The following is a 54,581-nucleotide window of genomic DNA, read 5'->3' on the forward strand; positions in this document are numbered from 1 at the left end:
TTTGGAAAAGGCGATAGCTTCATACCAAAAAATTTCATCATATAAGATTGATTCAGCTGACGTAAGTCAGTTTTAAATCATAAAATCCAATGCCGTTGAAATGGCTGAAAATCTTGATTTTAAGCCAAAAATCCGGTATTAGTCCTGTTAGTTTAATGGATAGAACAAGTGCCTCCTAAGCGGTGACCAGAGTTATCGCCTCGGCGTATAACAGAAAAATGAATTTGAGTTCGATTCTGTTATGTGATGTCACAATTAAGAGGACATGCGTTTTTGGAAAAGGCGATAGCTTCATACCAAAAAATTTCATCATATAAGATTGATTCAGCTGACGTAAGTCAGTTTTAAATCATAAAATCCAATGCCGTTGAAATGGCTGAAAACCTTGATTTTAAGCCAAAAATCCGGTATTAGTCCTGTTAGTTTAATGGATAGAACAAGTGCCTCCTAAGAAGGAGCCGCGGCTGAACCCTGAGGGAAAACAGAAAAAAGAACTTGGAGTTCGAATCGATTCTGGAAGAGACAAAATTAACAACGAAGCTTTCCCCATTCTGGCGGATGCTCTACTGTTAATAAAATGAATAATCTGATGATATCCAGCTAATCAAAATTAGCTGAAAATCATAAAACGGTTACCGAACCAAAGTGGCAAAAATCCAGTGTTTAAGCCAAAAATCGGTAATGTCCTCTTAGTTTAACGGATAAAACAAGCGCCTCCTAAGCGCTAGCTGTGGGTTCGATTCCCGCAGGGGACGGTTACTAAAAAAGCGGTAATGATTAGCAGAAAATGCTATGTCATGAGCCGCTTTTTTCTTTGCGATGAGATAAGAAAAGGCAGGCAGGGAATGAATTTCCAGCTAATTTGAAGTGATTTTTGTTAGCTGGCAGCTAATCAAAAATGCTGTTTTGCAAACAGGAAAAAATGGACTTTCTGCTAACATCGGGGTTCGTTCCTGTTGAAACCTCAGATCGGGGATGTAAAACAAGGTAAAATGGAGTAAAATCCCTCGCTGAAAGGAACTTCTGCAAACATCCATTAGCTGAAACAATAGAATATTTCATTAGCTGTAGCTAATGCAAACGGGATGCTCGTTTGGATCAGATTCAAATATAAGAATCTAATCTAAACGGGCATTTTTTGATGCAACAGGGGAGCAATAGATTCTGATGACTGTGCTTGCACAAAGGAAGAAGAATCTATTAGCGACCCGCAAGAACATGAGTATGGAGCATGATAATGCGAAATACGAATGTTCTCAGGATTATGGAAGCGTAAGCGGAACAATCCGTGTTGCAGCAAATGTTGTTTGGATTACAGGAAAAGGAGGAGTTCAATGGCAAGAAAAGAAAACGAATCAAACAGGCTGTTTGAGGATGAAAAAGTCATAGAAATTGAGATTGAAAGACTCAGATCATTTAAAGACCATCCTTTTAAAGTGACTGATGATAAGGAAATGCATCTCCTGAAGGACAGCATCAAACAGTACGGTGTATTGAATCCGCTGATCGTAAGACCGGTGCCGGATGGAGTATATGAAATTATCTCAGGTCACAGAAGAAAATATGCGGCTCAGCAGCTTGGATACCGAAAAGTACCGGTGATCATACGGGTAATGAACGATGAGGAAGCCATTATTAAAATGGTAGATGCTAATCTGCAAAGAGAACGGATCAGTTACAGTGAAAAAGCATTTGCCTACAAAATGAAAAATGATGCTATGAAAAGAACTGCCGGAAGACCGCGTAGCCAAATTGACCACAATTTAAAAGGAAAAAGAACGGTAGAGATTATTGCTGAGGAAACCGGCGAAAGTCCAAAGCAGGTCCAGAGATACATTACTCTTACGAATCTGATTCCAGAACTGTTACAGCAGTTGGATGATGAACTGATCTCATTCAATCCGGCTGTCGAACTGGCAGCTTTAAAAGAAAATGAGCAGAAAGAATTGATTGAGGCAATGGATTATGCCCAATCGGTCCCTTCTCTCTCGCAAGCGCAACGGATGAAAAAACTGAGTAAAGAAGGAAATCTGTCTCTGGAAAAGATGCAGGATATTCTGAGTGAGGTTAAAAAAGGGGAAATATCAAGGGTCACATTTACAAATGAACAGCTTCACAGATACTTCCCCAACAACTATACACCGGAAATGATGAAGCGTGAAATCGTAGCAATCTTAAAAATATGGATGGAACAATATTGGAACAAATAAGAAACGGAGGAATGAAGAATGTGTAAAGTAATCGCTGTTACAAATCAGAAAGGCGGAGTCGGAAAGACCACGACAACCGTAAATTTAGGGATTGGTCTCGCAAAAGAAGGAAAAAAAGTGCTGTTGATTGATGCAGATCCACAGGGAAGCCTGACAGCCAGTCTGGGGTATGTGGAACCGGATGATCTTGGTACTACTCTGGCAACGATCATGCTGACAGTTATTAATGAGGAAGAAATAAAACCGGAGGATGGAATTCTTCATCATGAAGAGAATGTGGATCTGTTACCGGCAAATATTGAATTATCGGCCCTGGAAGTAACCCTGGGAAATGTGATGAGCCGGGAAATGATCATGAAAGATTATATCGAAATGATGAGAGAACGATACGATTATATTCTGATCGACTGTATGCCCAGCCTTGGAATGATGACAATCAATGCTCTTGTTGCTTCGGATGCAGTTCTGATTCCGGTACAGGCAGCATATCTGCCGGTGAAAGGTCTTCAACAGCTGATCAAAACCATTTCTATGGTAAAGAAAAGGCTGAACAGGAAATTGCAGATCATGGGAATTCTGTTGACAATGGTTGATTTCCGAACAAATTACGCAAAGGATATTTCAACGATGCTCCATGTTACATACGGATCAAAGATAACGATTTTTGAAAATGTAATACCATTATCCGTAAAAGCAGCAGAAACAAGTGCAGAGGGAATCAGCATTTATGCCCACTGTCCTAAGAGCAAAGTGTCCAATGCATATAAGAGGCTTACACAGGAGGTTTTGGAATATGAAAAATAGAAGCGGCGAGAAAATCAAATTAACAAGCATCGACGAATTACTGGGTGTTGTAAATGAAGAATCTGCTATGGAGATTGAGATTGATAAAATAAAGTCCTTTGCAGGTCATCCATTTAAAGTAATTGATGATGAGAAAATGCAGAATCTCATAGAAAGCATCAGTGAATCAGGAGTTTTGACCCCGGTTCTGATCCGTCCGGATCAAAATGATGGATATGAAATGATCTCCGGTCATCGTCGGATGCATGCGGCACAGAAGGCGGGGTTAATAACAATACCGGCAATTGTCAGAGAAATGACGGATGATGAAGCTGTGATTGCCATGGTAGATGCCAATATCCAAAGAGAGGAGTTGCTTCCGAGTGAGAAGGCATTCGCTTATAAAATGAAAATGGAAGCAATGAAAAGACAGGGGGCTCGAATAGACTTAACTTGTGTTCAAAATGATCACAAGTTGGGAAAGAAATCAAGAGAAATTCTTGGAGAACAAATAGGTATTAGCAGTGCACAAATCCAGCGTTATATCCGTTTGACAGAACTTATCCCAGATTTACTGGAATTGGTAGACAAGAAACGTCTGAACTTTACCATTGCTGTTGATATCTCATATATTCCGCAGGATGTACAGAAATGGATTTATGAATATATCTGTGACAATGGATTTATCAAACCGAACCAGATTGCAGCTTTAAAAAATTATCTTGGACAAGGACCGGTTACCCAGAGCTTGATGATCAGTATCTTAAACAGTCATATTCAGGTTAAGGCTCCTGCAAGAAAGGTTACGTTGAATGAAAAGAAGCTGACAAAATATTTTTCTAAGAATTATACATCGGAAGACATGGAGAAAGTCATTGAATCATTATTGGAGAAATGGAAACAGGAACAGGAGGAAGTGTGATGGATTTTAAATATTTATATGGAAAGCAGGCAGATCAGTATTCGTTCATACATATACCGAAGATGCTGGTAACTGAAAAAGTATTTACTGATATAACGATTCATGCAAAAGTTCTCTACGGTCTTCTTTTAGACCGTATGGGAATGGCGGTAAAAAATAAATGGGTCGATGAAAGAAACCGGATGTATGTTGTTTATCCGATTCAGGAGATCCAGAAAGATATGGGAGTAACCAGAAAAAAAGCAAGGGAATGTCTGACAGAGCTTGAAAATGCCGGACTTATAGAAAAGCATTTTAGAGGCATGGGGCTGCCAAGCATTTATTACGTAAAAGACTTTGCGGTAGCGTGAGTAAGAAATGTCCATTATGGAACTACTACCGCAGGAAAGGAGAAAATATGGATCAGAAATTGACATTTCGATACTTTTACGGGAATGAAGCTGATCAGTACAGCTTCTACCGGATACCAAAACTTTTATTCAAAAATGAATATTTTAAAAATCTGAGCAGTGATGCAAAGATCTTATACGGTCTGATGCTAGATAGAATGTCTTTGTCCATCAAAAATCAGTGGTTTGATGAACAGAACCGGGCATACATCTATTTTTCCATTGAAGATATCATGGAACTGCTGAACTGTGGAAGGAATAAAGCTGTAAAATCGCTGCAGGAACTGGATGATGAGAATGGAATCGGTTTGATTGAAAAGCGCAGGCAGGGATTTGGAAAAGCAAACATCATATATGTAAAAAGCTTCATGGTCTATGAGAAACAGGCGGAACAATCAGCAGAGGAAGCACAGAAGTTTACAAAACAAACCAATGTTGATACTCTGGAAGATGCAGAAGTTTATAAAACAAACTCCATGAAGTCCCAAAAACAAACTTCAAGAAGTCCTGAAAATAAACTTCAAGAAGTTTGCAATTCAAACTCTAATTATAATAATACTAGCGATATTAAAGAGAGTAAGAATAAATCAGATCAAATCATATCCGATAGACAGAAATCAGATGTTGATGGGATGGATACAGTATCCGCTTATCAGAATCTCATCAAAGAAAACATAGATTATGATTCATTACTTATTGCGCATCAGTATGACGAAGCATTGATTCAGGGCATTTATGAGCTTATTCTAGAAACCGTTCTGTGCAGTAGTGAAAAGATCCTGATTGCAAGTAACTGGTATCCGGCGGAGCTGGTACGCAGTAAATTTTTAAAACTGAATTATTCCCACATCGAGTATGTTCTTGACTGTTTCAAGAAGAATACATCAAAGGTGAAAAATATCAAGAAATATATGCTGGCAGCATTGTTCAATGCCCCGACAACGATCGATGGGTACTATAAGGCAGAAGTGAATCATGACATGCCGCAGTTTGCTGTCTGACTGAGAGGAGGAGAAAGATGTTTTGTTTAAAGCTCATTGGGAAAATATTATTGATTCCGGTCTGGTTTATTCTCATAATCGTGGGAATACTCGTTAAGCTGGTTGTGAATATGGTTTCAATTGCTAAATCATTTGTGGTGCTTGGACTGGTAGCTTTGGCAATAGGAACGATTATCTGTTACCAGGATTGGGTGCAGGTTGTATTTTTGTTCTGCCTGATCGTTTCAGCATTTCTGGTTTTGTATGTAAGTGTATTTATAGATGCTGCGATTGATCTGGCCCGGGAAAAATTAGTGAGAATATTGTTAGCATAGAGGAGGAGAAGAACCATGATTAAAGAAAATGATTATATCCAATTACCACCGCTTCGTAGAGATACGGATTTGAAAGTGGTTATGGCATTGTGGGAATATGTAAAGATGCCAGAAGAATCCAGGCAAAAGGTCTTAGCATTTTTAGATGAATCAGAAAAGAATAATCCAAGTGGGGAGCTTCCCCCACTTGATTATCTGCAATCACTTCCTGTTGAAGATATCAATGATTTTGATAAAGTTATGGGAAAGATTATTAATGACATTATTGTAGAAGCATGTGATCTGGCTTGTTGGGTATATGTCTGTAAGTTTATAGAAGGATTGTCATTGGAACAGATTGTGGATCAGAATAGAAGCGCAGAACAGTTTATAGCTGCTCTATTCTCTATGTTTGATAAATACATAGATATTCCTGATAACGATAGTAATAATATCAGACCATCATGAGTAAATTGATGCAGAACTGGGAATAAATATGCTATACTAATGTAGTTCCTTATTTTTTTACCTGTATACTTCGTTATGCCTAAGTATTTTACATTGGAATATACAATCTGATAAGTTTCCTTAATTATAAGTACAATAAGGGTATCATATCGGAAATGAGGTGTAGAATACTTGCAAGCTGAGAACTATATTATTGCCAGGATTGAGCAGTTGTGTGAAAAAAAGAAATTTAGCAGGTACAGACTCGCTCAGAAATCTGGAATTGCCCAGTCATCTATTTCTACATTGCTAAACAGGAAGAGTGTTCCAACGATTCAGACTCTTGAGAAAATATGTGAGGGATTCGATATCACCCTTGCCCAGTTTTTTGCAGGTGATGAAGAAATTCCTGATTTAACAGCAGATCAGAAACAGCTGCTTTCTGACTGGAATGCGATGGACGAACATCAAAAAGAGCTGGTAAAAGCGTATATACAGGGCATTATTAGAAAATAAGGACGTCTGTGCTGAGGGATGGCATAGTACGTCCTTATTTCAGCTTTGGGGGTTTTTATGAAAAGAAGTAATATTTTATGCTTTGTACTTATATTAGGGATTACGCTCTGTGGTTGTCAGACGCAACCTGCAAAAACATTAACAACAAAACAACAGTTGGATCAGATGGATTATGAATCTGATGATGACTTTGAACTGTCTCTTCAATCATCAATCGGTAAAGAACAATGCTTTATTTGCGGAACACCGGCTGGTGGACTTCTGGAATATTATAAAAAATTCGATTCAATTGGGATTATCCATTGGGCCGATATGTCAGTCACTGACACCCGGATCCGAGAATATGATGATAATGGAAATGAGAAGATTGATTCTGGGCATATGAGCACAATGATAAATTCTTTTGGAGAGGATTATGGTTCTATTATGACACACTCTCAACCGGATAGATGTATTGCGGAACCAAATATACGCCTTGGGGAGAAAGATACGATAGACTGTGAAACGCTCAAAGATCAATTGTGTCAGGATTGTCTGGATAAGGTGTGTAAATTTTATGAAGACCAGGTAAACAGTGATAATGATGAATATCTGGAAAGCACGGGGTACTCGCTGATTGATTTTACAACAGGAGAACTTTATACCCTATCTGATCCGTATCAGGGATATAGTATTCGGGATTATATGATCCGATATGATTATAGAGAACAGGGAGACGGAGAAAAATATATAGATTTGCTGATCTTCTATGCTCCGATCCGGGGAGAGGAAGGTTAAGAAAAGAGGAAACTATGCAGACAAGGCAGGAGGCAATACAATATTGCCATTCATTTCAAGATGTATATGAAGATTATCCTTTTCATGATGATAACTGGTGTGTTATGCGTCATAAGGGAAATAAGAAAACATTTGCGCTTATTTATGATAAAGATGGTTATGTATGGATAAATGTAAAATGTGATCCGGAATGGAGAGAGTTCTGGAGAAATGCTTTTGAATCTGTGATCCCAGCTTATCATATGAACAAGACACACTGGAATTCTATTATCTTGGATGGCTCTGTTCCTGATAAAGATATCTGGCGGATGATCGGGGAAAGTTATGATCTGACGAAAGGAAAGAAAAAATGAGGATATTAGTAGATGCGGATTCCTGTCCTGTGGTGTCAATCGTAGAAAAAACAGCAAAGAAATATGAAATCCCTGTTGTTCTTTTATGTGATACAAACCATGTTTTATATTCAGATTACAGTGAAGTAATCACAGTGGGAGCAGGTGCTGATGCAGTAGATTTTAAACTGGTCAGTCTGTGCCAGAAAGGAGACATTGTTGTAACGCAGGATTATGGTGTCGCGGCAATGATTCTGGGAAAAGGTGCTTATGGTATCCATCAGAGCGGTAAATGGTATACAAATGAAAATATAGATCAAATGCTGATAGAGCGATATCTAGCGAAGAAAGCCAGAAACGCAAAGAAAAAACGTCATTTGAAAGGTTCGTCTAAAAGGACGGAGGAAGACGATAAAAGGTTTGAAGTGTTTTTGAATAAATTGATTGAGATGTATATTAAGGATAGGTAGCAGAAAAATAAGGACGTAGGCTTTCACTCCCCTATGTCCTGCTTATTCTATTCCAATTCTACAAACTGAAATTGAACAAAATCGCTGCGCGATGGCCTGCCAAGGCTGTGGCGCAGCTTTTTACTTTTTCTAAAAAAGGCAGTGACAGGATTGGCCCAAGATAGTATTGTTAAAGTACCACCAATAACAAACTTCAAACACGGGCTTAGTCCCAACAACTGCCTATGAAAAGAATATCATCTTTAGGCTGCTTACACAAGCAGTTTTATTTTGCAAATTTTTTGAAAGCAGCAAGTTCTCTCGCCAAAACATCGGTATCTTTGCATAACCATTTTCCAATGCTTCTTGATAATACTCATCGAACCATCCTTTGAACACTCCTATACCATCATGACATGCACCAGACCAACTTATCGCAAATTTTATCGAATGGACTTCTTTTAATAGCTCTGCCATTACACGGGCTCCTTGACTAAATCCTAAAATACCAATATTGTTACAGTCAATAAAGTCCTGCGTGTAAAGATACTGATAAACTTTTTTTGTATCATTCACTTCTCCACAAAAGCTTAATTTCGTTTGGCAAGCCTTACTATCACCGCATCCTGCATAATCAAGACGAATTGAAGCAATGCCGATGTTCAATAATCTTTTGGACATTTCTGCAAACAAATTACCGACTTCATTTTTTGTGATCCTGTTCCATGGCATAGAATCACCGCTGGCATTTTTTCGTGTTTTTGGGAATAAGAAAACACTGCTGGGATAGCGTATTCTGTATTATATATTGTAATTAGTTTTTCCATATCTTGTTCTCCTCTATTTTCGATTTGTATAGCCTCTCTTAACATCTATTCCACTGCCTGCACCCTCTCCAAATGGTCGAGTTGCCGGATTGGTTGTCACCCTTTTTCATTTTCCAAAAATCATCCCAAAATGCCTGACATCTAATCCACTGCCTCAAATCGTGACATCTAATCCGAGGTTACAACCTGACATACATTTTGCAGTAGATATGTTTCCATATAAGAAAACCGAGCTTCTTCAGAAGTCTGGCTTCAAATCCCAACCTCCGAAAAAGCCCGGAAATACGCCGCTTTCTGGCACTTGATTTTATTTCCTTGACATCAATACTACCGTCTCCACATGGGTCGAGACAATGGCTTGAATGTCCGCAGTACACGGGAATAAATCATATGCCGGTGTATGAGGGAACATATCAGGTCTATACAGAAGCCCTGAGTGTGCTTTTCCCGGTTGACAGTATGGACAGCTGTGAGGAAATGATGATTCAGGACTGGCCGGGCGCTCTTTACAAGAAAGATGACACGGCATTTCTCTGTTGGACTTATTCTCCGGAAGTCACTTATGTTCTGGAATACACTCCAAGCCATCTTGATGATTCCGAAATCATCAAGATGGCTGAAAGTGCAGAACCTGTAAAATAAAAACCACAGTCTACACTTCAAATCGGAGCGTGACTGTGACTTTTTATTTATGCACGGGCATGATTTTTCTATCATTCCTTCTTGGAAAAATGTGATTTTATCACGGAGAGCGCCTCCGAAACAGGTTATACTACAAATACAAAACACAAGGAGGTATTCTTATGAGACTGAAAGATAAAGTTGCAATCATCACCGGAGGCAGCCGTGGCATTGGCTACGCTACCGCAGACAAATTTTTGAAGGAAGGTGCTACGGTAATCCTGACCGCAAGCTCACAAGGTTCTGCTGACAAAGCGGTTGCGCAGCTGAAAGAAAAGTACCCTGATGCAACAGTTGCGGGAATCAGTCCTAACCTGTCCAATTTGGAATCTGTCCGCAATGCGTTCCGAGAAGCTGCCTCAAAATACGGTTGCATTGATATTCTGGTGAACAATGCCGGTGTATCCGAAAGCACTCCCTTTGCCGAGTATACGGAGGAAACCTTTGATAAGGTTATGGATCTGAATGTAAAAGGCGTGTTCAATGCTACAAGAGCCGCCAGTGAGTGCATGATTGCAAAAGGTCAAGGTGTTATTCTCTCCACCTCCTCAATGGTCAGCATTTACGGCCAGCCCAGTGGCTTTGCTTATCCCGCATCCAAATTTGCTGTCAATGGTCTGACGGTTTCCCTTGCCCGAGAATTGGGTCCGAAGGGTATTCGAGTGAATGCGGTCGCTCCCGGTATTACCCTGACCGATATGATGAAGGCTGTTCCCAAGGAAGTAATTGATCCGCTCATCAAGCAGATCCCTCTGCGCCGCCTGGGTCAGCCGGAGGATATTGCCAATGCATTTGTGTTCCTGGCATCTGACGAAGCATCCTATATCACGGGCGTTGTGCTCAGTGTAGACGGAATGGCAAGAACATAAAAAAGGAAACAGGGCAGCTGGAAACGGCTGCCCTATCTTCAAAATATGGAGGTATACACATGAAAAGAATCATTCCCATTTTAATGACTTTACTGCTTCTCTCTGGTTGTGCAACGCAATCCGCTGAAAAAACCTATCGACAGATTACTATGGAGGAAGCTATTACGATGATGGAGGAGGAAACCGGATACATCATCCTCGATGTTCGTACTGCTCAGGAATATAGCGAAAAGCATATTCCCGGTGCTATCAATATTGCCAACGAATCCATTGGCACAGAGGATATCTCTGAACTGCCGGATAAAGATCAGCTGATTCTGGTATACTGCCGCAGCGGTAATCGGAGTAAGCAGGCATCTGAAAAACTGGTGAAACTGGGCTACACCAATATCATTGAGATCGGCGGAATTAATAGTTGGCCCGGTGAAACAGTCACCGGCGATAAGTGATAAAATCACAGAACAAGGAACGACTACTGGATATAATAAAGCCATAAAAAAGAAAACAGGAGGACTTAAATATGTCTGCTATCAGTGTTAATAAAAACAATTTCAATCAAGAGGTTTTGAACTCGGACAAGCCCGTCCTGATGGATTTCTGGGCTCCCTGGTGTGGTCCTTGCCGCATGGTAGTTCCTCTGGTAGAGGAGATTGCCAAGGAGCGCTCCGATATCAAGGTTGTTAAAATTAATGTGGATGAGGAACAGGAACTGGCTATGCAGTTCGGTGTGATGAGCATACCCACTCTGGTGGTTATGAAGAACGGAAAGATTGTCCATCAAGTCACCGGTGCCAGACCTAAGGCTCAGATTCTCGCCATGCTGTAAGGAGGTGCAAAGATGAGATTCTTCGATTTCCTGAAAGGCCCTGACATCAATCAGGGTGTCAAAGAATATAGCACTACGGATGGCGCAGTCCTGCTGGATGTTCGCACCCCCGACGAATACCGGCAGGGGCATATCCCCGGCAGTAAAAATGTTCCTTTGCAGTCCATTGACAAAGTGGCTGGCATGATTGACAATAAAGCTACCCCCATCTTTGTACACTGTCTCAGTGGTGCAAGAAGCCGCCAGGCAGCTGCTGTTTTGCAGCAGCTGGGTTATACCAACGTGAAAAACATAGGCGGAATTTCCGCTTATGCAGGAAAGGTGGAACGATAATATGAAAGTTGTCATTGTAGGCGGTGTGGCAGGCGGTGCTACCGCTGCCGCCCGTATTCGCAGACTGAATGAGCAGGCAGAAATCGTAGTTTTTGAGCGCTCGGGGTATATCTCCTATGCCAACTGTGGTCTGCCATACTATATCGGTGATGTGATTACCGATCGGTCGGATCTGACCCTCCAGACCCCGGAAAGCTTCTTCTCCCGGTTCCGTGTGAACATGAAGGTGCGCCATGAGGTCACAGCGATTCATCCTGAAGAAAAAACCGTTTCCGTGAAAAATCTGGAAACCGGTGAGGAGTTTGAGGAGAGCTATGACAAGCTGATTCTCTCTCCCGGAGCCAAGCCTACCCAGCCCCGGCTTCCCGGTGTAGGTCTTGATAAGCTGTTCACCCTGCGTACTGTTGAGGATACCTTCCATATCAAGGATTACATCAATGCAAACCATCCCAAATCCGCTGTACTGGCAGGCGGTGGCTTCATTGGATTGGAGCTGGCAGAAAACCTGCGAGAGCTGGGGATGGATGTCACCATTGTCCAGCGTCCAAAACAGCTTATGAATCCCTTTGATGCCGATATGGCTTCTTTCATCCATAATGAAATGCGCAAGCACGGTGTAAAGCTGGCACTTGGTCATACCGTAGAAGGGTTTGAGGAAAGGGATGGCGGCGTGGATGTGCTGCTGAAAGACGAACAGCCTCTCCATGCGGATATGGTAATCCTGGCCATTGGTGTTTCTCCCGAAACCACCCTTGCAAAGGATGCCGGGTTGGAACTGGGCATTAAAGGAAGTATTGTGGTCAATGACCGAATGGAAACCTCCATTTCCGACATCTATGCCGTGGGCGATGCGGTGCAGGTGAAGCACTTCGTCACCGGGCAGGATGCTCTGATCTCTTTGGCTGGCCCTGCCAATAAACAGGGACGAATCGCTGCGGACAACATCTGTGGCGGAGACAGCCATTATACCGGCTCCCAAGGCAGCAGTGTCATCAAGATCTTTGGCATGACTGCCGCTACTACCGGCGTAAATGAGACCAACGCCAGAAAAACAGGGCTGGATGTTGATACGGTTATCCTGTCGCCCATGAGCCATGCAGGTTACTACCCCGGCGGGAAAGTCATGACAATGAAGGTGGTCTTTGAAAAGGCGACTTATCGCCTGCTGGGTGCGCAGATCGTAGGCTATGAAGGTGTGGATAAGCGCATTGATGTGCTGGCCACCGCTATCAGGGCAGGAATGAAAGCCACGGAACTGAAGGATCTGGATCTGGCCTACGCACCGCCTTATTCCTCTGCGAAAGACCCGGTAAATATGGCTGGCTTTATGGTTGAGAATATCGCAAACGGTGTTCTGAAACAATGGCATCTGGAAGATGCAGATCGTCTTCCTCGTGACGGAAGCATAACTCTGTTGGACACCCGCACTGTGGAAGAATTCGCACACGGACACATTGACGGCTTCTTTAACATCCCGGTGGACGAGCTGCGGGAGCGGCTGGGTGAGCTGGACAAGCGTAAGCCTGTCTACGTCATCTGTCAGAGCGGTCTGCGCAGCTACATTGCCTGTCGTATCCTGGCCGGAAACGGCTTTGACTGCTATAACTTCTCCGGCGGCTTCCGTTTCTATGATGCTGTGACCAATGATCGCTGTCTCATTGAATCGGCTACGGCCTGCGGAATGGACAAATAAACAACCGCCGCATCTCTCCAACAATTTTGGTAGAGATGCGGCGGATTTTCATCCTCTGACTGCAGCAAACATTTCAAACATCTGAATCACACTTTACCCCAAAAAGAAATCACTGACCAGCATCACACAGAATCCGGCCAGGAGCGCATAGGTTGCTCCGGTCTCGCTGCCGTGGGCATGGGTTTCGGGAATCATTTCATCACTGATGACATAGAGCATGGTTCCTCCCGCAAAGGCCAGAGCAAAGGGGAGAATGGCCGAAGCAATGCTTACGGCCCAATATCCCAGAAGCGTACCGACGATTTCGATCAGCCCGGTCACCATGGCGCAGACAAAGGTTTTTACCGGGGATACGCCTGCTGCCAGCATGGGCGCAATGATCACCATGCCTTCGGGGATGTTCTGCAGGGCGATACCGCAGGCGATCATCATCGCCTGCGCCGTGTCTTCACTTCCAAAGCTGACACCGGCGGCAATCCCCTCCGGCAGGTTATGGATCGCGATGGCTGTGACAAACAGCAATACCTTGTCAAGGTTGGTGCTGCGGTGTGTTTCCGTATCGGTTCCCACCAGCTTATGCAGGTGGGGAACCAGCTTATCAATGAGATTCAAGCACACCGCCCCAGTAAAGATCCCGATGATGGAAACGAGGATCCCATGGGTTCCGCCATAATTGAGAGATGGCAGAATCAGTCCCAGTACAGCCGCAGACAGCATAACACCTGCCGCAAAGGACAGCACTATGTCGGAGAATTTGTGGGAGATATTCCGAAAGACAAAGCCAATGAGACTTCCAAAAATGGTCGCGCCCCCCACGCCGAGGGCGGTGAGCAATACGATTTTCATCATCAACGATACAGGTCTTCTATGTATCAGAAAGTTCCTGCAATCTCCTTTCTTCACAAATCTCCACGGTGCCCCGCGCCAGCTTCACCATACCCTCGTTCTGGAAATAGCGAAGCATTCGGGTAACTACCTCGCGGGCGGTGCCCATGTGGCCCGCAATGGTTTCATGGGTAATCTTGAGGATGTTTGTTTCCTCTAAGCTGCATTCCTCCAGCAGAAATTCTGCCAGCCTTTTATCAAAGCTTTTCCACATGATCTGCTCCATGAGCCACATAACCTCAGAAAAACGGGTAGCCATAATTTCGTTGGTAAAATTAGCTACCACAGCAGACTCTTTCATAATGCGCTGATAAGTGTCAGCAGAAATAACCCACATCGTGGTATCCTTCTGCGCCTCAATGGTGATCTCAAACTGAATGCTGTTCATCATACAGGAGGCGGAAAACAGGCAAATATCCCGATCAAACAAACGATAGAGGCTAATCTCCCGTCCTTCATCGGAAAGAATATAGGCACGAAGCTGTCCGCTTCTTACCAGCAGAAGACCGGTACACTCCACAGTTCCGTTGTGAATCACAGTCCCTTTGTCCACTTTTCGTAAAACTGCATTTCGCTCCAAAATCTGCTGCTGGGTCGGTGTCAGTTTGTTCCAAATTGGAAAATAGGATGAAAAATCCATGGGTACACCTCCTTGAATACACATAGTATAAAATAATTTATGGCATATGTCAATAATTCCGTTGACCTATAGGAAAAGGAGATGTACAATGGTCGTATAAATGGCATATGCCGCAAATAATATGGAGGTGAATCTATGCCAAGACCGAGAAAATGCAGAAAAGTTTGTTGTTTGCCGAATAATGATGGTTTTGTTCCGGTTCGTGGCGGCGAGGAACTGACTCCCATTGTCCTGAATGTGGATGAGTATGAATCCATTCGCCTGATTGACCGTGAAGGTTTTTCTCAGGAGCAATGCGGAGAATATATGCGTATTGCCAGAACAACGGTTCAGCAGATTTATGCAGCTGCCCGCAAAAAGCTGGCTGATGCGCTGGTTGAGGGACTTCCTCTGCGAATCGAGGGAGGGGATTTTACACTCTGCAGCGGAAACAGCGCAGCCTACGGGTGCAGAAATTGCTATCAGCAAAAAATCCATCCGATGCACGAAAAACCGAAAGGAGATAATATTATGAGAATTGCAGTCACTTATGAAAACGGAGAAATCTTTCAGCACTTCGGTCACACCGAACAGTTTAAAATCTACGATGTGGAAGATGGAAAAATCATTTCGTCTGAGGTTGTGGATGCTGGCGGCAGCGGACATGGTGCACTGGCAGGCGTCCTGAGTGCACTGAAGGTGGATGCCCTGATCTGCGGCGGTATTGGCGGCGGTGCCCAGATGGCACTGAGCGATGTGGGTATCCGGCTTTATGGTGGTGTTTCCGGCAACGCTGATGCAGCAGCAGAAGCACTGGCAGCAGGCGAGCTGGACTTCAACCCCGATGTCCGGTGTGATCATCACGACCACCATGGGGAAGGTCACTCTTGCGGTTCCCACGGCTGTGGCCATCACTCCTGCGACTGAAATAGGTGATTAAGTCACGGAATATGTGTCGTGATTTGATAAAATATAGATAAAGGAGGCGGTAAAACCTATGAAACAATATGTTTGCGGCATTTGTGGATATATTCACGATGAAGCTGTCGGTGGCAAGTGGGAAGACCTACCTGCCGATTGGAAGTGTCCTGTCTGTAAAGCAGGCAAAGACGCTTTCAAACCCAAAGAAGAAAAAACAGCGTCCCAGGAGGTCCTTGAAAAGCCCCATGTGGACAAGGAACTCTCTCCCATGGAAATGAGCATCATCTGCTCCAATCTGGCCCGTGGCTGCGAAAAGCAGTATCTGCCCCAGCAGGCAGATGATTTCAGAAAACTGGCAGAGTTCTTCAGAAGCAAGGCTGCGCCCGTCGAGGAGGCCAGCACAGCCAAGCTGCTGGAACTCATTGACAAGGATTTGTCTGTAGGGTATCCCTATGGCAATGCTATAGCCGGTGAAAAGCCTGATCGGGGTGGTCTGCGCTGTCAGGTGTGGAGTGAAAAGGTTACCCGAATGCTCCAATCTCTGCTGACTCGATATGAATCTGAGGGAGACAAGATGTTGGAAAACACCGGTGTCTGGGTTTGCACGGTCTGTGGTTTTGTCTATGTTGGTGACATAGCTCCGGAGCTATGTCCGGTGTGTAAGGTTCCCAGTTGGAAATTTGAAAAAATGGAAGGGAGGGCATAACTATGGCTGAAAAATATGCAGTAAGAAATCTTCGCTTATGTACCAAGGATTGCCTTTGCCTCTATGTCTGCCCAACCGGAGCGACTGATACAGAGAACAGCATCATTGATCCTGAAAAGTGTATCGGCTGCGGTGCCTGTGCCGAAGCCTGTCCATCCTCTGCAATCTCTATGGTTCCAAAAGAACTGCCGCCGCAGCAGCCGAAAGAAGAAAAAGTTGTCGAAGCACTTCGTGGCTTAGTTCAAAGCAAAGCCAATGCAGAGAACATTGCTTCGCAGCTTCCTGATGTCTTGAGCGTCGCTGTGGAAAAATCCTCTCGCCTGATGGCTGAGGATCTGTGCAGAGAAGCCGGCTTTATGCTGCCTCAGAGCAGCAACACCAGATCGTTTCTGGAAAGTATTAAAACGTATCCCGGCATTCCTGTGGATGCTGTGGAATCCCTGTTACATACCATTCAATTCAATGAAAAAACGGAGGAAAAGAAAATGGAAAAGTGGAAATGCTCTGTCTGCGGTTACATTCACGAAGGCCCTATGACACCTGATTTTAAGTGCCCCATCTGCAAGCAGCCCGCCGACAAGTTTGTGAAGATTGAGGATGCTGCGGCTCCTGCAAAGAATCCCTATGCAGGCACCAAAACCGAGAAAAATCTGTGGGAAGCCTTTGCTGGTGAATCTCAGGCACGCAACAAATATACTTACTTCGCTTCAGTAGCCAAGAAAGCCGGTTACGAGCAGATTTCTGCTCTGTTCCTGCATACTGCACAGAACGAGATGGAGCATGCCAAGTTGTGGTTCAAAGCTCTGGGCGAGCTGGGCGATACTGCCGAGAACCTGCTCCATGCTGCTGAAGGTGAGAACGCCGAGTGGACGGATATGTATGACCGTATGGCTCGTGAAGCTGATGAGGAGGGATTCCATGATCTGGCTGAACAGTTCCGTGGCGTAGCTGCCATTGAGAAGATGCACGAGGAGCGCTACCGCAAGCTTTTGAGCAACGTGGAGACCATGCAGGTGTTTGAGAAGAGCGGCGTTACCATCTGGGAGTGCCGTAACTGCGGACATATCGTAGTAGGAACCAAGGCTCCTGAGATCTGCCCTGTCTGCAAGCATCCTCAGGCATTCTTCGAAGTGCGCGCGGAAAATTACTAAGAATCAATAGCCTATAGATGATGGAAGTATAAAAGGCAGTATGCCGCCTGTCGGTTTCCCGGCAGGCGGTTTTTTACAGGAGGATGCCTATGATTCAAGATAATGCCAGCTTTACCTTTTTACATCGCATAGAGGAAGTAGAACTGAACATTGAGGATGGACGCTGGCAATCTGCTTTGGCATTGGCGCTGACTTTGCCTGATATTTGTGGCGGAATTGCTTTCCCAGAAATTGTAAAGCGTTATCGGGATGGGCGTGCTGTTCTGGACAGAAACCAGAGACCAACTCGTGATGTGGGAAATCAATATATTCGTTGGTTTGATACATACGCAGCACCTTTCTTTAAAGTCTCTGCGCAGGATATCTCGCCCTATATCTGCGGAGAACGATGCTGGCAGCTTCGCTGTGAATACCTACACCAGAACAAAGGCTTTGCAAATACTGAGGACAATTCTTCGATTCGTTTTCACCTGGGCGTGAATTGAGGAACCTCAGTTTGTCAACTGGATAGAATTGGTTCTGACAATAGCCTTACGGACATCCGTATCGATATTGAACAGTTTTGCCGAAGAATGTGCCAAGCGGCCAGAGCTTATTATGAAGCAGTACATACAGAAAAAGATTTCAACCTTTATAATACGCCAGTTCTTGATTTTATAAAGGTATCACAAGATGAGCAATCAAATGCCACGATTGCCATTATGTGCAGTGATTCAGCCTATGGGAACGGACTGAGACTGGTGCTGCAGAAGTTATCCAAACATATCCTTGTATTTGAAACCCCGGAAGCTGCAAGAAAAAAGCTTGGAAAGAAAAAGCCTATGCTTTGGGTTGTTACAGAGGCTCTGACAAAACAGCCGGATCAGCCATGGCGGGCGGATAAAAGAACACCCGTAATTCTTCTGTCCAATCAACCGGAATCAGAAATAACGATAGAAAAGAATGCAGGTAAGTTGATCATCTTGTCCATGCCTGTTCTACCAGAAAGTCTCCGTAATGCAGTTAAGGCTTATCTTTTGATAAAGGAGGGAAAGTAATAAGAATGATTATTATTATCCTATCAATCATATTACTACTACTTCTTCTTACTTCTTTCCTCTATATTCAAAAGAAAAAAGTGATGTCGCTTCAACAGCAGATTGGTGATCTCCAAAGTAAAATTAGTATTCTTGAGAAACAATATCTTTCAGCTGAACAGTATAACGATTCTCTCAGGCAGGAAGCATACACGGTTCATTTATATGCTTCTCTCTCGCTGGAGGAGGCAAGAAAAACATCCATAAAAGATAAGCAGTCTCAAATCATCCGTTCCAGTGAACATATCCTCGAGTTACTTAATAACGAAAAAGTTTAGTGCGGCAGCAATGTCGCACTATTTTATGTGATATCATCACCGAAATGTTATTTTAGATTGGCTATACTATAATCAAGCAAAGGAAAGGAGCTGGCAATATGGCAGTTATCAATATTAATAGAAATCAATTTGAAGAAATGGTGCATAGCGGAAAGACTGTTCTGGTGGAGTTTTCAGCCCCTTGGTGCGTATATTGCCGCCGTCTGGCTCCAGCATTGGAAAGCGTTGCTGAGGAATATAAGGATACGCTGGTATTCACTGCTGTCAACATTGATGATGAACCGGAATTGGCTGAGACCGAGGCTATTGAAGTTGTCCCTACTCTGCTGATCTATCACAGCGGACAGACTCTTGGCTCTATCGTCGCTCCGGAATCCAGAGCGCAGCTGGTGGCTTTTATTGAGGAAACCTTACAGCACCGGACTCAGGAAGTAAATAATGCGCAGCATATCTATGACATGATCGTTGTAGGTGGCGGTCCCGGCGGGTATACCGCAGCCCTTTATGCTGCAAGAGCAGGAATGGACACCGTGGTTTTAGAAAAGCTGTCTGCCGGTGGGCAGATGGCTCTGACCGAGCAAATCGACAACTATCCCGGCTTCGAGGATGGCATCGACGGTTTCTCCCTGGGAGAAAAAATGAAGCGAGGAACGGAGCGGTTTGGTGTGGAAACCAAGCTGACTGAGGTGCTGTCTCTGGAACTGTCAGGTTCTGTAAAGAAAGCTGTGACCAGCGAAGGCGCTATGTACGCAAAATCCATCGTATTGGCTACAGGAGCCGGTCCCAGAGAGCTGGGTGTTGATGGGGAACAGGCGTTAATCGGTAAAGGTGTCCATTACTGTGCGGCCTGTGACGGAATGTTCTATCGGAACAAAACGGTTGTCATCGCAGGAGGTGGCAATACCGCTGCGGCGGATGCGCTGATTCTCTCCCGTATCTGCAAAAAAGTCATCGTCGTCCACCGCAGAGGCACCCTAAAAGCAACAAAGATCTACCATGAACCTTTGATGAAAACAGAAAATGTAGAATTTCTCTGGGACAGTGAGATTATAGCTCTGCTCCATAACGAAAAGCTGACCGGTATCCAGATTAGGAACGTGAAAACTGGAGAAGAAAGTACCCTTGCTTGCGATGGTGTATTTGTAAGCGTGGGAAGAAAGCCTTCCACCGAATTGATGAAAGATCAGATTGAGATTGATCCGGCTGGATACATTATTGCAGATGAGAGTACCCGCACCAACATCCCCGGTGTGTTCGCCGTTGGGGATGTCCGCACAAAGGCATTACGGCAGGTCGTAACTGCTGTAGCCGATGGGGCAACTGCTGTTCACTATGCAGAGGAATATTTAGCAGGAGGAATGTGAGATGAAAGAAAAAATTAAAAAATGGCTGAAGCCAGTTCTTTTTACCGCAGGCGGCGCATTAGTTGGCCTTGCATATTACTACTTTGTGGGATGCCCCACTGGAGCTTGTCCGCTGACTTCTAACCCGTTCATCACGATGGCCTATATGGGCTTTATCGGCTGGCTGTTGTCCGGTATTTTCGGAAAGGGGTGCAGCGGTTCATGCAATACGCAGTAGCTTTCCTGGAGGGCATTATCACCTTCATATCACCCTGCCTGCTTCCCATGCTGCCCATCTATATCTCCTATTTTGCAGGTGGTGGAGAACGCAGCACAAAAAAGACCTTGTTGGGAGCGTTGGGATTTGTTAGTGGGTTTACTGTAATCTTTGTGGCAATGGGCACTTTGGCAGGCACCATTGGCAGCTTCCTGCGAGAATACAAAGGTGCAGTGAATTTAATTTCCGGATTGATAGTAATTCTTTTTGGCCTCAATTTTCTGGGCATTTTCAAAATGAATTTGTTTAGAGGCGGCAGTAAAACATTAAACAGTCGTGAGATGGGGTTCTTCCCCGCTATGCTCTTTGGCATAATATTTTCCTTGGGCTGGACACCTTGTGTGGGCGCATTCCTCGGTTCTGCCTTGATGCTGGCCTCTCAGCAGGGTCATGTAATTAAAGGTATGCTGATGCTGCTTTGCTATTCGTTGGGACTTGGCATTCCTTTTCTTCTCAGTGCTATTCTGATCGACTATTTGAAGTCAGCCTTCAACTGGATTAAAAAACACTACCGGATCATCAATACTGTCAGCGGCTGTTTCCTGATATTGGTGGGTATCCTGATGGCAGCAGGAACGCTGGGACAGCTACTCAGCCTGCTTAGTTGAGGAGGGTTTATGAATAAAAAGAAGATAATAATGATACTCGTTCTTGTGTTTGTTCTCATTTTAGGTGGCGCAGGAATTCTATATAAACAGCTTGGACAGAAACTGGCTCCCAATCTGCTTGCTACACAAATACCGCAGGAAACCGAATCCACAGAAGCCTCCACTCCAACAACACAAGAGAATGAATCAGAAAAGATATTGGCACCGGATTTTACAGTTTACGATCTGGATGGAAATGAAGTTCATCTTTCGGATTTTATCGGGAAATCCGTTGTCCTAAACTTCTGGGCAAGCTGGTGTAGTCCATGTAAAATGGAAATGCCTGATTTTAACGAAAAGTATCTGGAAATTGGTGAAGAAGTACAGTTTCTCATCATCAATATGACCGATGGCTCCAGAGAGACTGTGGAAACTGCATCTGCTTTCATCGCAGAACAGGGCTATTCTTTCCCGGTATTTTACGATACAGATCAGGATGCCGCTGCAACCTACGGTGTTTATTCACTGCCTACCACATATTTTATTGATGAGGAGGGAAACGCAATCGCTCAAGCAACGGGTGCAATTGATGAAGAAACCTTGCAGCAAGGAATTGACATGATTATTTCCGACAGGTGATGATCAGCATATTATATCGAAGTAAAATGCAAAAAAGTGGCCACGGTCTCACACTCCAAAACGGAATGGACCGTGGCTCTTTCTCTACCTTCAGCGCTGTTCTTCTTTTTGTTGTTTCTTCTCTTCCACTCGTTTGTGACGGTCAATACCCAAGATATGCTCAACCGTCTGCTTGGCAATCAGATATTCCTGCATCTCTTTCTTCACCTGACGATATTCTGCATAGGCTTGTTTTTTCTCACCCAACAACCGTTTAAACTCCTCATGCAGAGCCTGACGGGAAGGAACCTTTTGCCCATCCAACTGATCAAAGGCTTGCTTTTCCGCCTTATGTCCATCCGTTTCTCCCATCTTAATAAGAAATAAACTCTTTGATATAATTTCCCAAAGTTTCAAGTTTTACAACTGCCCATACCAACAGGAAGATTATAAGGATTGCTGCCAATCCCATACCGGCAAGGATAGCCAGGGAAGTCCACAGTGCCTTTACGATGCAGTAGATGGAGCAGCCTGCAATCACCAGAAGCAATAGAGCAATCACATGAGAGGAAATGTTGGTAATCAAATTTCCGAGGATACAAGCAACAGTTACAATGAACAACAACGGCAGTGCCAATACCTTCAAAATCATCTTCATAGGAACAACCCCTTTCTTTTGACCATATTGTACATTGAGAAGTGACGAACTGCAATGATGTCACCACCTATGTAACAGCCAAAGGGCGTTGAGCATAAAAAGAGGGCGCACTGGCTATTTGTGAACCAATGCGTCCCGTTCATTCTGTTTTCAGTTCGACAAACTGGAAGTGAACAAAATCGCTGCGCCACAGCCTTGGCATGCCATCGCGCAGCGATTTTGTTCAATTTGAATTTGCCGGGATGTGGATTCTTATTTTTGGGGAAAAGCAAGCAAAAAATAGAAATAGACATGGTTGTCCATATAAAAAAATCAATTTCTCGCTTTGTATCGTGGTTGAAATCGATGAAATAAACTAATCTATCGGTGGAAGGAGGAACAAAATGAAACAAGAAAAAGTTGGAAGTTTTCTTAAAGAGCTTCGAAAAGAAAAGAATATTACACAGGAACAGTTGGCAGAAAGCATGTGATTGATGGCGCGTTTTGGTTTGAGTAGGAAAAACATGGGAAGTTAGCAATAAAACATTACGCGAGTAAACTCGCATAAGATGATTTCCACTTCCCAGACATCTGATTTCCAGATTTCCGGAAGTGCGATTTCATCGCACAAGAATATTCAAATTGTTTTGGAATTAGGCATTCGTTAAAAAAGGCTGCACACAATTTTGTATGCAGCCGAATCTATATGAAGAGGTGCCTTTTTTCCTCCTTGGCAATGTTATTTTTTGTTATATTTTACATCCAGAAGCGATTGGAAAAGCATCCACGCATGACAGATACAATACCCTGTAGGATCAGGAAAAATCCGATTACCCAGGCCATAGCTGCAATACTTGCAAATGGATGTGTGAATGACAGAAAACCAATCACAGTCAGAAGGATTCCAAGTACTGTAAACCAGCCCCAGCCCTTTACTCCCAGTTTTTGAAGGTCAAAGGAATTAACCAGTTTGGTGATACCTGAAAAAATCAGCCACATTCCTAAAATAAAGGAAATAGTCATTGCTGTAAACCATCCATTTCCCAAAATGAATAAAGACATCAGTACGGTTAGAATGCCGTCAGCAAGAAACCAGCCAGATCCTGCCATATAATCATGACCGGCTGCAAATATCACAATATCTATAATGCCGGAAAACATCATGGCAACTCCAAAGATAATGGGAAGACCATAAAGAATTTTTCCGGGATTCCTCAAACATCCGATCCCGGTTATAATCAGAAAGATTCCGGCTAAAATCCATAATACTCTTGATGTCGTTTTACTCATATCAAAAACCTCTTTTCCGATTGCATTTGGCTTTTAAAACAGGCAGGGGTTTTATTCCCTGCCCGTTTGAGATTAACCTTCGATGGAAATATAATGTGAGTTGTTTTCTACTGCCTTCTGCTCTTTTGGAACAGTAAAGGAAAGAATACCATTTTCAAATTTCGGATGGATGTCTTCTCTCTGAACATTATTTCCTACATAAAAGCTTCTGCTTACATTTCCGGTATAACGCTCGCGGCGGATATATTTTCCTTCCTTATCTTTTTCATCTTTATCCAGACCTTTTGCTGCACTTACAGTTACATAACCGTTTTCAAGCTGGATCTGAATCTCGTCTTTCTTAAATCCAGGAAGATCAATTGCCACTTCGTAAGCGTTGTCTTTTTCCTTCACATCAGTCTTCATGATATGGGGAGCATGTTTTCCATACAATTTTTTATCGATGTCCGGAAAAGCAAAATCATCCATAAAATCATCAAATAAATTTTCTCCAAAAATACTAGGCATTAACATAAGTCATATCTCCTTTCATGACATAAACTAAAGTTTGCACTATCGGAGAAACCCGAAGTGTTGATTTATGAATATCAGGAAGAAAAATCATATTCTCTTTCTTTGTTCTATGTGTAATATAACATATGAATTAGCACTCGTCAATAGAGAGTGCTAATAATTATGTGAAGATTTTGTGAACTTTGCGAAATAAAATAATTACTGATATTAGATTCAGCGGAATAGATTCCAGATGTTAATCATTAATTAAGAGGAAACAAAAAAGTCGTTTAAAATTAAATGGTGACGAATTATTAAACTTGTGATAGAATGAAAAAAACATTGAAAGAAGCTGAACTAAATGGATACACAAATTGATATCATATTGCAGGGAGGACAGTTTAAAAAGCTGTTAGAGGAACAGAGCGTTGAATTACGAGAAAAATATGATATGAAAAGAGCAGAACTGGAGATATTATACTTCCTGTCAAAATGCGGAACACATAATACCTCTACGGATATCCACCATCAGTTGATGATGAACCGTGGACATATTTCGCAGGCAGTTGACAGTCTCTGCAGGAGAAATTATCTTATTGCGATACCGGATAAGAATGATAGAAGATATATTCATTATGAAATATCTGATTATGCGAAGGATCTGGTAACAGAAATGACGAAGAGAAGGGAAGCAATGAACGGGATGATTTTAAAAGGTGTGTCGGAAGAAGAATTGAAGGTTTTTCGGGAAGTATCGGAAAAAATCAGGAAAAATATAAATGAATTAATTTAGATGATCAAAAGATGCAAAGTAATGATTAAGGTGCTTCGCATCTTTTTTAAATTATTTTGGAAACCTATTGACAAGAGAAATACAGGTGATATAATACTTTAAAAATAAATAATTTAAAAATAAAACATGTTTCGCGAGAAACATATTTTTTGCGAAACACGATGGCACTCAACAAGCAAGAGTGCTAACAAAAGAAAGGCAGGTTATTCATATGAAATTAAAACCATTGGGTGACAAAGTAGTTCTTCAGTATCAGGATGTTGAAGAAAAGACAGAATCAGGAATCATTCTGCCAGACAGCGCAAAAGAGAAACCGCAGGAAGCTGTAGTAATTGCAGTTGGTCCGGGAAAATGTAAAGACGGACAGAGGGTTGCCATGCAGGTAAAAGAAGGAGATAAAGTCATTATTTCTGAATACGGCGGCACAGAAGTAAAAATTGGCGACGAAGAATATAAAATTGTAATCCAGGATGACATTCTGGCAATTGTCGAGTAATAGAAACAGTAGAAAGAAGGAAATTATCATGGCAAAAGAGATTAGTTTTGATATTGATGTTCGAAAAAAAATGGAAGCCGGCGTAGACAGACTGGCAGATACAGTAAAGGTAACATTGGGGCCAAAAGGAAGAAATGTTGTACTGGATAAATCTTACGGTGCACCATTAATTACAAACGATGGTGTGACCATTGCAAAAGAGATCGAACTGGAAGATCGTTTTGAAAATATGGGCGCACAGCTTGTAAAAGAGGTGGCTACCAAGACAAACGACATTGCGGGAGATGGAACAACAACAGCTACAGTTCTGGCACAGGCACTTGTAAAAGAAGGAATGAAAAATATCGCAGCAGGTGCAAATGCCATTGTTTTAAGAAAAGGAATGAAGAAGGCAGCAGATGTGGCTGTACAGGCAATTGAAGAAATGAGCCATCCTGTTACTGGGAAGGATCATATTGCAAAAGTAGCTGCAATCTCTTCCGGTAATGAAGAAGTCGGTGAGATGATTGCCGATGCAATGGAAAAAGTCGGAGAGAACGGCGTTATTACGATTGAAGAATCAAAGACCATGAAGACGGAGATCGACGTAGTCGAAGGTATGCAGTTCGATAATGGATATCTTTCCGGATACATGTGTGATGATAAAGAAAAAATGATCGCCAACATGGAGGATCCTTATATCCTCATGACTGATAAGAAGATTTCAAATATCCAGGACATCCTTCCCATTTTGGAAAATGTGATGAGAGAGAGGAAAGAACTCCTCATCATTGCAGAAGATGTGGAGGGAGAGGCACTTACCACATTGATTGTCAACAGACTGAGAGGTACCCTGAAGGTCGTTGCTGTAAAGGCACCGGGATATGGTGACAGCAGAAAGGCAATGCTTGAAGATATCGCAACACTTACCGGCGGTCAGGTAATCATGGAGGATCTGGGTCTTGAACTGAAAGATATCACGATGGATATGCTTGGCCGTGCAAAATCTGTAAAGGTTACAAAGGAAAATACCACGATCGTAGACGGTGCCGGGAACAAGGAAGACATTGATGCACGCATCGCCAGCCTGAAGAGACAGATGGCTGAAACAACATCCGATTTTGATAAAGATAAACTCATGGACCGTATCGCGAAGATGGGCGGAGGCGTTGCAGTGATCCGTGTCGGCGCGGCAACAGAAACAGAAATGAAAGAAGCTAAATACCGCATGGAAGATGCCATGAACGCAACAAAAGCAGCCGTATCGGAAGGCATTATCTGCGGTGGCGGATCTGCATATATCCATGCACAGAAAAAGGTAGAGGAACTGTTAGCAGCCCTGGAGGGTGATGAGAAGACCGGAGCCAGAATCGTAGCAAAGGCACTGGAAGCACCACTGTATACGATTGTGGAAAATGCAGGTCTGGAAGGCCCGGTTATCGTAGACAAGGTAAAGAAGAGTGAGCCTGGCATGGGATTTGATGCAGCCTCAGAAACCTTTGTGGATATGATGAAACAGGGTATTATTGATCCGGTGAAGGTAACAAAGAATGCATTAATGAATGCGGTAAGTGTGGCAGCTACACTTCTTACTACAGAAGCTGCGGTAGCGGACATTAAGGAAAATACACCTGCGCCGCAGCCACAGCCGGAAATGTATTAAAGAGAACAGGTAAAATCAAATAACTGGAGAGCAACAAAATGGGGAGATGGCTGGTACATCTCCTCTTTTTGTTCTCTTTTATTATTTTTATATGAAATGAGGTTCATTATGAAATATGCAGTTATATATCAGTCAAAAAGTGGCAATACACGTTTAATAGCAGAAAAGATCTATGGTGCTTTAAATACAGAGGATAAAACAATTGTAGATATTGATACAGAGCAGGATATACCTGCGGCGGATGTCTATCTGATCGGGTTTGGAATTCATGGTTATTCCTGCAGCATGGATATCTCAGATGTATTTGAGCAGATTACAGGCGGAAAATATGCAGTGTTCGTTACCTGCGGTTATGTGCCGACAGAACAATATAAAGAAAAGCTTGAAAAAAATCTTGAAGTCTGGTACCCGGACGAGGGAGAGTATCTGGGAATGTTTCTCTGTCAGGGGAATGTGGAGTCAGATAGAAGGAAAATTATGATCAGCCAGATGCCAAGTAAAGAAAAAGAGATGCAGCAGATGTTTCGACTGGGAAATACCCATCCGGATGAAGAAGATCTGGAAAATGCGGTTGATTTTGCCATTAAAATTCAGGCAGAAATTGGGGATTAAATAAGAAAATAACATGTATTGATGTAAATAAAAAGAGAGGAGCGGTTGAAGATGCCAGAGCAGAGAGAAATATTGAATGCAAATGAAATCAGAAAGTTTACAAATGAATTAACCTATCGTCGGTATCTGATGAACAAAGGAAAAATACAGGAACTGTTTCGTAAAATGACACTTCAGGAGTATATTGCTTTGTATACTATAGAATCTGAGAGAGAAAATTCTCCGAATAATAATGGGAGAACGTATTTAAAGGATTTATCAGAAAAGATGCAGCTGACAATACGGCAGACATCAAAAATGGTAGAAAAGCTGAAAGATCGTGGACTGGTACTGTGGTCTTATGAAGGAAGCGGAAGTGAAGGAACATATGTGACTGTTACAGAAACGGGACAGAAACTGTTTAAGGGTCAGGAAATGATTCTGAGAGAATGTTATGGAAAAGTGATCAACAAATTCGGAAAAGATAATTTGATCATGTTATTAAAAATGATGAAACAACTGGATAACCTGATGTGCAGCGAAATAAAAGGAATGGGAGAGGTCGATTCGTATGGGAGAGCTGATGAAGCGGATGAATGATTATGCTGTGCAGAATGAAGCTATCTGCCGGAAAAATGATCATATTGATCCTAGATTGTATGAAGAGTTTGGTGTTAACCGGGGGCTGCGGGATGAAAATGGAAAAGGTGTGCTTACCGGTTTGACTAAGATTTCCCGTATTGTATCATCATGTGTGAAAGATGGAGAAAAAGTACCTTGTGACGGGGAATTGTGGTATCGTGGATATAAGGTAGAAAAATTGATTGGCAATCTTGGAGAAGAACAGCTTGGTTTTGAAAAGATCGCTTATCTTCTGTTGATGGGGGAATTGCCTTCAGAAGATGAAGAAAAAAAGTTCCGGGAAGTGATTGGCACATGCAGAACGCTTCCAACGAACTTTACCAGAGATGTTATTATGAAGGCACCATCTGAGGATATTATGAATTCAATGACAAGAAGTATTCTGACACTGGCTGCTTATGATAAAAATGCAAAAGACATCAGCGTCAGTAATTCGTTGCGGCAGTGCATCCAACTGATTAGTGAATTTCCACTCCTTGCTGTATATGCATATCATGCCTATAATCATTACGAAAAAAACCAGAGTATGTATATCCATAATCCGGATCCGAAACTGTCTACAGCTGAGAATCTTCTAATGATGCTCAGGCATGATCAGAAATACACACCGGTTGAAGCGAAAGTTCTGGATACTTCATTGATTCTTCATATGGAACATGGCGGCGGAAATAATTCTACTTTTACAACCAGAGTGGTGACCTCTTCCGGTTCAGATACATATTCAACAATTGCTGCCGCTATGTCATCTTTGAAGGGACCGAAGCATGGCGGCGCAAACATAAAAGTTGTGGAGATGATGGATAATATACGGGAAAATGTAAAGGATTTTTCTGATAAAGAAGAAATATCAGCATATCTTATGAAGATAATTGACAAACAGGTATTTGACAAAAAAGGGTTGATTTACGGAATGGGACATGCGGTGTATACATTGTCGGATCCAAGAGAAAGAGTATTTAAAAAATATGTGGAAGCGCTGGCAAGAGAGAAAGGCCGGGAGAGCGATCTCCAGCTCTATGAGAATGTTGAAGTGATTGCACCTAAACTGATTGCAGAAAACAGAAATACTATAAAACGAGTGAGCCCGAATGTGGACTTTTACAGCGGATTTGTATATGACATGCTAGGCATTCCACGTGAATTATATACTGCGATTTTTGCAGTAGCGAGGGTAGTCGGGTGGAGTGCGCATCGTATGGAAGAACTGATCTGCACAGATAAGATTATCCGTCCGGCTTATATGAGTGTTATGGAGGAAAAAGAAAAATGTTAGAAAAACTGGCAGGACCCATTATAGGGGCATTGATTGGATACTGTACTAATTATATCGCTGTCAAAATGCTGTTTTATCCTAAACAGGAAGTCAGAATCTTTGGACGAAAACTTCCTTTTACTCCGGGGGCAATTCCTAAAGGAAAGCCAAGGCTTGCCAGAGCAATCGGAATTATTGTGGCGGACGATCTTCTAACGGAAGATGATATTAAACAGAAAATGATTTCTTTGGAAACAGAAAATGCTGTTGTGGATCAGATTGTTCAGGGATTATCTGTTGATCTTCATACCTGTGTTTCAAAAGTATGTTCGTCCGAGTTGAATTATGAAGAGATAAAAAACAGATTGATTTCTGAACTGTCCAGCCAGATCCTTGATTCTGTTCAACATATGAATCTGGATAATCTTATTGTTCAGGAAGCCGGAAAAGCTGTTAAAGCCAAAACAAAGGGCTCCATGTTGGAAATGTTTCTGAATGATGAAATGCTTAATTCCCTGATACAGCCTGTTGGAGGAGAAATAGTAAAGTATATTAATGAAAAAGGACCAGATTTTATAAAGGAAGAACTGGAAACTAAAATTGATACGTTAGGGGAACAATCTGTCATAGATCTCTGTAACCATATGAATATTTCGGAAGGAGCCGTTCGAAAAATAGTAGCAGATTTTTATCACAAAGCAATTGATTCTGTCATCGGAAAGCTGATCGGTAATTTGAATATTGCAGAAATTATCGAAGATAAAATCAATGCTATGAATGTAGATAGTCTGGAGAAACTGGTGCTGACTGTGATGAAAAAAGAATTGGATACAATTGTAAATCTTGGGGCTTTAGTAGGTGCAGTTTTAGGAGTTTTAAATATTATTATATAATTTCTTATGTAAAGAAGATAATGATTGTAAACTAAGTTTTCATGGATGAATGAAAAGATATATATGATATAGCACAAATAGGACAAGAGGACAACAGGAATTTACTGTGTAGTTGTGATTGTATTGATGAACACTGTTTGTAAGAGATAACCTCCAGTTTATCTGTTTCTTAAAATGACAATATCATGGAATAAATACAACATAATGAGAACATGTTACCTTCGTATGATTCGATTCATACGGAGGTTTTCTTTTGCCCATTTTCTCATCTTGACTTTTTTTAACTGAAACATGTTGTATAAGCCCCTCTGAAACTTTGGATATATAGAGGGACATTTATATCCGCGAGCAACGGGCCAAGCGGACATGCTTGCATGTCCATTTGGCGACTGCCGCGAGAGCCAAATGCCCCGTCACTTGCGGGAGTATTTGGCATGCCGCCTCCAAAATAATGAAATGTGAGGTAATGACATATGTCAGAGAAAAGATGTTATACAGTAAAAGAGTTACAGGAAATTCTTGGAGTCAGCAGACCGACAATATATAATCTTCTGAAGAAAAATGAGTTCCGGTGGATCCAGCTGGATGGCGGAAAGTACCGTATCTCCAAAAAGAGCTTTGATGACTGGCTGGATAAGCTGCCGGAATCTTCCAACTAATCTCCTATCCGGATGAAAAATCGACTCTCCGCTCCGCTTCGGTCGGTGCTAAACGAATGCCACTGGCATTCAGCACCCTAAATTTTTTTGAAAAAGTGCGGTATGGTATGGGAAGAAGGAGGAAAGCTTCATGGATGAGAAGGGAAAAATGAATACCGGGGAATACGAAGAACTGATAAAGGAAGTGGAAGCAAACAGCCCATACAAGAGACTGTCTTCTGCAAAAAAGAAATGGATGAGTGTTTCTGAGATGGGCGAGCTTTTAGGGCTTAAAAAGACGGATCGGTATTGGCTGGTACATAAAAACTTTTTTGAGACCAAAGAGATTGCCGGAAAGATGCGGGTCAATATTGAGAGTTTTGAAAAGTGGTATGCGAATCAGATTAAATATCATAAAGTCAACGGAGAAGAACCGGGAAAGGAATTGAAAGAATGGTCTTATTCTGTTCCGGAACTTGCAGAAATGCTGGAAGTTACGGATGGTGTCGTTTATGACCTGATCAAGCGGAATAATATCGAAGTCGTGATTGTGGATTACTGGAAACGTGTACCCAAAGCTGCATTTAAGAAATGGTATGACGGACAGTCCAGATACCGCACCGAGGATGATAAAAAGAGGGATGCCGAAATGGAGGCCGCTACTCTCACTATGCCGGAAATGGCCAGACAGCTGGGAATCACCAGAAATCAGGTATATGGCATCCTGAATAGTCAAAAGTATCAGCATTTCTTTGAGTTCGTCACGATCGCTGATCGAAAAAGAATCACGAAGGAAAGCTTTCAGAAGTTTCTGGAAGGGCAGGATGAATATCATCTGGATCCGGCAAACGATTATGAAGAACTGGCAATGGAAGAAAATGTGGCACTGGCGAATTATCGGAGAAAGAAACTGGTACAGACCGGGGAACGAGGAAGGAATGGCAATCTGCAGTATCTTACTATAGATGAAGCAGCCTTTATGGCAAAGGTCAGCCGGTCCATGATAAATGTCTGGTACACAAAAGGATATTTTCCGGTTGTAAAAATAAGGAACCATGTTCGGATCAAACGAAAAGAATTTGAAGCGTGGCTGGAAAAGAGAAATACAGAAAGGAGTTGTTAAATTATGGCATCAATCAGAGAACGAAATGGAAAATTTAATGTGATCTATTCCTATACTGATACAGACGGGAAGCGGAAGCAGAAATGGGAAACTTATGCTACAAAGGCAGAGGCAAAGAAACGCAAGAAAGAAATCGAGTATAAAGAAGAAATGGGATCCATGATAATCCCGCAGTGTAAAACCATGAAGGATCTTCTGGCAGAATACGTTGCCCTGTATGGAAAAGACAACTGGGCATTATCTACGTATGATGGAAATGTTTCTCTCATAAATAATTATATCCTTCCGATTATCGGGGATGAAAAACTGTCGGAGATCAATACCCGTTTTATTGAAAAATATTATCAGAGATTGTTGAAAGCTCCGGCTGTAGTCAATCCTATAATTGGGAAAAGAAAGAATGAATATGTATCTACCAGTACCATCAGAGATATCCATAAACTCCTCCGAAGCTGTTTTAAACAGGCTGTCAAATGGGAGCTGATGGAGAAGAATCCTTGTATCTATGCGACCGTACCAAAACATAAAACAAAGAAACGGGAGATCTGGACTGCCGAAACTCTGATGTACGCACTGGAAGTATGTGAGGATGATCGGCTAAAGCTGGCAATGAATCTTTCCTTCTCCTGCTCTCTCCGGATCAGTGAGCTTCTGGGGCTTACCTGGGATTGTGTGGACATCTCGGAGGAAGCAATTGAGGAAAACCGGGCATATCTGTTTATCAATAAGGAATCCCAGCGAGTGAGCAAATCCGCTTTAAAAGAGCTGGATGCAAAAGATGTGCTGCTGATATTTCCAGAAAAAAGCAAGACCAATAAAACAGTCCGTGTTTTGAAAACACCGAAGACAGACAGCAGTGTCCGAAAGGTTTTCCTTCCAAAGTCTGTCGCAAAGATGCTGATCGAGTGGAAAGAAAAACAGGATGAGACAAAGGAAGTTCTTGGAGATGAATACATGGACTATAACCTGGTCATGGCAAGTACGTTTGGTCTTCCTTTGGGGGATGGCGCGATCCGGAAGCCATTGAATCAGTTGATTAAGGATTATGATCTCCCACCGGTTGTTTTCCACAGTCTCAGACACAGCAGTGTTACCTATAAGTTGAAACTGAATGGTGGAGATATTAAGGCTGTCCAGGGAGATTCCGGACATGCCCAGGTCAGCATGGTCACGGATGTATATTCCCACATCCTGGATGATGACCGGAAGAAAAATGCAGAATTATTTGAAGAGGCTTTTTATGAGAAGAAAAATCTGGATCCGCAGATGCATCCGAATACAGCACAAAACACGGTAGCGGTTCCGGAAGGTATTGATGCGGAATTGCTTGCAAAGGTTCTCTCCAATCCGGAGATGGCGGCATTACTTGCATCATTGGCGAAGACAATGAAGTAATGAAAGTATTTGTTTATTCTGTTTTAAATAGGGAAATAATGTAATAAGAATAATATCTAATATTTGTTTAGGTATCAAAAAAAAGAGAAAAACATAAAATCTAAAATAAATTAATTGCTGTAAAATAAAGGCTTTTTAGAGTTTAGATATAGACATATTTTTCAAACATTATTATAATTAAATCAGATTAGATATTATAGAAACTTGGGATAAGAGGAGGATTCAATGAATATAAAAGAAATCAAAATTAAAAATTTCAAATCACTTTATGATGTGTCTTTCTGCCCTGGGAATATCAATGTTTTTATTGGCGCCAATGGTTCAGGAAAATCTTCTGTTCTGGAAGCTATTGGTGTGCTGAGTGCAGCCATGACAGACCGTGTGAATAATAATAGTCTTCAGCGGAAGGGGGTTCGGCTTAGTACTTCATCATTATATAAGTCGCAGTTTCGTTCTATTGAACGAAGTATGCCAACGGTTGATTTTGCCATGAGCTGGGAGAGAAATAAAAACGAGTATGAATATTCTGTACATCTTACTACGCCTGCAGATGATGATACCTGGAAATATCATTCGGAAAGTGTTTCTAAAAACGGAGAAAATGTATTTGGACGAAGTAATCGATCAAGCGTACAATTAAATAATAAGGTAGGATATTATGCTCTGTCAGAAAAACTGAACGGAGAAGAATATACAGATATGGGAAACTATATCTCTGGGTACGGGATTTATCAGCCGGATACTCTTACTCTGCGTGGAAATGTGGCAGATCCTACACAGGTTACGCCAATCGGACTGAATGGCGGCAGACTTGCTGATGCAATGGAGGATTTATTCTCGGCTGTAGATGATGAGATAATGTTTGGAGCAATGAGCATGGATGATGTTCTTGAATTAATCGAGTGGGCATCGGATATTCATATCGCAAGGCCCAAAAAGTCGAATCTGAATCCGGGAGTTCCGAGTACACGACAGGTCATCGAATTTCAGGATCGTTTTTTAAAGGATAAAGCAGTATTTACCGGATATGATGCCAGTGAAGGTGCTTTGTATGTTCTGTTTATGCTGACACTGGCTATGCACCCGGATGTGCCGGGAATGTTTGCGATTGACAGTTTTGATCATGCTTTAAATCCTAGACTGGCAAAAAGAATCACAGAAGTATTCAGTCAGCTGATAATTGAGAGCGACAAGACGGTTTTCATGACAACACATAACCCCCTTGTACTGGATGGACTGAATCTGGCGGATGATAGGATACGACTGTTTGCCATTAATAAAAATAAGTATGGGCACGCTGAATTAAATAGAATCCAGATTTCTCAAGAACTTTTAGAAACAGGACAATCCTTATCCAGACTTTGGATTAACGGACTTCTGGGAGGTGTTCCGGAACTGTTATGAAAAAGAGGATAGGAATTGTAGGTGAAGGACCGACAGATTATCTTGTACTTAAATGCATGATCGATCAGATAACCGGAGAAGAAAATGATTATCTGAGAATTCAGCCGGAACAAAATATGCTAGGCGAGTACGGAAATGGGTGGAAAGGTGTATGGAACTGGTGTGAGTCTACAGGACAGAATCTGGATAAGATTATGAAGGGTATCTCTCCTCAGATTGATATGATTGTAATTCAAATGGATGGGGACGTGGCTCGGAAAGAAAAAGAGGTTCATTGTCGGTGTGCAACTGTGGAATGTGAGCATAAAGGGAAAGTTCATCCATTAGGATGTGAAACATTAATAGATGGCTCATGTCCGGTAGACATTCCGTGTAAAGATCATGAGAACACACCGGAAGGATATCGCAGCCATATAACACATTGTGTTTTACAATGGCTTGGAACAGATACCGAGAGAAATGATATTATTATTACGGTGCCATGTGACAGTACAGATACATGGATTGTTGCTGCTTTTGATCCTATGGAGGAGATAGAAAAAATCCAAAATCCATGGGAGGATATTATTTCCAGAAAAAAGGATTACCATGGAATAAGAATACCAGGTCATAAAAAGAATAATCGTATATACCAGCAGCTGATTCCTACTTTGGAAAGTCATTGGAAACAAGTAATTGATCTGTGTGATTCTGCTAAATATTTTGAAAAAGCAGTAAAAGTAGCCTGGGGTGAATAAAGAAAATATCTCCATCATTTAGCAACAAAATGATGGAGATATTAATGAAATGAAGGAGATTTTGGTAAAATGGTGCCGTGCCGGCAACTGGATATGTTCGTATTTAAATCGGCTGTCGTGGTCGAAACACCATAGACAAATCAACAATAACGTTGTATAGTAATAATAGAAATCTGGTCAATTGAATATTGTTTATCATTCCCGCTTGTAAGGGGATGGTAGCCGGAAGATGATATCTGTCAGTAACAACAGAGCTTTCCCCGGATGTTAGCAGCTGCAAAGAATCTGCTAATTTTCAGGTCTTATCTGGTCTTGACAGAAAGGATATTCAGATTACCAGAATTTGATTCGAAAATAAAAAAAGTCCTTGATAATAAAGGGCTAAACATAACAGTTCTTGACAGGGATTAACAGAACCACAGAGCTCTCCTAAGCACTAGATGTGGGTTCGATTCCCGCACGGGACGTCCTATCAAAAGCGGAATGTATTAGAAAAATTTCTAATATGATTTCCGCTTTTTTGTTTTTTCAAGGGGAAAAGGGAATGGAATATCAGCTAATACGGAAAGAATCCTATTAGCCGCTGTCTAATAAAACGCACTGCTGGTATAATAGCTGGAAATAAATCGAAATTCTAATAAAAGAGAAAAGTCAGCTGTTTATTTGAGAAAGTGGATGTAAATCTAAGCTCAGATAAGAAAAAAGAGGAAGGGAAATATCCGGCGGTAAGTTATTAGGTGTGAATACAATAGAATCTTTGATTAGTGAGAACTAAGGTCAACAGTAAGCCTGTTTGGATCAGATTTCAAAAAGAAATCTATCTGGACAGGCTTTTTCTGTTGCAGATAAGAAATGGAGGAAAGATATGGATACAGTGGATACACGAAGTGCATCAGTTCCAGAAGATGGCGAAAAAATTATAGAGATTCAGCTGGAACGTCTGCGGACCTTTAAGAACCATCCATTTAAGGTTCGGATGGATCAGGAAATGATTCGGCTCAGTGCGAGTGTTGAGAAATACGGAATCATAAATCCACTGATTGTACGACCGATTCCAGATGGTGTTTATGAGATTATCTCCGGGCACAGAAGAAAGGCAGCTGCTGAAAAGTTTGGTTACAGGAAGGTACCGGTCATTATCAGAGTCATGTCAGATGATGAAGCAGTAATTAATATGGTGGATTCCAATTTACAGAGGCAGCAGATAACATTCAGTGAAAAGGCTTTTGCTTATAAGATGAAGAATGAAGCTATGAAGCGAACCGGAGGAAGAAGAAAAAGTAGCCAGTCTGACTACCCGTTGAAAGGAAAAAAGACAGTAGAAATCATTGGTGAAGAATTTGGTGACAGCGCAAAACAGGTACAGCGGTATCTGAAACTGACGGATTTGATTCCTGAGTCACTGGAAAAGCTGGATAACGGTGAACTTTCATTTAACCCAGCTGTGGAACTTTCGTATTTAACGATAGAGGAACAAAAGGAATTTATAGATGCTATGGAGTATACACAGGCAGTTCCATCCATTTCTCAGGCACAGAGAATGAAGAAATTAAGCCGGGAGAAAAAGCTGACGGGAACAAAAATGAGAGAGATCATGGGTGAGATCAAAAAAGGGGAAATTACCAGAGTGATGTTTAACAACGAACAACTGTATCGGTATTTCCCAAAATCATATACCCCGGCAGAAATGAAAGAAGAGATACTGAGCATGTTAAATCAATGGAAACCGCAGAAAACGGCAGCAAAATAGGAGGAAAATTATGTGTAGAGTAATCGCAATATCAAACCAGAAAGGTGGAGTTGGAAAAACCACCACAACCGTAAATCTTGGAATTGGACTTGCCAGACAGGGAAAGAAAGTGTTGCTGATTGATGCAGATCCACAGGGGAGCCTTACAGCAAGTCTTGGCTATGTAGAACCGGACGAAATAGGAACTACACTTGCCACAATTATGATGGCTATCATCAATGAAAAAGAATTTGAGATCACAGATGGCATTCTGCATCATAAAGAAAATGTAGATCTGCTTCCGGCAAATATCGAATTGTCTGCATTGGAAGTAACAATGGGGAATGTGATGAGCAGGGAACTGATTATGAAGGAATATATTGAGGCTGTGAGAACGAAGTACGACTATATATTGATTGACTGTATGCCAAGCCTGGGACTAATGACAATTAATGCGCTGGTAGCTGCGGATTCCGTGTTGATTCCAGTACAGGCGGCTTACCTTCCGGTGAAAGGTCTTCAGCAGCTGATACATACGATTGCAATGGTGAAGAAGCGGCTGAATAGGAAGCTGATATTTGAAGGGATTCTTCTTACAATGGTGGACTTTCGCACAAACTATGCAAAGGATGTGGCTGGCAAAGTGCGTGAAGCCTATGGTGAGAAAATAGAGATTTTTGATACAGTGATTCCTATGTCAGTGAAAGCAGCTGAAACAAGTGCAGAAGGTGTCAGCATTTTTTCTCATTGCCTGAATGGAAAAGTAGCGAAAGCATATGAGACGATTGCAAAGGAGGTACTGGGAAATGAAGAGTAAGAGTGCAGAAAAAATAAAGATGCCTAGTATAGATGAACTGCTGGGAGTATCCGGTGAGGAAAGTGCAACAGATATTGAGATTAGCAGAATACACAGCTTTGTAAATCATCCATTTAAGGTTTTGGATGACGATAAGATGGATGACCTGGTAGAGAGTATTAAACAGAATGGTGTGCTGACACCTGTTTTAGTAAGGCCAGATAAGAATAACAGCTATGAGATGATATCCGGGCATCGAAGAATGCACGCAGCGATAAAAGCAGGATTGGAAACTATACCAGCCATTGTGCGGGATATGGAAGACGATGAAGCCATTGTCATAATGGTAGATGCTAATATTCAAAGGGAAGAGTTGCTCCCAAGTGAAAAGGCATTTGCATATAAAATGAAAATGGATGCGATGAAGAGGCAAGGTGCCAGAAATGATATAGCAGATTCCACTTACACCCAAAATGGGTGGAGGTCAGAAACAGCAGCGGTAATTGGACAGCAGGTAGGAGAAAGTAAAAATCAAGTTAGAAGGTATATCCGACTTACGGAACTCATTCCAGACCTTCTTGATTATGTAGATAAGAAACGTCTGCAGTTTACTGTTGCGGTTGACATTTCCTATATTGACAAAGAGATTCAAACATGGTTATTTGAATACATCAAGGAAAATGGTACGGTTAAAGCAGTTCAGGTAGCGGCACTCCGCACAGCACTTGAAGCAGGACCGATGACGCAGGCGAAAATGATCTCCATACTGGTAAACAGTCAGCCTGGCAGGAAGCAGGAACAAAAAATCACGTTATCAGAGAAAAAACTGAGAAATTACTTCTCTGATAAATATACGGCGGAGGATATGGAAAGTGTAATTCTGGAACTTCTGGATCAATGGAAAAGAGGTGAGATAACAGTATGAATTTTGAATACTATTATGGCACTCAGGCTGATCAGTTCAGTTTTATCCGGATTCCAAGGATATTATTATTAGATGAAGCATTTTCCGCACTGTCTTTATCAGCTAAAGTCCTTTACTCGGTACTTCTGGATAGAATGGGACTGTCAATGAAAAATAAATGGCTTGACGAAGAAAACAAGGTGTACATTATCTATCAGATCACGGAGATACAGAGTGACTTGGGATTCTCTAAGAAAAAAGCAATGGATTATCTCACAGAATTGGAGAAAATCGGACTGATTGAAAAGAAAAAGAGGGGCTTTGGATTGCCGAACATTATATATGTTAAGAGCTTTATGGCACATCAGAGTAGTCAAAGAAGTAATGAAATGGGAACTTCACAGGAAAAAGATGTGGTACATAGAAGTATCGAAAGGGGAACTCCTGAGGTGATGAATAAGCACCTCAGAGGTGCCGAAACAGATACCTCAGAAGTGCCCCAAAACGGACTTCAAGAGGTTCCCAAAACGGTACCGCTATATAATAAGACTTATATGAATTATAATAATCAGAGTAATATCACATCGAATCATATCAAATCAGATGGCGATAGGATTCGATGTGATCAAAAAGAACAGACAATCAATGCTTATGCTGAACTGGTAAAGAAAAATATTGATTTTGATGTTTTACTGCATACATATAGCAGAGAGCAGGATCTGGTAGAAGAAATATATCAGTTGATTCTGGAGACCGTTCAAACTGAAAAGGATATGATACGGATCGCCGGCGAATATTATCCGGCAGGCTTTGTGAAGGGAAAATTACTGAAACTGAATTATTCGCATATCGAGTATGTGCTGGAGTGCATGGATAAAAATACTACGAAAGTCAGAAACATAAAACAATATTTGCTGGCTGCTTTATTTAATGCACCATCAACGATTGGAAGTTATTATAAAGCAGCGGTAAATCACGACATGCCACAGTACGCAAACTGAAGGAGGTACTTATGATTGTTTTAAGAATGGCAGGAAAAATTTTATTGTTACCGGTGTGGTTATTATTAGCCACTGCCCATTTACTGGTAAAGATCGTAGTTGAAATCTACTGCATCGGCAAAGGGATTGTCAATCTCATTCTGGGTTTTATGCTGATTGGAACACTGCTCTGGTACAGACAATGGGAGCGGTTTGCTTTACTTGCAGTTGCCAGTGGTATCTTGCTGTTCTTTCTGTGGATCGGAGTGTTTATGGAAGTTATACTGGAATCAGCACAACACAAAATTGGAAAATGGATTATTAAGTGAGGAAACTATTATGGAAAAAGAATATATTCAGCTACCAGCATTAAAAAGAGATCTGGATCCAGATGTTGTAAAGGCTTTATGGGCGTTTATTCAATTACCTGAGGAATACCAAGCACGCTATCAGGAGCAATATGAATTGTTAAATCAGAGGAAAGAAGAAGCAGACAGGCAATTACAGGAGAATATCGAAAAGATTGATGCAGACGCAATTCATTTATATGAAGAAACCATGCGAAGCATGATTCGTGATATTGTTCAGCAATCCTGTAACTTAGCTTGCTGGGTTCGCTATCATAAATACGATTTGGAAGAATCTCTGGAGGAGATGATAGAGCAGCAGCCACATGCTGCAAAATATATTATTGCAATGAATATACTTATGGATGACGCAGAGGGAAGCGAAAGTCCATTTGAGGGAAACAGTTTTATGACATCATAATTAAGGAAATCATAATCAATAGTGTCCTGTCAGATAACATCGTTGTCTGGCAGGACTATTTTTTTGACTTTTACAGTTCTGAAAATTATATCAAAAATTTTTTCAAAAAGATTCTTAACTAAATCCCCACCTTTTGTATTTAGGAATTGAGCAGGCCACACCATCATTTAAGTCGTGGCAGCTTGCGTACAATGACAACTGAATGAGCTTGCCAATTCGCCGGAGCTGCTGTAGAGAGTTCCGGATAGTCCGTAAGGATAATAGAAACAGAGGTCTGCATATGGCTTTTCTATGGAAAGCTGCGGATCAATAATGATACTCCCGATGATGCCGGTCAGATAAAGTGAGGAATCTGAAGACCATACACGATATGGCTGAGACTGCCTGCAATGGCGTGAACGGATTGGGTGAACCCTGAAATGGGTTACACATGTGAAAAGACAATCTAGCACTGTTTTCTGAAATGATGACAGCCCTGGTTATCGCCAGGGCTGCTGACAATAGAAGCTGTGCGGCAGATTGGTTTTTATTTCGTATCTGATCTGCCGTACTCTTGTGTTGCCAGTAAGGTAGCAAATAGAGTAAGAAAGGGGGAAGGATGGATGAATATGGTTGTACTTATTGGACGTCTGGTGAGAGATCCCAGTTATAGTGAAGTCGAGACAGAAAAAGGAAAGTATCATATTGCATCATTTTATCTGGCTGTGCCGAGAAATTTTAATAAAGGTGTCAATTATATTAAAATTACAACTTTTGGAAAACAGGCAGATTTCGCAAGGGATTTCCTGACAAAAGGAAAACGTGTTGCAATACTTGGTGAGCTGATGATCGGAAGCTATAAAGATAAGGAAACAGATAAAACGGTCTATACCACAGAGGTAACTGCAAGCCGACTGGAATTTGCTGACGGAAAAGATGCTAATGGGAACACTCCGATACCTTTTCCAGAACCAGATACAGATGGGTTTCAGCATATGTTGAAGTAACCGTAAAATTTAGTACTGATGGTGTTATGATGCCCGTAGAATTTATCTGGGAAGATGGAACGAAGTACATCATTGATAAAGTAAAATCAAAAGAACGATGTGCGAGTCGTAAGGCAGGTGGTACTGGAATTATGTATACGGTATTGGTAGATGGTAAGGAATGCCATTTATATTATGAATTTGATAAGTGGTTTATGGAACGCAAGAGTGCGTAAAGATTTAAGAAAGAAAACAGGATCTGCAGAAGAACTGACCTTTCCCTTTTGCTCTTTTCAGATTGACATATAAGGGCATTACATTTATATCCATGAAACAATATACCCACTATATTGTCCATGCAGATGTGGCCCTGCTCAAGAATAATTCTTATTGAGCTTCCGTCAAAATCACAGGGATGGGAGTGTAGAACGTCAGAGAAAGACGATTCAATGCGAAAAGGAGATTTTGATAATGACAGAAAGAGATTATGCGATCAGATCGTTTAAAGAAGTAACCTTAAATGCAGCACGCCATACAGAAGAAAGAATGAACCTGTACTATGGAAAAATCAAGGAACTGATGAACAATTATCAGGACTTGATTTTGGAAAATCAGATGGTTCTGGATGAATTAGAGCAGGAGTGTCAGGAAAAGATCAATGAGAATATGGCCTATGCCCTTCAGTATATGGATGCTTACGATTACCGCATGAATTTAGGAAAACTGAAAAAAGAAGTAAACAATATCATTCTAATCTATGGACTTTGCGATATGGTCAACCGGGCAATGACATTGGTAAAATATTTTACCCCGAATTTTGGAACCGAATATTATGATGTGCTTTATGGCTGCTTCTGCAGACACAGAAAAATGACAGATATGGAAATTATGCTTGAACTGGGGATGAGCCGGGCAAGTTTTTACCGGAAGAAAAAAGTAGCTCTTCGGTATCTGGGATATTATTTTTTTGAAATCGTAGTGCCACAATCTGCAAACAAACGATATAAGCCGTCTTTTCCGGAAACGGAAGAGTAGATCTGAAAGAGCCTGATGGAATCTCCCTTTTCCATCAGGCTTATTAATATGTACGAAGGAAAAATATTTATTGCAGAAATAAAAATCTGCTATAACCAAAAGCATCCAACAAATTTCGATAAAATAAATGAAATTTTACTTTTATATAATAAGAACCGTCACTGTAGATGGCGAAATCGTTTCGAATGCACAGATCGTCACCGAGCAGTTCGTACCGATGGGTCCTGCGGCCAGCCAGGTCGCAATCAAACAGACCGGCACCAACGGCGGCGGTTATATGGGCGTCAACTCCGCACATCCTTTGGAAAATCCCAATGCCTTTACCAATCTGATTGAGATGATTTCACTACTTTTAATCCCTGCGGCACTATGTTTTACTTTTGGTAACGCAGTAAAAAATAAAAAGCAGGGAATCGCAATTTTTATGGCAATGTTCCTTTGCCTTGTATTTGCACTGAGCGTGGTTGCTGTTAATGAGCAATTTGCAACACCACAACTTATTCAAAACGGAAATGTTGATGTTTCTATGGTAGATCAGGCGGGCGGAAACATGGAAGGTAAAGAAACCCGATTCGGCATTGCTGCATCTTCTACTTGGGCTACATTTACTACAGCTGCTTCCAATGGGTCCGTAAATTCTATATCCACCATGCGATCCAACAGCCTATTCCTTGATATTAGATATCTATGATTATTCCAATAATAAAAGGAACTGACATAAACATTATTCTTTTTCCATATGCCTTACACATAGCATGGTCTTTTTTATATCTTTTTGTGAACAAGTAGAGATTTATAGCCGGAAATCTATGTTTTATCATAATCCGTGAAATAAGATGGGTTAATTCTTCGATTTACATATTTTTTAAGGTGTTCCGGCATGGTATTATGGTACTTATAAAGAACCAATTATATCTGTTGGAGAGAGCGGTGAAAAGTTATGAAGTTATTGTTTAAACAAAGGTTGTTTTCATGGTTTGACAGCTATGATATCTATGATGAAGCAGGCAACACTGTTTATGTAGTAAAAGGTCAGTTGTCCTGGGGACATAAACTTGTAATTTATGATGCCTATGGAAACGAAGTAGGAATGGTTGTTCAGAAAGTACTTACTTTTCTTCCTAAATTTGAAATTTATAAAAACGGCAGTTATATCGGATGCCTGAGCAGAGAATTCTCATTCCTGACGCCACATTATAATATTGATTACAATGGATGGCATATTGATGGAACCATTATGGAATGAGCTGCTGGATTTGGAATTTCAGATAAAAGCAGGGATGGATATTCTGAAGAAACTGGAAGAACTTTATGCGTCAGATCCAGAAAAAGAGGAGACCGAAGCAGAGAAATTGGCAGTGCTGATGAGAGGATATTTGCAATCTATGAAGTCAAATTTGAGAGAAATTATTCACTATATTGACGAGTCAACACTTGAAAATGCGAAGAGCGAAAAAGTTCAAAAGCAAGAGTCTCCCTCAAAGGTGTCAAAAGACGTAGAGGAGTCTGTTGATAAGATGATATCCAATCGTATGAGCAAAGCATATTCTGAATGGAAATCAAATAAAGATACACGGCCATATAATGAAAATATAGAGAAGGAATACCAGAAGCTTTTGGAAACACTGTCTCCGGAACAAGAGAAAGTGCTTACGAAGTATTGCGATGAAAGATTTGCCAGCGGAGCAGAGACAGAAGAGTTTTTCTATCGCCTGGGTATAAAGGATGGACTGAGATTAAAAAGTACGATAAAATCTGTATTAGAAATGATGTCGTGAAATCGAAGTATACTTTAGAACTACTAGTTCTGGCAAATTCGTTGGTTGTGCGGATTTATGCACTGCTATTTGATGTAAACTGATAACATCAGAATTAGATAAAAGAGATAAAGGAGAAGAGATATGTGGCTGCCGGATTTTTTTTATTCAAAGACTTTTAAAATTATAGCGACAGTAATCCTTAGTGTTGAGCTGATAATTATAATTACATTGAAGGTAGTGGATCTTTACTGTGATGAACCGGGATGCTGGAACAAAAAGGATTGGGGAACAAACTATTGCATGGAGCATATTAACAGTATTTATGAAGAGGCGATGAAAAGAGAAAGAGCATATGAAAATTCCCAAAGAAAAAACAGTACGAGTAACAGCTATTCCAGTAAATCCCAAAGAAGTTATTCTTCTGGAAAAAAGAGTATTCCATCGCGTTCATACAATACATACAGCAATTCTTATTCATCCCGGAGAAACGATTCCTATGATGTTTATAATTATGATGATCCGGATGATTTCGCTGATGACTGGGCTGAGGAATTTGGTGGAGGAAATTATGATGGCGGATATGATGATGCGTATGATTACTGGGAGGAGAACTACGGGAATTAATAATGCAAGGAAATTGTGGAGGTGAACTTGTTGAAGGAAAGTACATATCAAACTCCTTGTGGAACGATTCACTATTGGTCAAGTATTCTGAGTTTGGATACAATGACGATTGTATTTCTTCCAGGGCTGACTGCTGATCATAGATTGTTTGATAAGCAGGTTGAGCACTTCGTGGGAAAATATAATATGATTGTATGGGATGCACCAGCTCATGCCTCATCCTGGCCGTTTCGGTTTGATTTTGACTTGTTTGATAAGGCAAAATGGCTGAATGGGATTCTTGAAAAAGAAGAAATCATAAATCCAATTATAATAGGTCAATCAATGGGTGGATATGTAGGACAGGCTTATGCACAATTGTATCCCGATCGGCTGGCAGGTTTTATCTCCATTGATTCAGCACCGCTACAGAGAAACTATGTGACAGCAGTGGAGATCTGGCTTCTGAAAAGAATGGAACCAATATATGCACATTACCCATGGAAGTTGCTTTTGAAATCCGGAACAAAGGGAGTTGCAACTTCTAATTATGGCAGAAACCTGATGAAGGAAATGATGCTAGTCTATGATGGTGATCAGCATCGTTATGCCCAAATTGCCGGGCATGGGTTTCGTATTCTGGCAGAGGCAATGGAAAAGGATCTGCCATATGAAATCAAATGTCCTTCCCTGTTGATATGTGGTACAAAGGATCATGCCGGTTCATGCATAAGGTATAACAGAGAATGGCATCGAAAAACGAAAATTCCTTTAAAGTGGATTGAAGGGGCCGGTCATAATTCTAATACAGATAAACCGGAGATGATAAATAGTTTGATAGAAGAATTACTTTCAAATATTTTATGAGAGGCAACATAAAGTTATTTGAATTGAAAAATCGTTAAGAAAAGAATCGAAATTGATGCAAACGAAAGGGCAGTTAATGAAAAGTCTCAATACTGCTTTTTCGTTTGCACCACCTTCGATTCTTTTCTTAACGATTTGCAGGGACGACAAACGGTTCAGTATGATATAAATTGAATATTGAAATGTAAAGACTATTTACCGTAAAACAGTAAATGGTCTTTTTTGTACCTTTTGGGGAACGAGTAGAGATTTATAGCTGGTAATATGTGTTTTATCATAATCCGTGAAATAAGATGGGTTAATTCTTCGATTTACATATTTTTTAAGGTGTTCCGGCATGGTATTATGATACTTATAAAGAACCAATTATATCTGTTGGAGAGAGCGGTGAAAAGTTATGAAGCTATTATTTAAACAAAGGCTGTTTTCATGGTTTGACAGCTATGATATCTATGATGAAGCAGGCAACACTGTTTATGTAGTAAAAGGTCAGTTGTCCTGGGGACATAAACTTGTAATTTATGACGTCTATGGAAATGAAGTAGGAATGGTTGTTCAGAAAGTACTTACTTTTCTTCCTAAATTTGAGATTTATAAAAACGGCAGTTATATCGGATGCCTGAGTAAAGAATTCTCATTCCTGACACCACATTATAATATTGATTACAATGGATGGCATATTGATGGAACCATTATGGAATGGGACTATAGCATTCTTGATCGAAGCGGTTATTCAATTGCACGGGTTAGTAAAGAACTGTTTCATATGACTGATACATATGTTATTGATGTGCAGGATCCAGGAAATGCGTTGGATGCGCTGATGTTTGTACTGGCGATCGATGCAGAAAAATGTTCCAGGAATTAAATAGTTGATTTTGTTGTCGAAGATATTCGGAGATGGGGAGGTAGAATGGGATTATTCAAAAAGAAAATCGTGAAAAAAACATATGACAGAGAACATATGAAACCTGTTATTCGTGCAAGTATTTGTACTGGAGAAGAAGTAGTAGGATTCAAAGACATACGGACTGGAAAAATCGAAGAGATCATGCTGATCAGATCTGCAGAGGATTTAGAAAAATTTAAAGAGATATATGAGATAACAGAGAAAATTGCAAAAGAATATTAAACATTGGATAAGGAGGATGTGTTGTCATGAGAACTATAGGTAATATCCTTTGGTTTATATTTGGAGGATTACTGGGCGGCCTGGCCTGGGTTTTGGCAGGAGGCATATGGTGTATTACAATTATTGGAATTCCGGTAGGTCTGCAATGCTTTAAATTTGCAACCCTGGCATTCTGGCCGTTTGGAAAAGAAATCGTGTATGGAAATGGCATGTTTTCGTTTCTGGTAAATCTTATATGGATTATATTTTTTGGATGGGAAATGGCACTTGGAAACCTGATAGTGGGTTGTATATGGTGCATTACGATAGTTGGAATTCCTTTTGGAAAGCAGTTTTTCAAGATGGCAAGACTCTCTTTCATGCCATTTGGTGCGAGTGTGATAGGATAAAAGAAAAAATAAAAAAGAATTGAGAGAAATATATGTATGTTTGCAATGATATAGTATGTGATCCATGCTGTGATTTTTGTTGGTATTGTGTTCATGGGAAATATGGCGAACCAATACAATGCATTAAAATGAAGCCTGATTTTGAAGATGGAATGGGATATTGTGATAAGTTTATATGTAGTCTACATGAGCCCAAACCATTTGATCTTTGAATAAATTCTGAATTTGTTAAATTGGATAAATCGGAATTGTGCGCCCAGACAAGCTCTCCGGCAATCAGGACACAGGCAGATGGTTATCCTGGCATCCCAATCATTGGACGTCAGGAACTGAATAAGTACAGAAAGAAAAAGTTGTGCCGATTGTATTTTTATTGTACCTACCTCAATTGTAATCTAAGATTCCATACCTACTATCTTGGGTAAGTGCAAAGAAATAAGTGAAATATCAATACAATTGTATTGAATTAGTAATGAAATAGCATTATAATGAAGAAAAAAGGAGGTATCTAAAATGGCAAGTACAATTCAGATCAGGGTAGACGATGATTTGAAAAATAAATCAGATCAGCTTTTTAAAGATCTTGGAACTGACACGACATCAGCAATAAGGATGTTTTTAACGCAGGCGGTTGCATATAATGGATTTCCATTTGAAATAAAACGAACTGTGCATAATCCTTATACATCTATGACAGAAGAAGAGATGCTTCAAAGACTGGAACAATCCAGAGAATCCTCAAAAAGGGGAAATTACCGAAATGCAGATGATGTGATTTCAGATATGAGAGGAAAATATGGATTATAAAATAGTTGTAACAGCTGAAGCAGAAGAAGACTTGAATCAGTTTATACAGTATCTGCTTTTCGTTAAGAAAAATAAGCAAGCAGCGAAAAATGTGCTTGATGATTTTGAGAATACTATTAAAAAGTTAAAGTATGTAGCGAGTAGTTTGAAAGTATGCGACAATCCACGTTTACAGAGTCTGGGATATCGTCGAATAAATTTTCAACAGCACAGATATTTTATGTTATATAGAATAGAAAATGATGTTGTATATGTGGATGATATTTTCCATGAGTTACAAGATTATGAAAACAAAATGATATAAATTGAATATTGGCAATAAAAAGATCATTTACCGTGAAACCGTAGATGGTCTTTTTTTCTAATCTTTTTCATTTCTCCGTGAACTTTCCCAAACTTTTTTGTATTTAGAAGTTGAGAAGGCTACAGATCAAAAATTCGGATCGAAAAGCCGACTCAAGACTTTGAAAATTGAATGAGCTTGCCAGTCCGCCGGAGTCCTGCCAGATAGGATTCCGGATAAGTCCAAGGACAATCAGTCCGAGGAAGAACAGAAACAGAGGTTTGCATTGAAACATTGCTGCGGCGATGGCTTTCTGAGCAAAGCGGCGAATTAATAATGATACTCCCGAATGATGTCAGCTAGGAGGAGTGAGGATCCTGGAGACCATACATGATATGGCTGAGGCTGCCTGCGATGGCGCTAACGGACTGGGTGTTCCCTGAGATGGGATACACGTGTGAACAAGACAAACGAGCACTGTATGAAAAAAAGATTGCCCCGGTATATTCCGGGGTAACTGACAATAGAAGTCGTGTGGCAGAGGGGAACTTTTGCCATACCCTTGTGTTGCCAGTAAAAATAAGTGGCAAAAGTCGGTATAACTATTCTCTATCTCTCAGCTATTAAATACAAAAATGATCTGAGAAGTTTAGCAATTAAAGCATTTAAAATAGCAATTAAAGGCCTTTAATCAATCATAGAACCGGTTGGTTGTCGGGATTTTTGCACAGCCACTTATTGTAAGATGATAACATCAAAAAAGAAGAAAAATCCAAGGAGGACTGGCAGATGAAAGGTTATAACACAAGCAACGGATATATGGGATATGTAGAAGGCAAATACATTTTATTTGCCAGTGAACAGGAATATTTCGAGTTTATGGAAGATTAGGATGAGGAAGGACAATGAGTAAGATCTATTTCACACTGACAGGAACAAATCATTATTTCGGAAAAGAATTTCTGAAAAAAGGAACGAAGATCCGATTAGAAAAAGAACCAGACAATGAGTATGACAAGGAAGCAATTAAAGTAATTTACGAAGGTCTGGGAAAAATCGGATATGTAGCAAACAGTTCTTATACAGTGATCGGAGATTCCATGAGTGCCGGAAGAATCTATGACAAAATCGGGAAGAAAGCAAAAGCAAAAGTGGTGCTTGTTACAGATCACGGAACAATCTGCAGCATCAGCAAGAAGAGTCTTCTGGATAATCAAAAGAAGGTTAAGAAATTCGAAACAGAGGTTGAAGAATAAAGAAATCTGAGGGAGGAAAAATCATGTTTGGATTTGATAAGATGTTTGATTTTAACAGAGACGGGAAATTGGATAGCTGGGAACGTGCTGCACAGTTTCAGTTCATGGACGAAATGATGAAGGATGATGAAAAAAGTATCCTTGATGACGACGATGAGATCGATACTTTTGCGGATGCCGGACTCGATTATGATGAGTTGGAATTTATGGATCCGGATGAAAGAAGAGAAGTGTTGGAAGATGCAGGATTGGATCCGGATGAGTTTGATTTTTGAAACTGAACGATATAGTTTAGAATAGCTGAGGCTGATTAGGGTCTTGGCTATTTGCTTTGGATGATGGGAAGAAACATAAAGAAACAAGGAAAGCAAGAAAATACGGAAAGTTATTTATGACAATTTATTACATGTAAGGTATAATAATGAACAAGAGGTTCATTTTAATAGGCATTTAAGAAATTTAAAATAAGAGGAAGATTGGATCAGTGGATGTGAATGTAATCAATGAGTTGAAAAGCGGCTTAAGTGCCGCTTATATAAATGGTTCCGTTGCGGCAAATCTGGCATATAAGCCAGCATTTGTGTCGAATAATCCGGAAGAAGGAAAGAAGGTTATTTCATCTGTGGAGGATGAATTGCTGCGCTGTGATCAGTTTCAGATCAGTGTTGCATTTATCACGATGGGTGGTGTAACACCGCTTCTTCAGACGTTAAAAGAGCTTGAGAAAAAGGGCGTTAAGGGACAGATTCTTACGACCAATTATCTGAATTTCAGCGAGCCGAGAGCACTTGAGAAACTTAATGGATTAAAAAATATTACGTTGAAAATGTACGATGTGGAAGCAGCAGGAAATGGTTTCCACACGAAGGGATATATTTTCAAGAAAGAAGAGATTTATCGAATCATCATCGGAAGTTCCAATATGACAAGTGCGGCGCTGACGGTAAACAAAGAGTGGAATACGAAACTGATTTCTACGGAAAGTGGCGAGGTTGCAGAAGAAATCGTAGAAGAGTTTCACAGTCTTTGGAACAGTGAGTACGCTTTGCCATACGAGGATTTTTATGAAGTCTATAAAGAACGTTACAATATCATAAAACACCAGCAGGAAATCGCGAAAAGCGAAGAGATTCCGTCTATTGAAAAATATAGATTAAAGCCAAACTCTATGCAGGAGAGGTTTATTGCGAACTTGCGAAATATTTTGGAGCAGGGAGAAGAGCGGGCGTTGCTGATCTCCGCAACTGGAACCGGAAAGACTTATGCATCTGCATTTGCTATGCGAGAACTTGGTTTCAAAAGAGTGTTGTTTCTGGTTCACCGTGTAACACTTGCGAAGCAGGCTAAAAAATCTTTTGAAAAAGTTTTCGATAAGAAAGTGACAATGGGATTGGTGGGAGCAGGCTCCTATGAATACGAGAAGGATTATGTTTTTGCAACAGTAGAAACTTTAAATAGAGATGCACATTTGTTTCAGTATCAGCCGGATGCTTTCGACTGCATTATTTTGGATGAGGCTCATCATAGTTCCAACAACATCTATACAAAGGTTATTGATTATTTTAATCCGAAGTTGTTTTTAGGTATGACTGCGACACCGGATAAAAGAGATGATAATCAGGAAGGTAAAAATATATATGAGATTTTCCATTATCAGATCGCTCATGAAATCCGTTTACAGCAGGCAATGGAAGACAATCTGCTTTGTCCATTTCATTATTTTGGCGTCAGTGAGGTTATTTCCCTGGATGACAAAACATTGCAGGCTACGAAGCTGACAGATGATGAGTTCAATCAGCTTACCAGTGATGAGAGAGTGAAGCATGTGATTGAACAGTCGGAATATTATGGTTATAGCGGTGATCGTGTAAGGGGACTTATTTTCTGTAGTCGTGTTAAGGAGTGTGAAGAATTATCGAGAAAGTTTAATGCTCTGGGATATCGTACAATTGCTCTTAGTGGTGTTGATAGCGAAGAAAAACGACAGAAGGCATTTGAGAGACTGGCAATGGATGAAGCGGATACAACGGAAGAGATGCAGCCTTTGGATTATATTTTTTCACGAGATATATTAAATGAAGGTGTGGATATTGTTGAGGTAAATCAGGTTATTATGCTTAGACCGACGCAGTCTCCGATTGTATTTATTCAGCAGTTGGGACGAGGTCTTAGAAAGGCGCCTGGAAAGGAATATGTTGTTATTTTGGATTTTATTGGAAACTATAATAATAACTTTATGATTCCGGTAGCTTTATCAGGAGATCGTTCTTATAACGCTGATGTAATCCGCAAATATGTAATCAGTGGAAATAGTACAATACCAGGTGCCTCAACGGTTCATTTTGATGAGATTTCCAAGGATAAGATATTTAAGTCTATTGACAAAATCAAAGGGATGAAAACGCTGATTAAAGAAAGCTATGTCGCTTTGAAGAATCGGTTAGGACGGGTTCCGCTTCTGTATGATTTCTATGAAAATCAGGAAATTGATCCACTGGTAATTATTAGAGAATATAAAACATATTATGCCTTTATGCAAGCAATGGAAAAGGATAAATACAAGAATAACTTAAACGAACAGGAGAAATTAACACTGGAGTATTTGTCTAAAACGGTTCTTTCAGGAGTGCGTCCTGATGAACTTGCAATATTAAATCAATTGCTTTATAAAGATCATATCGGGACTGCAGATTTTATAAAAGAATATCAAAAGACCTATGGAATTGAAATCAGCACATTACAGGTTAATGAAGCAATTCATGTGCTGCTGGGACATTTCGTGAGTAAAGAAGCAGAATATCAGAAATTTTGTCAGATTGATATTCTGGAAAATGATCAATCAGGAATGATCCGAAGATTGCAAAGTTACACAGAAAGACTTACTCATATTCAGTTCTGCACACAGGTGGAAGATATTATAAAAGTCGGTATTGCCAGATATAAGGATAAATATTCTTCGGGACGAATTGTGGATAGTCCATTTGTATTATATGAAAAGTATTCCAGAAGAGATGTAAGCCTTCTTATGAATTGTGGCAAGGATTTATCTTCGATTATGTATGGTATGAAACGAATTGGTGATGATGTCTTCATTTTTATCACATATCATAAAGAAGAAAGTCAGGATGAAAAAAACTATGTAGAAGGAAAACCTGATTATGCGGATGCCTTTGAGGATGATCTGATTTTCAAATGGGATTCTCAGATTGGGAAAGGCCTGGATAGTTCCTATATGAAGGATGTACTTGAAGCTGAAAGAAAGCATTTATTTGTAAAAAAATCAGATGCGGAGACAAGCTTCTACTATATGGGGCAATTTGATGTATTAGAAGCCAGAAATGCCCAGAAGGAGGACAATCATGGTCGTATGCAGCCAATTACGAAGGTCACTATGAAAATGCATCGTGCAGTACGTGAGGATTTATTACGATATTTACAGTCACATATTACGGCATAAATGGTTGGAGGTATAAAATACATGAAGACGGTAAAAGTAGTCGCAGCGATTATCTGCGACAACATAAAAGAAAAGAATAAAATATTTGCAACAGCACGAGGCTATGGAGAATTAAAAGGAGGGTGGGAATTCCCAGGCGGAAAAGTAGAACCAGGAGAAACACCACAGCAGGCACTTGTAAGAGAAATCATGGAAGAACTGGATACGGAAATTAAGGTCGGTGAGTTGATTGATACGATAGAGTTTGATTATCCAACTTTTCACCTTTCGATGGATTGTTTTTGGGCAGAAGTTACAAAAGGCCATCTTGAATTAAAGGAGGCCGAGGCAGCCAAATGGCTTACAAAGGCTCAGTTAGATAGTGTCGCCTGGCTACCAGCAGACGTCACTTTGATAGATAAAATTCGAAGGTGCATGAAATAAGCAAAGATTGAGGAGAAATTTCATGGACAAAACAATAGAATATTATAATCAAAATGCGGATATGTTTGCCCAGGGGACTCGTTTGGTAGATTTTACGGTTGTACAGGAGCGGTTTAGGAAAATGTTTCCGGTAGGTTCAAGGATATTAGATTTCGGTTGCGGTTCTGGTCGAGATACAAAGTATTTTCTTGAGAAGGGATACCGGGTGGAGGCAACGGATGGATCCTCTGAGCTTTGTAAATTAGCCAGTGCTTTTGCTGGAATTGAAGTTAAAGAAATGCTATTTCAGGACCTGGATGCGAGTGGTAAATACGAAGGTATTTGGGCGTGCTCTTCTATTTTACATTTATCCAAAAAGGAACTTCTTCCTGTGATCCAAAAAATGTGTGATGCGCTGAAAGATAACGGTGTGATTTATACATCTTTCAAATGCATTTAAGAAGCAGATGAAAGATATTATTGAGTATCGTACGATGGAATATTATCGGAGAAGGTATGTAGAAAACTGATTCTTAATATTATCTCAAGAGAAATTGAGTTATGATGTACACAGTAAAACGAATCGATGAAGACCTGAATTTTGGTTGTGAAGA

At 40.9% G+C, this 54,581-nt stretch carries 69 protein-coding genes, 1 tRNA gene and 4 pseudogenes (1 of these 74 running past the window's edge); 67 read left to right on the top strand and 7 right to left on the bottom strand.

Translation table 11 applies throughout. The features are described 5' to 3' along the window. The first annotated feature begins 683 nt into the window (after window positions 1-683). The 12 genes from ACTNB8_RS02165 (at window position 684) to ACTNB8_RS02220 (ending at window position 8,140) form a co-directional block, all read left to right on the top strand. Window positions 684-755: transfer RNA gene (locus ACTNB8_RS02165), tRNA-Arg, on the top strand. Window positions 756-1,334: 579 nt separating this feature from the next. Then, window positions 1,335-2,210, top strand: coding sequence for a ParB/RepB/Spo0J family partition protein (locus tag ACTNB8_RS02170; protein WP_441051939.1), 876 nt, complete (start codon window positions 1,335-1,337; stop codon window positions 2,208-2,210). An 18-nt stretch (window positions 2,211-2,228) separates the two neighbouring features. After that, window positions 2,229-3,014, top strand: a complete 786-nt coding sequence (locus ACTNB8_RS02175) for a ParA family protein (protein ID WP_441051941.1) — start codon at window positions 2,229-2,231, stop codon at window positions 3,012-3,014. Then, the gene (locus tag ACTNB8_RS02180) at window positions 3,004-3,915 is read left to right on the top strand and encodes a ParB/RepB/Spo0J family partition protein (RefSeq protein WP_441051942.1); all 912 of its coding nucleotides are present in this window, start codon (window positions 3,004-3,006) and stop codon (window positions 3,913-3,915) included. The genes ACTNB8_RS02175 and ACTNB8_RS02180 overlap by 11 nt, the downstream gene beginning before the upstream one ends. Continuing rightward, window positions 3,915-4,265, top strand: coding sequence for a replication initiator protein A (locus tag ACTNB8_RS02185; protein ID WP_441051943.1), 351 nt, complete (start codon window positions 3,915-3,917; stop codon window positions 4,263-4,265). Before ACTNB8_RS02180 ends, ACTNB8_RS02185 begins: the two co-directional genes overlap by 1 nt. 47 nt (window positions 4,266-4,312) lie before the next feature. Continuing rightward, the gene (locus ACTNB8_RS02190; protein WP_441051944.1) at window positions 4,313-5,305 is read left to right on the top strand and encodes a DUF6017 domain-containing protein; all 993 of its coding nucleotides are present in this window, start codon (window positions 4,313-4,315) and stop codon (window positions 5,303-5,305) included. Window positions 5,306-5,322: 17 nt separating this feature from the next. After that, entirely contained in the window at window positions 5,323-5,619 is a 297-nt protein-coding gene (locus ACTNB8_RS02195) for a hypothetical protein (RefSeq protein WP_349086147.1), read from the top strand. Window positions 5,620-5,634: 15 nt separating this feature from the next. Beyond that, a complete protein-coding gene (locus ACTNB8_RS02200; RefSeq protein WP_441051946.1) occupies window positions 5,635-6,066 on the top strand; it encodes a hypothetical protein in 432 nt (143 codons plus the stop codon). Between the two features lie 171 nt (window positions 6,067-6,237). Beyond that, complete coding sequence (locus ACTNB8_RS02205) at window positions 6,238-6,561, top strand: helix-turn-helix domain-containing protein (RefSeq protein WP_347375505.1); 324 nt, start codon at window positions 6,238-6,240, stop codon at window positions 6,559-6,561. A 57-nt stretch (window positions 6,562-6,618) separates the two neighbouring features. Beyond that, a complete protein-coding gene (locus tag ACTNB8_RS02210; protein WP_441051947.1) occupies window positions 6,619-7,338 on the top strand; it encodes a hypothetical protein in 720 nt (239 codons plus the stop codon). A 14-nt stretch (window positions 7,339-7,352) separates the two neighbouring features. Then, window positions 7,353-7,691 carry an MmcQ/YjbR family DNA-binding protein gene (locus ACTNB8_RS02215; protein ID WP_154432774.1) on the top strand — a complete coding sequence of 113 codons (339 nt, stop codon included), beginning with the start codon at window positions 7,353-7,355 and terminating at the stop codon, window positions 7,689-7,691. Next, complete coding sequence (locus tag ACTNB8_RS02220; protein WP_262655630.1) at window positions 7,688-8,140, top strand: YaiI/YqxD family protein; 453 nt, start codon at window positions 7,688-7,690, stop codon at window positions 8,138-8,140. Before ACTNB8_RS02215 ends, ACTNB8_RS02220 begins: the two co-directional genes overlap by 4 nt. A 222-nt stretch (window positions 8,141-8,362) precedes the next feature. On the opposite strand, the gene ACTNB8_RS02225 is transcribed toward ACTNB8_RS02220, so the two are convergent. Then, window positions 8,363-8,851, bottom strand: coding sequence for an acyl-CoA thioester hydrolase/BAAT C-terminal domain-containing protein (locus tag ACTNB8_RS02225; protein WP_441051948.1), 489 nt, complete (start codon window positions 8,849-8,851; stop codon window positions 8,363-8,365). Between the two features lie 485 nt (window positions 8,852-9,336). Here ACTNB8_RS02225 and ACTNB8_RS02230 point away from each other — a divergent pair, with 485 nt between their 5' ends. The 6 genes from ACTNB8_RS02230 (at window position 9,337) to ACTNB8_RS02255 (ending at window position 13,348) form a co-directional block, all read left to right on the top strand. Continuing rightward, on the top strand, window positions 9,337-9,588 hold the full coding sequence (locus ACTNB8_RS02230) for a hypothetical protein (RefSeq protein ID WP_441051949.1): 252 nt from the start codon (window positions 9,337-9,339) through the stop codon (window positions 9,586-9,588). 161 nt (window positions 9,589-9,749) lie between these two features. Next, entirely contained in the window at window positions 9,750-10,496 is a 747-nt protein-coding gene (locus ACTNB8_RS02235) for an SDR family NAD(P)-dependent oxidoreductase (RefSeq protein WP_441051950.1), read from the top strand. A 59-nt stretch (window positions 10,497-10,555) separates the two neighbouring features. After that, window positions 10,556-10,945, top strand: a complete 390-nt coding sequence (locus ACTNB8_RS02240) for a rhodanese-like domain-containing protein (RefSeq protein ID WP_154433131.1) — start codon at window positions 10,556-10,558, stop codon at window positions 10,943-10,945. Window positions 10,946-11,016: 71 nt separating this feature from the next. Further along, window positions 11,017-11,322, top strand: a complete 306-nt coding sequence (gene trxA, locus ACTNB8_RS02245) for a thioredoxin (protein WP_441051951.1) — start codon at window positions 11,017-11,019, stop codon at window positions 11,320-11,322. A 12-nt stretch (window positions 11,323-11,334) separates the two neighbouring features. After that, complete coding sequence (locus ACTNB8_RS02250) at window positions 11,335-11,655, top strand: rhodanese-like domain-containing protein (protein ID WP_154433133.1); 321 nt, start codon at window positions 11,335-11,337, stop codon at window positions 11,653-11,655. A 1-nt stretch (window position 11,656) separates the two neighbouring features. Beyond that, a complete protein-coding gene (locus tag ACTNB8_RS02255) occupies window positions 11,657-13,348 on the top strand; it encodes an FAD-dependent oxidoreductase (RefSeq protein WP_441051952.1) in 1,692 nt (563 codons plus the stop codon). 93 nt (window positions 13,349-13,441) lie between these two features. Here ACTNB8_RS02255 and ACTNB8_RS02260 read toward each other — a convergent pair whose 3' ends face one another. Beyond that, entirely contained in the window at window positions 13,442-14,197 is a 756-nt protein-coding gene (locus tag ACTNB8_RS02260; protein WP_441051954.1) for a ZIP family metal transporter, read from the bottom strand. A 16-nt stretch (window positions 14,198-14,213) separates the two neighbouring features. Beyond that, window positions 14,214-14,873, bottom strand: a complete 660-nt coding sequence (locus tag ACTNB8_RS02265) for a Crp/Fnr family transcriptional regulator (protein ID WP_262655638.1) — start codon at window positions 14,871-14,873, stop codon at window positions 14,214-14,216. Window positions 14,874-15,008: 135 nt separating this feature from the next. Here ACTNB8_RS02265 and ACTNB8_RS02270 point away from each other — a divergent pair, with 135 nt between their 5' ends. The 12 genes and pseudogenes from ACTNB8_RS02270 to ACTNB8_RS02325 all read left to right on the top strand — a co-directional run bounded on the left by ACTNB8_RS02270 (window position 15,009) and on the right by ACTNB8_RS02325 (window position 21,830). Next, on the top strand, window positions 15,009-15,779 hold the full coding sequence (locus ACTNB8_RS02270) for a NifB/NifX family molybdenum-iron cluster-binding protein (protein ID WP_441051956.1): 771 nt from the start codon (window positions 15,009-15,011) through the stop codon (window positions 15,777-15,779). A gap of 70 nt (window positions 15,780-15,849) precedes the next feature. Further along, window positions 15,850-16,479 (top strand): rubredoxin-like domain-containing protein, encoded by a 630-nt coding sequence (locus tag ACTNB8_RS02275; RefSeq protein ID WP_235249357.1) that lies wholly within the window; start codon window positions 15,850-15,852, stop codon window positions 16,477-16,479. Window positions 16,480-16,481: 2 nt separating this feature from the next. Continuing rightward, a pseudogene (locus ACTNB8_RS02280) lies at window positions 16,482-17,051 on the top strand (4Fe-4S binding protein); the annotation flags it as partial. A gap of 18 nt (window positions 17,052-17,069) precedes the next feature. Then, on the top strand, window positions 17,070-17,630 hold the full coding sequence (gene rbr / locus ACTNB8_RS02285; protein ID WP_441033857.1) for a rubrerythrin: 561 nt from the start codon (window positions 17,070-17,072) through the stop codon (window positions 17,628-17,630). Window positions 17,631-17,719: 89 nt separating this feature from the next. Then, window positions 17,720-18,115: a hypothetical protein gene (locus ACTNB8_RS02290; RefSeq protein WP_441051958.1), complete on the top strand. Its 396-nt coding sequence runs from the start codon at window positions 17,720-17,722 to the stop codon at window positions 18,113-18,115. 87 nt (window positions 18,116-18,202) lie between these two features. Continuing rightward, window positions 18,203-18,667, top strand: coding sequence for a hypothetical protein (locus tag ACTNB8_RS02295; protein WP_441051960.1), 465 nt, complete (start codon window positions 18,203-18,205; stop codon window positions 18,665-18,667). Between the two features lie 5 nt (window positions 18,668-18,672). Then, a complete protein-coding gene (locus ACTNB8_RS02300) occupies window positions 18,673-18,984 on the top strand; it encodes a hypothetical protein (protein WP_441051962.1) in 312 nt (103 codons plus the stop codon). 98 nt (window positions 18,985-19,082) lie between these two features. Continuing rightward, window positions 19,083-19,379, top strand: a pseudogene (locus tag ACTNB8_RS02305) (thioredoxin family protein); the annotation flags it as partial. A 63-nt stretch (window positions 19,380-19,442) separates the two neighbouring features. Then, a complete protein-coding gene (trxB, locus tag ACTNB8_RS02310; protein ID WP_235249370.1) occupies window positions 19,443-20,348 on the top strand; it encodes a thioredoxin-disulfide reductase in 906 nt (301 codons plus the stop codon). Window position 20,349: 1 nt separating this feature from the next. Beyond that, complete coding sequence (locus ACTNB8_RS02315; RefSeq protein WP_235249362.1) at window positions 20,350-20,565, top strand: hypothetical protein; 216 nt, start codon at window positions 20,350-20,352, stop codon at window positions 20,563-20,565. Then, complete coding sequence (locus ACTNB8_RS02320) at window positions 20,550-21,212, top strand: cytochrome c biogenesis CcdA family protein (RefSeq protein ID WP_441051963.1); 663 nt, start codon at window positions 20,550-20,552, stop codon at window positions 21,210-21,212. The genes ACTNB8_RS02315 and ACTNB8_RS02320 overlap by 16 nt, the downstream gene beginning before the upstream one ends. Before the next feature lie 9 nt (window positions 21,213-21,221). Further along, on the top strand, window positions 21,222-21,830 hold the full coding sequence (locus ACTNB8_RS02325) for a TlpA family protein disulfide reductase (RefSeq protein WP_441051964.1): 609 nt from the start codon (window positions 21,222-21,224) through the stop codon (window positions 21,828-21,830). Window positions 21,831-21,920: 90 nt separating this feature from the next. Here the strand turns inward: ACTNB8_RS02325 and ACTNB8_RS02330 are convergent, their stop codons facing one another. The 4 genes from ACTNB8_RS02330 to ACTNB8_RS02345 all read right to left on the bottom strand — a co-directional run bounded on the left by ACTNB8_RS02330 (window position 21,921) and on the right by ACTNB8_RS02345 (window position 24,249). Beyond that, the gene (locus ACTNB8_RS02330) at window positions 21,921-22,226 is read right to left on the bottom strand and encodes a hypothetical protein (protein ID WP_441051965.1); all 306 of its coding nucleotides are present in this window, start codon (window positions 22,224-22,226) and stop codon (window positions 21,921-21,923) included. Continuing rightward, complete coding sequence (locus ACTNB8_RS02335) at window positions 22,183-22,467, bottom strand: hypothetical protein (protein WP_441051966.1); 285 nt, start codon at window positions 22,465-22,467, stop codon at window positions 22,183-22,185. The genes ACTNB8_RS02330 and ACTNB8_RS02335 overlap by 44 nt, the downstream gene beginning before the upstream one ends. A 735-nt stretch (window positions 22,468-23,202) precedes the next feature. Beyond that, complete coding sequence (locus ACTNB8_RS02340; protein WP_154433055.1) at window positions 23,203-23,736, bottom strand: HdeD family acid-resistance protein; 534 nt, start codon at window positions 23,734-23,736, stop codon at window positions 23,203-23,205. A 72-nt stretch (window positions 23,737-23,808) separates the two neighbouring features. Then, the gene (locus tag ACTNB8_RS02345) at window positions 23,809-24,249 is read right to left on the bottom strand and encodes an Hsp20/alpha crystallin family protein (RefSeq protein WP_262655201.1); all 441 of its coding nucleotides are present in this window, start codon (window positions 24,247-24,249) and stop codon (window positions 23,809-23,811) included. A 340-nt stretch (window positions 24,250-24,589) separates the two neighbouring features. Here ACTNB8_RS02345 and ACTNB8_RS02350 point away from each other — a divergent pair, with 340 nt between their 5' ends. The 37 genes and pseudogenes from ACTNB8_RS02350 to ACTNB8_RS02530 form a co-directional block, all read left to right on the top strand. Then, window positions 24,590-25,021 (top strand): MarR family winged helix-turn-helix transcriptional regulator, encoded by a 432-nt coding sequence (locus tag ACTNB8_RS02350; protein ID WP_154433057.1) that lies wholly within the window; start codon window positions 24,590-24,592, stop codon window positions 25,019-25,021. A 211-nt stretch (window positions 25,022-25,232) separates the two neighbouring features. Further along, window positions 25,233-25,517, top strand: a complete 285-nt coding sequence (locus ACTNB8_RS02355) for a co-chaperone GroES (RefSeq protein WP_154433058.1) — start codon at window positions 25,233-25,235, stop codon at window positions 25,515-25,517. Between the two features lie 28 nt (window positions 25,518-25,545). Continuing rightward, window positions 25,546-27,159, top strand: coding sequence for a chaperonin GroEL (gene groL, locus ACTNB8_RS02360; protein ID WP_441051968.1), 1,614 nt, complete (start codon window positions 25,546-25,548; stop codon window positions 27,157-27,159). A 108-nt stretch (window positions 27,160-27,267) separates the two neighbouring features. Further along, window positions 27,268-27,771: a flavodoxin family protein gene (locus tag ACTNB8_RS02365; RefSeq protein ID WP_262655205.1), complete on the top strand. Its 504-nt coding sequence runs from the start codon at window positions 27,268-27,270 to the stop codon at window positions 27,769-27,771. A gap of 51 nt (window positions 27,772-27,822) precedes the next feature. Next, entirely contained in the window at window positions 27,823-28,350 is a 528-nt protein-coding gene (locus ACTNB8_RS02370) for a MarR family winged helix-turn-helix transcriptional regulator (protein WP_154433061.1), read from the top strand. Next, window positions 28,334-29,665 (top strand): citrate/2-methylcitrate synthase, encoded by a 1,332-nt coding sequence (locus tag ACTNB8_RS02375; RefSeq protein ID WP_441052202.1) that lies wholly within the window; start codon window positions 28,334-28,336, stop codon window positions 29,663-29,665. Before ACTNB8_RS02370 ends, ACTNB8_RS02375 begins: the two co-directional genes overlap by 17 nt. Further along, window positions 29,659-30,537: a DUF445 domain-containing protein gene (locus ACTNB8_RS02380; protein WP_262655208.1), complete on the top strand. Its 879-nt coding sequence runs from the start codon at window positions 29,659-29,661 to the stop codon at window positions 30,535-30,537. Before ACTNB8_RS02375 ends, ACTNB8_RS02380 begins: the two co-directional genes overlap by 7 nt. Window positions 30,538-31,010: 473 nt before the next feature. Beyond that, window positions 31,011-31,196, top strand: coding sequence for a helix-turn-helix domain-containing protein (locus ACTNB8_RS02385; protein ID WP_075671598.1), 186 nt, complete (start codon window positions 31,011-31,013; stop codon window positions 31,194-31,196). Between the two features lie 130 nt (window positions 31,197-31,326). After that, entirely contained in the window at window positions 31,327-32,298 is a 972-nt protein-coding gene (locus ACTNB8_RS02390; RefSeq protein ID WP_441051970.1) for a helix-turn-helix domain-containing protein, read from the top strand. Window positions 32,299-32,301: 3 nt separating this feature from the next. Further along, on the top strand, window positions 32,302-33,693 hold the full coding sequence (locus ACTNB8_RS02395) for a tyrosine-type recombinase/integrase (RefSeq protein WP_441051972.1): 1,392 nt from the start codon (window positions 32,302-32,304) through the stop codon (window positions 33,691-33,693). Window positions 33,694-33,918: 225 nt separating this feature from the next. Beyond that, window positions 33,919-35,097 (top strand): AAA family ATPase, encoded by a 1,179-nt coding sequence (locus ACTNB8_RS02400; RefSeq protein WP_300335992.1) that lies wholly within the window; start codon window positions 33,919-33,921, stop codon window positions 35,095-35,097. After that, the gene (locus ACTNB8_RS02405; RefSeq protein ID WP_300335994.1) at window positions 35,094-35,834 is read left to right on the top strand and encodes a hypothetical protein; all 741 of its coding nucleotides are present in this window, start codon (window positions 35,094-35,096) and stop codon (window positions 35,832-35,834) included. The genes ACTNB8_RS02400 and ACTNB8_RS02405 overlap by 4 nt, the downstream gene beginning before the upstream one ends. A gap of 865 nt (window positions 35,835-36,699) precedes the next feature. Next, window positions 36,700-37,584 (top strand): ParB/RepB/Spo0J family partition protein, encoded by an 885-nt coding sequence (locus ACTNB8_RS02410; RefSeq protein ID WP_441051974.1) that lies wholly within the window; start codon window positions 36,700-36,702, stop codon window positions 37,582-37,584. 10 nt (window positions 37,585-37,594) lie between these two features. Beyond that, window positions 37,595-38,380, top strand: a complete 786-nt coding sequence (locus ACTNB8_RS02415) for a ParA family protein (protein WP_173735538.1) — start codon at window positions 37,595-37,597, stop codon at window positions 38,378-38,380. Then, complete coding sequence (locus tag ACTNB8_RS02420) at window positions 38,370-39,284, top strand: ParB/RepB/Spo0J family partition protein (protein ID WP_441051977.1); 915 nt, start codon at window positions 38,370-38,372, stop codon at window positions 39,282-39,284. Before ACTNB8_RS02415 ends, ACTNB8_RS02420 begins: the two co-directional genes overlap by 11 nt. Then, window positions 39,281-40,264, top strand: a complete 984-nt coding sequence (locus ACTNB8_RS02425) for a DUF6017 domain-containing protein (protein ID WP_441051979.1) — start codon at window positions 39,281-39,283, stop codon at window positions 40,262-40,264. Before ACTNB8_RS02420 ends, ACTNB8_RS02425 begins: the two co-directional genes overlap by 4 nt. Before the next feature lie 11 nt (window positions 40,265-40,275). Beyond that, window positions 40,276-40,572, top strand: coding sequence for a hypothetical protein (locus ACTNB8_RS02430; protein ID WP_055066640.1), 297 nt, complete (start codon window positions 40,276-40,278; stop codon window positions 40,570-40,572). Window positions 40,573-40,582: 10 nt separating this feature from the next. Next, window positions 40,583-41,011, top strand: coding sequence for a hypothetical protein (locus tag ACTNB8_RS02435; protein WP_441051981.1), 429 nt, complete (start codon window positions 40,583-40,585; stop codon window positions 41,009-41,011). A gap of 602 nt (window positions 41,012-41,613) precedes the next feature. Next, on the top strand, window positions 41,614-41,997 hold the full coding sequence (locus ACTNB8_RS02440) for a single-stranded DNA-binding protein (RefSeq protein WP_441051983.1): 384 nt from the start codon (window positions 41,614-41,616) through the stop codon (window positions 41,995-41,997). Between the two features lie 26 nt (window positions 41,998-42,023). Next, a complete protein-coding gene (locus ACTNB8_RS02445; protein ID WP_005421567.1) occupies window positions 42,024-42,212 on the top strand; it encodes a hypothetical protein in 189 nt (62 codons plus the stop codon). A 235-nt stretch (window positions 42,213-42,447) separates the two neighbouring features. Beyond that, window positions 42,448-43,011: a hypothetical protein gene (locus ACTNB8_RS02450; protein WP_441051985.1), complete on the top strand. Its 564-nt coding sequence runs from the start codon at window positions 42,448-42,450 to the stop codon at window positions 43,009-43,011. Window positions 43,012-43,165: 154 nt separating this feature from the next. Continuing rightward, a pseudogene (locus ACTNB8_RS02455) lies at window positions 43,166-43,654 on the top strand (potassium-transporting ATPase subunit KdpA); the annotation flags it as partial. Between the two features lie 297 nt (window positions 43,655-43,951). After that, the gene (locus tag ACTNB8_RS02460; RefSeq protein ID WP_441051987.1) at window positions 43,952-44,257 is read left to right on the top strand and encodes an LURP-one-related/scramblase family protein; all 306 of its coding nucleotides are present in this window, start codon (window positions 43,952-43,954) and stop codon (window positions 44,255-44,257) included. After that, window positions 44,238-44,789, top strand: coding sequence for a hypothetical protein (locus tag ACTNB8_RS02465; protein ID WP_441051989.1), 552 nt, complete (start codon window positions 44,238-44,240; stop codon window positions 44,787-44,789). The genes ACTNB8_RS02460 and ACTNB8_RS02465 overlap by 20 nt, the downstream gene beginning before the upstream one ends. Before the next feature lie 123 nt (window positions 44,790-44,912). Then, a complete protein-coding gene (locus tag ACTNB8_RS02470) occupies window positions 44,913-45,395 on the top strand; it encodes a hypothetical protein (RefSeq protein WP_441051991.1) in 483 nt (160 codons plus the stop codon). A gap of 30 nt (window positions 45,396-45,425) precedes the next feature. Then, a complete protein-coding gene (locus ACTNB8_RS02475; protein WP_441051992.1) occupies window positions 45,426-46,241 on the top strand; it encodes an alpha/beta fold hydrolase in 816 nt (271 codons plus the stop codon). 397 nt (window positions 46,242-46,638) lie between these two features. After that, window positions 46,639-47,109: an LURP-one-related/scramblase family protein gene (locus tag ACTNB8_RS02480; RefSeq protein WP_441051994.1), complete on the top strand. Its 471-nt coding sequence runs from the start codon at window positions 46,639-46,641 to the stop codon at window positions 47,107-47,109. A 45-nt stretch (window positions 47,110-47,154) separates the two neighbouring features. Next, window positions 47,155-47,373 carry an aspartate dehydrogenase gene (locus tag ACTNB8_RS02485; protein WP_441051996.1) on the top strand — a complete coding sequence of 73 codons (219 nt, stop codon included), beginning with the start codon at window positions 47,155-47,157 and terminating at the stop codon, window positions 47,371-47,373. Between the two features lie 26 nt (window positions 47,374-47,399). Beyond that, complete coding sequence (locus tag ACTNB8_RS02490) at window positions 47,400-47,762, top strand: YccF domain-containing protein (RefSeq protein ID WP_441051998.1); 363 nt, start codon at window positions 47,400-47,402, stop codon at window positions 47,760-47,762. A gap of 513 nt (window positions 47,763-48,275) precedes the next feature. Beyond that, the gene (locus tag ACTNB8_RS02495; RefSeq protein ID WP_226854202.1) at window positions 48,276-48,569 is read left to right on the top strand and encodes a type II toxin-antitoxin system RelB/DinJ family antitoxin; all 294 of its coding nucleotides are present in this window, start codon (window positions 48,276-48,278) and stop codon (window positions 48,567-48,569) included. Next, window positions 48,559-48,873 carry a type II toxin-antitoxin system RelE/ParE family toxin gene (locus tag ACTNB8_RS02500; protein WP_441052000.1) on the top strand — a complete coding sequence of 105 codons (315 nt, stop codon included), beginning with the start codon at window positions 48,559-48,561 and terminating at the stop codon, window positions 48,871-48,873. The genes ACTNB8_RS02495 and ACTNB8_RS02500 overlap by 11 nt, the downstream gene beginning before the upstream one ends. Before the next feature lie 884 nt (window positions 48,874-49,757). Beyond that, window positions 49,758-50,108, top strand: coding sequence for an HIRAN domain-containing protein (locus tag ACTNB8_RS02505; protein ID WP_441052002.1), 351 nt, complete (start codon window positions 49,758-49,760; stop codon window positions 50,106-50,108). 23 nt (window positions 50,109-50,131) lie between these two features. Continuing rightward, on the top strand, window positions 50,132-50,383 hold the full coding sequence (locus ACTNB8_RS02510) for a hypothetical protein (RefSeq protein WP_441052004.1): 252 nt from the start codon (window positions 50,132-50,134) through the stop codon (window positions 50,381-50,383). Window positions 50,384-50,592: 209 nt separating this feature from the next. Next, the gene (locus ACTNB8_RS02515) at window positions 50,593-53,565 is read left to right on the top strand and encodes a DUF3427 domain-containing protein (protein WP_441052006.1); all 2,973 of its coding nucleotides are present in this window, start codon (window positions 50,593-50,595) and stop codon (window positions 53,563-53,565) included. A 21-nt stretch (window positions 53,566-53,586) separates the two neighbouring features. Next, window positions 53,587-53,988, top strand: coding sequence for a (deoxy)nucleoside triphosphate pyrophosphohydrolase (locus ACTNB8_RS02520; protein WP_441052008.1), 402 nt, complete (start codon window positions 53,587-53,589; stop codon window positions 53,986-53,988). Window positions 53,989-54,010: 22 nt separating this feature from the next. Then, window positions 54,011-54,418: pseudogene (locus tag ACTNB8_RS02525) on the top strand (class I SAM-dependent methyltransferase); the annotation flags it as partial. A gap of 110 nt (window positions 54,419-54,528) precedes the next feature. Further along, window positions 54,529-54,581, top strand: the 5' end (the start) of a protein-coding gene (locus ACTNB8_RS02530; RefSeq protein WP_441052009.1) for a hypothetical protein. It continues 163 nt past the right edge of the window; the window shows 53 of its 216 coding nt (coding positions 1-53); its start codon is at window positions 54,529-54,531; its stop codon lies beyond the right edge, outside the window.

This window comes from Blautia sp. HCP28S3_G10 (assembly GCF_052065235.1).
Taxonomy (GTDB): domain Bacteria; phylum Bacillota; class Clostridia; order Lachnospirales; family Lachnospiraceae; genus Blautia_A.

Bases quoted from the DNA above. Each gene is read 5' to 3' on its own strand.
- ACTNB8_RS02230 (WP_441051949.1), top strand. From the start codon at position 9,337: ATGCCGGTGTATGAGGGAACATATCAGGTCTATACAGAAGCCCTGAGT.
- ACTNB8_RS02405 (WP_300335994.1), top strand. From the start codon at position 35,094: ATGAAAAAGAGGATAGGAATTGTAGGTGAAGGACCGACAGATTATCTT.
- ACTNB8_RS02390 (WP_441051970.1), top strand. From the start codon at position 31,327: ATGGATGAGAAGGGAAAAATGAATACCGGGGAATACGAAGAACTGATA.
- ACTNB8_RS02365 (WP_262655205.1), top strand. From the start codon at position 27,268: ATGAAATATGCAGTTATATATCAGTCAAAAAGTGGCAATACACGTTTA.
- ACTNB8_RS02430 (WP_055066640.1), top strand. From the start codon at position 40,276: ATGATTGTTTTAAGAATGGCAGGAAAAATTTTATTGTTACCGGTGTGG.
- ACTNB8_RS02345 (WP_262655201.1), bottom strand. From the start codon at position 24,249: ATGTTAATGCCTAGTATTTTTGGAGAAAATTTATTTGATGATTTTATG.
- ACTNB8_RS02440 (WP_441051983.1), top strand. From the start codon at position 41,614: ATGAATATGGTTGTACTTATTGGACGTCTGGTGAGAGATCCCAGTTAT.
- ACTNB8_RS02275 (WP_235249357.1), top strand. From the start codon at position 15,850: ATGAAACAATATGTTTGCGGCATTTGTGGATATATTCACGATGAAGCT.
- ACTNB8_RS02260 (WP_441051954.1), bottom strand. From the start codon at position 14,197: ATGATGAAAATCGTATTGCTCACCGCCCTCGGCGTGGGGGGCGCGACC.
- ACTNB8_RS02225 (WP_441051948.1), bottom strand. From the start codon at position 8,851: ATGCCATGGAACAGGATCACAAAAAATGAAGTCGGTAATTTGTTTGCA.
- ACTNB8_RS02350 (WP_154433057.1), top strand. From the start codon at position 24,590: ATGGATACACAAATTGATATCATATTGCAGGGAGGACAGTTTAAAAAG.
- groL (WP_441051968.1), top strand. From the start codon at position 25,546: ATGGCAAAAGAGATTAGTTTTGATATTGATGTTCGAAAAAAAATGGAA.
- ACTNB8_RS02470 (WP_441051991.1), top strand. From the start codon at position 44,913: ATGTGGCTGCCGGATTTTTTTTATTCAAAGACTTTTAAAATTATAGCG.
- ACTNB8_RS02325 (WP_441051964.1), top strand. From the start codon at position 21,222: ATGAATAAAAAGAAGATAATAATGATACTCGTTCTTGTGTTTGTTCTC.
- ACTNB8_RS02200 (WP_441051946.1), top strand. From the start codon at position 5,635: ATGATTAAAGAAAATGATTATATCCAATTACCACCGCTTCGTAGAGAT.
- ACTNB8_RS02485 (WP_441051996.1), top strand. From the start codon at position 47,155: ATGGGATTATTCAAAAAGAAAATCGTGAAAAAAACATATGACAGAGAA.
- ACTNB8_RS02520 (WP_441052008.1), top strand. From the start codon at position 53,587: ATGAAGACGGTAAAAGTAGTCGCAGCGATTATCTGCGACAACATAAAA.
- ACTNB8_RS02460 (WP_441051987.1), top strand. From the start codon at position 43,952: ATGAAGTTATTGTTTAAACAAAGGTTGTTTTCATGGTTTGACAGCTAT.
- ACTNB8_RS02490 (WP_441051998.1), top strand. From the start codon at position 47,400: ATGAGAACTATAGGTAATATCCTTTGGTTTATATTTGGAGGATTACTG.
- ACTNB8_RS02315 (WP_235249362.1), top strand. From the start codon at position 20,350: ATGAAAGAAAAAATTAAAAAATGGCTGAAGCCAGTTCTTTTTACCGCA.
- ACTNB8_RS02270 (WP_441051956.1), top strand. From the start codon at position 15,009: ATGCCAAGACCGAGAAAATGCAGAAAAGTTTGTTGTTTGCCGAATAAT.
- ACTNB8_RS02465 (WP_441051989.1), top strand. From the start codon at position 44,238: ATGGAACCATTATGGAATGAGCTGCTGGATTTGGAATTTCAGATAAAA.
- ACTNB8_RS02340 (WP_154433055.1), bottom strand. From the start codon at position 23,736: ATGAGTAAAACGACATCAAGAGTATTATGGATTTTAGCCGGAATCTTT.
- ACTNB8_RS02395 (WP_441051972.1), top strand. From the start codon at position 32,302: ATGGCATCAATCAGAGAACGAAATGGAAAATTTAATGTGATCTATTCC.
- ACTNB8_RS02380 (WP_262655208.1), top strand. From the start codon at position 29,659: ATGTTAGAAAAACTGGCAGGACCCATTATAGGGGCATTGATTGGATAC.
- ACTNB8_RS02510 (WP_441052004.1), top strand. From the start codon at position 50,132: ATGTTTGGATTTGATAAGATGTTTGATTTTAACAGAGACGGGAAATTG.
- ACTNB8_RS02370 (WP_154433061.1), top strand. From the start codon at position 27,823: ATGCCAGAGCAGAGAGAAATATTGAATGCAAATGAAATCAGAAAGTTT.
- trxA (WP_441051951.1), top strand. From the start codon at position 11,017: ATGTCTGCTATCAGTGTTAATAAAAACAATTTCAATCAAGAGGTTTTG.
- ACTNB8_RS02295 (WP_441051960.1), top strand. From the start codon at position 18,203: ATGTGCCAAGCGGCCAGAGCTTATTATGAAGCAGTACATACAGAAAAA.
- ACTNB8_RS02450 (WP_441051985.1), top strand. From the start codon at position 42,448: ATGACAGAAAGAGATTATGCGATCAGATCGTTTAAAGAAGTAACCTTA.
- ACTNB8_RS02215 (WP_154432774.1), top strand. From the start codon at position 7,353: ATGCAGACAAGGCAGGAGGCAATACAATATTGCCATTCATTTCAAGAT.
- ACTNB8_RS02235 (WP_441051950.1), top strand. From the start codon at position 9,750: ATGAGACTGAAAGATAAAGTTGCAATCATCACCGGAGGCAGCCGTGGC.
- ACTNB8_RS02480 (WP_441051994.1), top strand. From the start codon at position 46,639: ATGAAGCTATTATTTAAACAAAGGCTGTTTTCATGGTTTGACAGCTAT.
- ACTNB8_RS02220 (WP_262655630.1), top strand. From the start codon at position 7,688: ATGAGGATATTAGTAGATGCGGATTCCTGTCCTGTGGTGTCAATCGTA.
- ACTNB8_RS02335 (WP_441051966.1), bottom strand. From the start codon at position 22,467: ATGAAGATGATTTTGAAGGTATTGGCACTGCCGTTGTTGTTCATTGTA.
- ACTNB8_RS02500 (WP_441052000.1), top strand. From the start codon at position 48,559: ATGGATTATAAAATAGTTGTAACAGCTGAAGCAGAAGAAGACTTGAAT.
- ACTNB8_RS02290 (WP_441051958.1), top strand. From the start codon at position 17,720: ATGATTCAAGATAATGCCAGCTTTACCTTTTTACATCGCATAGAGGAA.
- ACTNB8_RS02355 (WP_154433058.1), top strand. From the start codon at position 25,233: ATGAAATTAAAACCATTGGGTGACAAAGTAGTTCTTCAGTATCAGGAT.
- ACTNB8_RS02250 (WP_154433133.1), top strand. From the start codon at position 11,335: ATGAGATTCTTCGATTTCCTGAAAGGCCCTGACATCAATCAGGGTGTC.
- ACTNB8_RS02195 (WP_349086147.1), top strand. From the start codon at position 5,323: ATGTTTTGTTTAAAGCTCATTGGGAAAATATTATTGATTCCGGTCTGG.
- ACTNB8_RS02385 (WP_075671598.1), top strand. From the start codon at position 31,011: ATGTCAGAGAAAAGATGTTATACAGTAAAAGAGTTACAGGAAATTCTT.
- ACTNB8_RS02495 (WP_226854202.1), top strand. From the start codon at position 48,276: ATGGCAAGTACAATTCAGATCAGGGTAGACGATGATTTGAAAAATAAA.
- ACTNB8_RS02415 (WP_173735538.1), top strand. From the start codon at position 37,595: ATGTGTAGAGTAATCGCAATATCAAACCAGAAAGGTGGAGTTGGAAAA.
- ACTNB8_RS02400 (WP_300335992.1), top strand. From the start codon at position 33,919: ATGAATATAAAAGAAATCAAAATTAAAAATTTCAAATCACTTTATGAT.
- ACTNB8_RS02185 (WP_441051943.1), top strand. From the start codon at position 3,915: ATGGATTTTAAATATTTATATGGAAAGCAGGCAGATCAGTATTCGTTC.
- ACTNB8_RS02240 (WP_154433131.1), top strand. From the start codon at position 10,556: ATGAAAAGAATCATTCCCATTTTAATGACTTTACTGCTTCTCTCTGGT.
- ACTNB8_RS02425 (WP_441051979.1), top strand. From the start codon at position 39,281: ATGAATTTTGAATACTATTATGGCACTCAGGCTGATCAGTTCAGTTTT.
- ACTNB8_RS02435 (WP_441051981.1), top strand. From the start codon at position 40,583: ATGGAAAAAGAATATATTCAGCTACCAGCATTAAAAAGAGATCTGGAT.
- trxB (WP_235249370.1), top strand. From the start codon at position 19,443: ATGATCGTTGTAGGTGGCGGTCCCGGCGGGTATACCGCAGCCCTTTAT.
- ACTNB8_RS02320 (WP_441051963.1), top strand. From the start codon at position 20,550: ATGCAATACGCAGTAGCTTTCCTGGAGGGCATTATCACCTTCATATCA.
- ACTNB8_RS02190 (WP_441051944.1), top strand. From the start codon at position 4,313: ATGGATCAGAAATTGACATTTCGATACTTTTACGGGAATGAAGCTGAT.
- ACTNB8_RS02180 (WP_441051942.1), top strand. From the start codon at position 3,004: ATGAAAAATAGAAGCGGCGAGAAAATCAAATTAACAAGCATCGACGAA.
- ACTNB8_RS02505 (WP_441052002.1), top strand. From the start codon at position 49,758: ATGAGTAAGATCTATTTCACACTGACAGGAACAAATCATTATTTCGGA.
- ACTNB8_RS02255 (WP_441051952.1), top strand. From the start codon at position 11,657: ATGAAAGTTGTCATTGTAGGCGGTGTGGCAGGCGGTGCTACCGCTGCC.
- ACTNB8_RS02410 (WP_441051974.1), top strand. From the start codon at position 36,700: ATGGATACAGTGGATACACGAAGTGCATCAGTTCCAGAAGATGGCGAA.
- ACTNB8_RS02210 (WP_441051947.1), top strand. From the start codon at position 6,619: ATGAAAAGAAGTAATATTTTATGCTTTGTACTTATATTAGGGATTACG.
- ACTNB8_RS02420 (WP_441051977.1), top strand. From the start codon at position 38,370: ATGAAGAGTAAGAGTGCAGAAAAAATAAAGATGCCTAGTATAGATGAA.
- ACTNB8_RS02445 (WP_005421567.1), top strand. From the start codon at position 42,024: ATGATGCCCGTAGAATTTATCTGGGAAGATGGAACGAAGTACATCATT.
- ACTNB8_RS02375 (WP_441052202.1), top strand. From the start codon at position 28,334: ATGAAGCGGATGAATGATTATGCTGTGCAGAATGAAGCTATCTGCCGG.
- ACTNB8_RS02300 (WP_441051962.1), top strand. From the start codon at position 18,673: ATGATTATTATTATCCTATCAATCATATTACTACTACTTCTTCTTACT.
- ACTNB8_RS02175 (WP_441051941.1), top strand. From the start codon at position 2,229: ATGTGTAAAGTAATCGCTGTTACAAATCAGAAAGGCGGAGTCGGAAAG.
- ACTNB8_RS02170 (WP_441051939.1), top strand. From the start codon at position 1,335: ATGGCAAGAAAAGAAAACGAATCAAACAGGCTGTTTGAGGATGAAAAA.
- ACTNB8_RS02265 (WP_262655638.1), bottom strand. From the start codon at position 14,873: ATGGATTTTTCATCCTATTTTCCAATTTGGAACAAACTGACACCGACC.